Raw genomic sequence first — 45,639 nt, 5'->3', positions numbered from 1 at the left:
AGGTAGCCGCGTCATGCCAGTGCCCAGCAGCGCGAACTCCCGGTACAGCGGTATGTCGTGCAACGCCTCCTCCATCGCCGGGTCCGAGAGGCTGAACCACTGTTGCATAAAGTGAATGCGCAACATCGTTGCGACTGGAAACGGAGGGCGGCCGGTCTTGCCTTTGGGGTAGTGCGGCTCGATGAGTGCGATCAATTCTTGCCACGGCACAACGCGGTTCATCTCATCGAGAAATTCACGCTTTCGCGTGCGCTTCGTTGACAGATCCAGACCAAGACCGAGTTGTGTCATCGTGCCACTCCTTGAATTCGCCTCATCCCAGGATAGTGCACGCTCGCGTCAATGCCAGGACTTTTGCAGAGATTCCCTTACTTTCTTTGCGGCGGCAAAGAAAGTAAGTGCCGCCCCGCACAGGGGCAACACTAGCAAACCACTAACAAATCGCGGACGCCAGCCAAAGCAAAACCAAAACCAAAAAATCACCTAGCGGTATACCCACCATCAACCGGCAAAGCCACACCAGAAATCATCGAAGCTGCATCACTGAGCAAAAACAGAATCGGCTCAGCCACTTCCCGCGGTTCAGCGAACCGCTTAAGCGGAATAGCCTGCAAGGCAGGATCACGCTTGGAAGGCTCGCTCCAAGCCTTCACAGCCATAGGCGTCAGAGTCACAGTCGGATTCACACTATTCACCCGAATCCCATAAGCCCCCAACTCAACACATAAAACCCGCGTAATAGCATCCATAGCCGCCTTGGACGCGCAATAACTCAAATGATCATCGAGTCCGACTAGCGACGCCTGGCTAGACACATTCACGATGCTCCCCGCGCGCTTCGCGTCGATCATCGCCCGCGCAACGTGCCGCGCCACCAGCGCCGCACCGCGAGCATTCACATTCATCACGCTATCGAAGCTCGCCGCTGTCGTATCGATCGCCCGCTCGAGCACGGTAGTCCCAGCACAATTCACAAGCCCATCGCACACACCGAGCGACCCAACCGCCTCATCGATCGCCGCTTCATCACCAACATCGAGCACGAGCGGCTCACAGCCCGTCTCCTCAGCAAGGCGAGCCAGTTCACCAACATTCCGCGCCGCCGCTACAACCTGCGCGCCACTCGCGCACAACATCTCCACCGTGACACGGCCAATCCCGCTCGATGCACCCGTCACCAGCACCGAGCGTCCGGAAAAATCAAAGGTTGTCTTCATTTCGCTTGCAACCGATGCATGACCGGCTTCAACGCCGGATAAAGATCCGTATAGATGCCAAAACGCTCCGCATACAACGCCTGCCTCTCAGCATCCGGCTTCGCGCGCTCGATCAGCGTCACCCAGCCGCCGCGCGCCGCTTCCTGCGAAATCAGCTTCGTGCCATAAGCAGCAAGCAACGCTGCACCCATCGCCGCTTCCACATCCTGTTCGATCGTGTAGACAGGAAAGCCGGTAATGTCCGCAATGATCGACATCCACAGGTCCGAATGCGCTGCGCCACCCACTACGATCAGCTTGTCGTCGAGCGATTTCGCACCCTTGCGCCCCGCCACGATGTTGTGCTGCAACGCATACGCCACACCCTCCAGCACCGCGCGATACAGATGCGCCCGCGTGTGATACAGGTTCAGGCCCACGAATGCGCCGCTCGCCTTCGCATCCCACACAGGGCTACGCTCGCCCATCAGATACGGCAGGAACATCACGCCGTCCGAACCGGCCGGAATCTGTGCAGCGTCTTCTTCGAGCAGTTGATGCGGATCGCCGCCCTCGATCGCCTTCGCCGCTTCGATCTCGGCATGACAGAACTGCTCGCGATACCACGTCACCGACGCGCCCGCCGTAATCGCACCGCCGAACACATAAATATCCTTCAACCCGTTGAACACATGCGGCATGCTGATCAAGCCATGATGTGCATCCACGCTCTGGTTGATGTATCCCCAGCACATGCTCGTGCCGATCATCGCGACGTGCTGGCCCGCGCGCGTGACGCCCGCCGCATATGTCGCCATCGCCGCATCCACGCCGCCTGCCACGATCGCCGTGCCCGCGTCGAGTCCGAGTTGCTCCGTCCATTGCGACAGCAACCCGCCCACTACATCCGATGATTCGACCAGATGCTCCGGCATCATCGTTGCGGGAATGCCGAGCATGTCGAGCGCTTCGTCCGACCAGTCGCGCTTCGCAATGTCGTACACGCCGCCGATGTTGCCCGCCGAACTGTGATCGACGGCTACTTCGCCCGTCAGCAGATAGATCACATACGCGTTCGGCGGCAGGAAATAGCGCGTATTGGCCCACACGTTCGGCTCGTTGTCGCGCAGCCATAGCATCTTCGTGTAGCCGTAGTAGCTGTCAACGCCATTGCCCGTGATCGCATAGAGCCGTTCGAGATCGACGTTCGCGCGCACAGCGTCGACCTGCGCCGTCGCGCGCCGGTCCATCCAGATCAGGCACGGATACAGCGGCTTCATGTCGCTATCGACAGGAATGCCCGAGCCGCCATACAGGCTGCTCACGCACACCGATCTGATCGCATTCGACGCGACGCCCGCTTCACGTGCCTTCGCCACGCAGCGCGATATGCATTCGATCACTGCCTTCATCCACACGGTCGGCCATTGTTCGGCCCACAAGGGCTTCGGTGTATCCGGGTGGTAGCTGCTCGAATGCTGCGCGACGATTGCGCCGTTCTGGTCGACGAGCACGGCCTTCGTGCTCTGCGTGCCGATATCGACGCCGATGACGTAATTCATAGTGTCTCCGTGTGCGCGTCTCCACGACGCGCACTGTTCGTTTTGTCAGGCTACCTGGCCGGCTTCATCAACACCTTGATCGAATCGAGCGAGTTCGCGACCTTGATCGCCTCGTCCCACTCTTCGAGAGAAAAGCCGTGCGTGACGATGCCTTTCGATGTGACGAGTCCGCGTGCCAGCAGGTCGATTGCAACGGGATAACAGTAAGGGCCAAGGTGCGCGCCGCGCACGTCGAGTTCCTTGCGGTCGCCGATGATCGACCAGTCCATTGTAGTCTCCGCGCCGAACACCGAAAACTCGACAAAACGCCCGAGCTTGCGAATCAGGTCCATGCCCTGATTCACGCCGGCAGGCACGCCCGTCGTTTCGATGTAGACGTCGCAGCCGTAGTTGTCCGTCAATGACTTGATGATGGCAAGCGCATCTTCCTTCTTCGGATTGATGGTGACGTCGGCGCCGTATTCGCGCGCCAGTTCGAGCCGCTCGTCGACCAGATCGATCACTACCAGCTTCTTCGGTGTCTTCAGGTGCGCGACCTGCGTCATCATCAGGCCGAGCGGTCCCGCGCCCGCGATCACGACCACATCGTCGAGTTGTACGTCGCCGCGATTGACGGTGTGAATCGCGCATGAGAGCGGCTCGATGATGGCGGCATCTTCCAGCGAAATGCCATCGGGAATCCTGTGAACGATGGCTGTCGGCGGAATGCGCATGTATTCGGCCATGCCGCCGTCCGCGACTTCGCGCTGGAAGCCGAAGATGTTGTGCACTTCACACATCCAGTATTGCCCCGATTTGCAATAGCGGCATTTGCCGCAAGGCACGATCTGTTCAGCGATCACGCGATCGCCCTTCTCCACGCCGAAATGTTCTGCGGCGCCTTCGCCGACTTCTTCGACATAGCCAAAGAACTCGTGGCCCGGAATCACGGGTGCCTTGACCCAGGGGCTCGGTCCGCCCCAGAACATCTTCGCGCCGGAATGGCATTTGCAGTCGCTTGCGCAGATGCCGCACGCGGCGATGCGAATCACGAGTTCATGCGCGCGTGCCTGCGGCTTCGTCACGCGTTCGACACGATAGTCTTCCGGCGCGTGACACACGATCGCCGTCATGTTTGTGCTGTTGTCCTGAGTGGTCATTGCATTGCCTGCCTGAAAAGGTCAAAGAAGTGAGCTGCGTTATTTCTTGCGGTCGCGGCTGATATAGATCGCGAGCAAAATGATTCCGCCCTTGATCACGTTCTGCACATACGGATTCACGCCGACCATGTTGAGGCCGTTGTTCAGCACGCCGAGCAGCAGCGCGCCAATCAACGTGCCGACAATCGAACCGCGCCCGCCTGAGATCGACGTGCCGCCCATCACCACGGCGGCGATGGCATCGAGTTCGAAGCCGACGCCCGCGTTCGGCTGGCCGCTCATCAGGCGCGACGTCAGCACGAGGGCCGCGAACGACGACGTCAAACCCGCCAGCGTGTAGACGATCAGCTTGACGCGCGCGACGCGCACGCCGGACAGACGCGTGGCCTGCTCGTTGCCGCCGATCGCATACACGTAGCGTCCGAACGGCATGCGCTCCAGCAGCAGCCACGCGATGGCATAAATCACCAGCATGATCAGCACGGGCGCCTGAATACCGAACACCTTGCCGCTGCCGAAGAAACTGACCCAGTCGGGCAAGCCATCGATCGGATAGCCGCCCGTGTAGATCAGCGCGAGGCCGCGTGCGATGCCCATCGTCGCCAGCGTGACGATGATGGGCGGCATGCCCGCGAACGCCACGAAGAAGCCATTCGCAATGCCGAAACCGAGTCCAACGGCAATACCGATTACGATCGCCGCGACGCCATTTAGGCCGGCGACCATCAAGCCCGCCGACAGCGTGCCCGACAGCGCCATCACCGAACCAACGGAAAGATCGATGCCGCCCGTCAGGATCACAGCCGTCATGCCGACGGCGATGATCGCGTTGATCGACACCTGCCGCAGCACGTTTTCCAGATTCGCCGCCGACAGAAAACTGTCGCTCGCGAACACCATCACGATGCATACGACCAGCAGACCGATAAACGGATAGAACAAGGTCGAGCGTTTGATGCTTGCCCAGTTCATGCGAAAGGGTGCACCCGGCGTATCGGAAGCCACGGTCGAGGTCTTGGGAGAAGTATTAGGCGTGTTCATGCTGGGTTGCTCCACGAGTTGCAGCCGATGCACCAGCCGTTGCATAGGTCATCACGGCATTCGATTCGATCTGATCGCCTTCGAGCATCGCTTCGATGCGTCCCTGCCGGAATACTGCAACGCGATCGCACATGCCGACGATCTCCGGCAGTTCCGACGAAATCATGATGATCGAGTAGCCACGCGCCGTGAGTTCGCGCATCAGCAGATAGATTTCCGCTTTTGCGCCCACGTCGATGCCGCGCGTCGGTTCATCGAAGATGAGGATGTTGGTGTGATGGTTCAGCCAGCGCGCAATCACCACCTTCTGCTGATTGCCGCCTGAGAGCGTCGCGACTTCCGTGTGCATCGTCGGCGCCTTCACGCCGACGCGCTTCATGATGTCGGCCGTCGCCTTCGCCTCGCTGCGGTGATCGATGAAGAAGCGGCCGGTGCGGTACTTGCCGAGGTTGTTGATCGAAATGTTCTGCTTGATCGAGAACGAGGTGATCAGCCCTTCCGTCTTGCGGCTCTCGGGCAGAATGCCGATGCCGGATTTCAATGCGTCGGCGGGATCGGACAGATTTGCCACGGCGCCGTTAATGCGAATGTCCTTCACATGCGCAGTATCCGCGCCGATCACTGCGAGCGCTGTTTCCGTGCGGCCCGAGCCGACCAGTCCCGCGAAGCCGAGAATCTCGCCTTCGCGCAACGTGAATCGATTGGTCGGTCCGTCCTTGTGAAGCTGCAAGGCGTTCACTTCGAGCACGGCCTTCGCATCGGCGGGCAATGCGGGCTTCGGCGGAAAGCTGTTTTCGATCTTGCGCCCGACCATCATCTCGACAAGACGGCTCACGTCCGTCGTCTCGACATCCGTCATGCCGACATACTGGCCGTCGCGCAGCACGGTAATGCGGTCGCACACTTCGAAAATTTCTTCGAGGTGATGCGAGATAAAGATCATCGCGACGCCTTGCTGCTTGAGCTCGCGCATGATCGTGAACAGATGCTCGGCTTCGGCGGGCGTGAGCGTCGCCGTAGGTTCATCGAGAATGAGAATGCGCGCGTTCAGCGACAACGCCTTGCCGATTTCGACGAACTGCTGCTGCGCCACCGACAGTTCGCGAATCGGCACAGCAAGATCGATCGCCACGCCGAGCCGTTTGAAAATTTCCGCCGCCGCGCGCCGCATCGTCGCGCGATCGAGCATGCCGAAGCGGCTGCGCAATTCGCGTCCGAGAAACATGTTCTCGACGGCGTTCAGATACGGAATCAGGCTGAATTCCTGAAACACGATGCCAACGCCCGCCGCCACTGCGTCGTGATAGTTCGTGAAGTGCCGCGCTTCGCCGTCGATCACGATCGTGCCGTCGTCGGGCTGATAGATGCCGCACAGGATCTTCATCAACGTCGATTTGCCCGCGCCGTTCTCGCCGAGCAGTGCATGGATCTCGCCGCGCGCGATCTCGAGATGAATACCCTGCAGCGCCTTCACGCCGGGAAAGCTCTTCGTGATGTGGTCGAGTTTGAGAATCGTGTCCATCGCGTTTCCTTTGCGCTTCCTGCTCGCTTCATGCAATGACGCAGCGCGTCGTCTGCGTCATCGCATACGCAACGCTTACCAGCTGAAGCCCTTGGCGTTGTCCTTGTCGACCAGTTTCACGTCGACGGGAATCGTCTTCGGCACATTGGCGCCCCACTTCTTCGCGAGCGCCACACCGATGGCAAGGCGAATCTGGTCGCGCGGGAATTGCGCGGACGTTTCGATGAACTTCGAATTCGGCTTCTGGATCGCCGTGATCGCTTCCGGTGCGCCATCGACGCTCGTCAGCTTGATATCCTTGCCCGACGATTCGATCGCCGACAACGCGCCCATCGAGCCGCCGTCGTTCACGCTGAAGATGCCCTTCAGGTTCGGATGCGCCTGAATCATGTTCTCGGTGACGGACAGCGCCGTCGCGCGTGCCTGCTTGCCGTTCTGCGTATCGACGATCTTCACGTTCGGGAACTTCGCGCGCGCCGCCTTGCAGCCGCGCACGCGCTCGAGAATCGGCACGACAGGAATGCCGTCGAGAATCGCCTCTTCGCCGCTGCCGCCAATCGCTTTGGCGAGGTACTCGCACGACATCTGGCCGGCGTCGAAATTCTTCGAGCCGACGAACGAATCGACAGGACCGTTCGCGTTCGCATCCACGGCAACGACCACGGCGCCCGCCTTCTTCGCCGATGCCACGGCCGACTGGATGCCCGTCGAATCCGTCGGATTCACGAGCAGGATGTCGATCTTCTTCTGCAGCATGTCTTCGACGTCGCTCACCTGCTTGCTTACATCGTGATGCGCGTCGGTGATGACGACGGTCGCACCGATCGACGCAGCCGCGTCGTTCAGCGCCTGTTGCATCGTCACGAAGTACGGATTGTTCAGTTCCTGGAAAGTCATGCCGATCTTCAACGGCGCGGCTTGCGCGGCGGGCGCAACGAGTGCCGTGCCGAGCATCAGCGCGGTGAAGGTCAGCGTGGCACCCAGGCGCGACGTGAGTGAAGTGGTGTGCGTCATGGCTTGTCTCCGTTTATGAGGATGAGTGCTTCCCTCGCGCACTGTTGAGGCGCGATGAGCAGGTGAAACGTCAGGACTTGCTGGTGTGCTCTAGGTCGTCGCGAGCGGCGAACCCAAAGGCGGATACGCCGCGGGCGCGGCGCGAGGCTGGGAATCCGGATGACCGCGCGGATGTTGGCGGGCCTGCTCGGCAGGCACGATGGAAGGCGCGTTGGCAATGCCCCTGCCGAGCGCCGCCGCAGCTTCCGATGCGACGCGGCTCGCGTCGTTCAGTTGCTGGAAGCGGCGGAACTTCGACGGCGCCATGCCCTTCGCGGTGAGGAACTGCCGGTTGAAGTTCGACAGGTTGTTGAAGCCGACCTTGTAGCAGATGTCGGTGACGCTCAGGTCATCGTCCATCAGCAACTGGCACGCGAGATTGATGCGCATGCGGTTCACGTACTGCACGAAGGTCAGACCCGTATGCCGGCGGAAGTAGCGCGAAAATGCGCTCACGCTTTGTCCCGCGAGTTGCGCGAGATCCGATTCGCGCAACTCCGACGACAGGTTCTTACCGATGTACGACAGCACGTGATTGATGCGCGTCGATGCATAGCTGGTCGGATCGATCTGATACGCGGGGCTGGCGAGCAGTGCGCGGTCGCTGGCATTCAGCAGGATTCCCATCATCGACAGGAACAGCACGATGCGGCGCAGGCCGCGCGCGTCGAGCAACTCCATGAAGAGCGGCGTGATCAGGGCGCTGGTTTGCGGGCCGAACGACACGCCGCGCCGGGAATCGGCGAGCAGCGCTTCGAGCGTGCGCCATTCCGGAAAGCTCTCCGTGCAATGCGCGACGAAGTCCTGGCCGAACTGCACGACGAGGTTCCGCTGCGCGATCGTCACGCCGTCGGGCACTTCGCTGACCCAGTTATGCGGCAGGTTCGGACCCATCAGCACGAGATTGCCCGGCGCAAAACTGCCGATGTAATCGCCGACGAACATCTTGCCCGTCGTCGCGACAATCAGATGGATTTCGAATTCAGGGTGAAAGTGCCAGCGCACCGTACGGTACGGAAAGCCGTGATACCACGCCTTGAACGACTCGTCGCGGCGCACGGTGACCAGTTCGAGATCGGGTTGCACGTCAGTCTCCTGAAACGGCGGCCTGAACAGATGAATGCGCACGGTCTGCACGACGCCCATGCCCAACCGCATGTCGATGCGCGTGCAACCAGCCTGTCGATGTGACGATGCCCTTCATCTGTCTGCCTCCTGTCTCTTTGCTCATGCGCGGCACTGCGGCTCGCGAGCGGACATGCTCATTTGCTCTTGTTGTGTGTACCGAAAGTTAGACCCACCGCGCAATGACGGCCACTAGAAATGAGACCGCCGACCGATACTTTTTTGCATTCGGGTTAGTCCTGGCCTCTGCGCTGTCAAATTTGATGCAATGCAACAGTCCTGCGACGTCCCGTCCTGCATCGCTTCGCGCGCGGCTTGCGTGCCGCACAGCGCCGTCCCACCGCGCTGCGCCACGAAAAAGCCGTGTGCTCCGCCTTGACTTTCGATCAGTCGAATACGATCATTAGTTCATATTGAGAGCAAATGCTCCAAATTTCTTCGAACGTCGGCGAGACACCTTCTAGACTTATCCCAAGGAACGCACGCGAAAAACCGTGCGCATAAAGGAGACACACATGAACAGCGGCCCCAGCAAGCAGGTGATCCTGCATATCGGCGCAGGCTCATTTCATCGTGCGCATCAAGCCTGGTATCTGCACCGGCTCAACGAAGCGCGCCAGCCCGACGATCCGCACTGGTCGCTCACCGTGGGCAATATCCGCAGCGACATGAATGCCGTCGCCGAAGCGCTTGCCGCGCAGAACGGCGTCTACACGCTCGAAACCGTCACGCCGCAAGGCGAGCGCGCCTACGAAACGATCCGCTCGATCGAACGCGTGGTGCCGTGGTCGGCGAACCTCGATGCACTCGTCGAAGCGGGCGCCGATCCTGCGTGCAAGATCATCGCGTTCACGGTCACGGAAGGCGGCTATTACCTCGACGAACACGACAGGCTCGATGCCTCCAACCCCGATCTCGCCGCCGATCTGAACGGCGCGCGCACCACGATCTACGGCGCGCTCGCCGCCATTCTGGAAGCGCGCATGCAGCGCAATTCAGGACCCGTCACGCTGCAGACCTGCGACAACCTGCGCAGCAACGGCGACCGCTTCCGGGCAGGCATGACGCAGTTCCTGGACAAACGTGGCGCGAGCGAACTGCGCGCATGGTTCGATGCGAACACGGCATGTCCGAACTCGATGGTCGATCGCATCACGCCGCGTCCCACACCCGATGTGCGCGAGCGTGTGAAGGCCGCGACCGGCTTCGACGATGCCTGCCCTGTGATGGGCGAATCGTTCATCCAGTGGGTGATCGAGGATCACTTCATCGCCGGGCGTCCTGGGTGGGAAAAGGTCGGCGCGGAGATGGTCGAATCGGTGCTGCCGTATGAAGAGGCGAAGATCCGCATTCTCAACGCGACGCATAGCTGTATCGCGTGGGCGGGGACGCTGGTCGGCCTGACCTACATTCACGAAGGCACGCACGACGCCGAGATCCGCCAGTACGCGTACGACTACGTGACGCAAGACGTGATTCCGTGCCTCACGCCCAGCCCGCTCGATCTCGCGAAGTATCGCGATGTCGTGCTCGAACGCTTTGGCAATCCGTATATCCAGGACACCAACCAGCGCGTCGCCGCCGACGGTTTCTCGAAGATTCCCGGCTTCATCGCACCCACGCTGTCCGAGTGCTTTGCGCGTAACGTCGAGCCGGACGCGACGGCGATGCTGCCCGCGCTGTTCTTCCGCTTTCTCGACCGCTGGCAGCAGGGCAAGCTGCCGTACACGTATCAGGATGGCGTGATGGATGAAGGCGTCGCGCGCGGCTTCTTCAGCGCGGCTGACCCGGTGCAGGCGTTCTGCGCCGACAAGCTGCTGTGGGGCAGCATGGCAGGCACGGCATCGCTCGACAAGGTCGTGCGCGCGGCGCTTGGCCGCGTCGATGCGTGGCTCGCCAAACGCAACGCGTAGGCGCGCAGACACGCTGTCTTCTGCGTTTTATCGAGGCCGCGCATGGCGACGAACCACGCGCGGCCTTTCCCTTGATCGTCGTATCCGGTGCATGTCTTGCGTCAGGTCTTTTGCGCATGGCATCGCAAGCGGCATGCGGCTAAAGTAGCGCATCTCCTACCGGTGAAGGTTTCGCGCCCATGTATCTCGGCATCGACCTCGGCACGTCCGAAGTAAAAGTTCTGCTGCTCGCGTCCGACGGACGCGTGATCGGCACGGCAGGTTCTCCGTTCACAGTTTCGCGGCCGCATCAGCGCTGGTCGGAACAGAATCCGTCCGACTGGTGGGAAGGCACGCGCACCGCCCTGTTCGCGCTGCGCAGCCGTTTCCCGGAGCAGTTCGCGCAGATTCGCGGCATCGGCCTGTCGGGACAGATGCACGGCGCCGTGCTGCTGGACAAGGAAGACCGCGTGCTGCGTCCCGCCATTCTGTGGAACGACATGCGCTCGGTCGAGGAATGCGAAGAGCTGTATCGCCGCGCGCCCGACCTGCACAAGATCGCCGGCAATCTCGCCATGCCCGGTTTCACTGCGCCCAAACTGCGGTGGGTCGCGCGCCACGAGCCGGAGATTTTTGCGCAGACGGCCTGCGTGCTGCTGCCGAAAGATTATTTGCGCCTGCAACTGACGGGCGACAAGGTATCCGATCCATCCGATGCAGCCGGCACGCTCTGGCTCGACGTCGCGCAGCGCGACTGGTCGGACACGCTGCTGGCCGCCTGCGATCTGAACCGCTCGCATATGCCGCGTCTTGCTGAAGGCAGCGCGCCGTCCGGCACGCTGAAGCCGGAACTCGCGCGCGAACTCGGCCTGCGTGAACCGGTGGTGGTCGCAGCGGGCGGCGGCGACAACGCGACGAGCGCGATCGGCATCGGCGCGACGCAACCGGGCGATGGCTTCGTGTCACTCGGCACGTCGGGCGTGTTGTGCGTGATCGGCAACAGCTTCCGGCCGAATCCGGAATCGGCGGTGCACGCGTTCTGCCACGCGATTCCCGACCGCTGGCATCAGATGAGCGGGGTGTTGTCGGCGGCGAGCTGCCTGCGCTGGGTCTGCAAGCTCACCTCCACCGACGAGCCCACGCTGCTTGCCGAAGTCGAAAAGCTCTCCGACGATGCGCTGGTCACTGCGCCGCTGTTCCTGCCGTATCTGTCGGGAGAACGCACGCCGCACAACGATCCGTATTCGCAAGGTGTGTTCTTCGGCATGACGCACGCGACCGACCGCGCGCTGCTCGGATACGCCGTGCTCGAAGGCGTGACGCTCGCGCTGACGGACGGCCTCGACGCACTGCGCGCAGCGGGCACGGAAGTGAGCGCGCTGTCGCTGCTGGGCGGCGGCGCGCGCAGCAACTACTGGGCGCAACTGCTCGCCGATTCGCTGAACACCACCACGCGCAAGCATGGCGGCGGCGAGACGGGCGCAGCGCTGGGCGCAGCGCGTCTGGGCTGGCTCGCAGCGGGCGGCGATCCGGAAAAGGTGCTGACCAAGCCGCCCGTCGAAAAAGAATTTACGCCGAACGCGCAGCGTCATGCCGTGCTGCGCGAGCGGCTCGCGAGTTATCGTGCGCTGTATCGCCACGTCAAGCCGATGTTCGCGCCCACGCATGACGCGAACGCGGCGTGAACGCGGCCTGCGTGCATTGAACAGCCCGTGCAGCCTGCGATGAACGTCCACGGCATGCAGCGCGCCAGAACGCCCTACGCGAATGCTACGGGCTTCCTGACGACACATTGACGTTGTGCGCCCCGGCGCCATCAAGACCGACAACATCGTGCCCAAGTCCACTGAAAAGCTCGATCTCGCAACGCGCGCCGCCTGGCTCTACTACGTCGCGGGCAACACGCAGAACGAGATCGCGGAAAAACTGCAGGTGTCGCGGCCCGTTGCGCAGCGGCTGGTCGCGTTCGCCGTCGAGAAGAACCTGATTCGCGTGCGTGTCGATCATCGGCTGGCGGATTGCCTGTCGCTCGCCGATCAGCTGTCGAAGCGTTACGGCCTCTCAATGTGCGAAGTCGTCCCCGTCGATAACGACAAGCCAGAAGAAATCGATCGCAAACTTGCCGTCGCGGGCGCGCAGGTGATGGAGCGTTACCTCGGCGAAGAGAAACCGATGGTCGTCGCCGTGAGCAGCGGCCGGACGCTGAAAGCGGTCGTCGATCAGGTCGGGCAACTGGAGCGGCCGCAGCATCGGCTGGTGTCGATGGTCGGCGCGATTGCGCAGGACGGCTCGTCGAACCGCTACGACGTCGCGCTGCACATCTCCGAGAAGACGGGCGGCAAGCACTTCCTGCTGCCCGCGCCGCTGATCGCAGACAGCGAGGCCGAACGCGCGCAGTGGTGCAATCACCGGCTGTACCGGATCGTCGAGTCGCTGTCGGGTGAAGCGGACGTGGCGTTCGTCGGGATCGGCAATATCGGGCTGCATTGTCCGCTGCATGAAGACGGCTTCATCACGTCGGATGAAGTGGAAGAACTGGTGTCGCGCGGCGCGGGCGCGGAACTGCTCGGCTTGCCCATCAGTGCAAGCGGCGAGCGGGTCGAATCGCCGACCGGCCGCCGCGTGACGAGCGTGCGGCTCGATTCGCCGCCGACGCGCCCCGTGATCGGTTTCGCGGGCGGCGAGCGCAAACGCAATGCCGTCATTGCCGCGCTCAAGGGCGGCTGGCTGTCGGGTATCGTCACCGACGAGTTGTGCGCGCGTGCTGCGCTGAGCCACGACGCCGGTTAGTTCGTGACGCGCGGCGAATCAGGGCGCTTCGAGCGCGCCGCGCACCGCTTCCACGACGGGCGCCCAGTCGCCTAGATCCAGTTGCCGGAAAACACGAGCGCTCGGATACCACGGGTTCGTGTCGCCAGACATTCCCCAGCGCCAGTCGGCCTGCTTCGGCAGCATCACCCAGACGGGTATGCCTAGCGCGCCCGCCAGATGCGCGACGGATGTATCGACAGTAATCACGAGATCGAGCGACTCGATCACGGCTGCCGTCGCTTCGAAACTGTCGAGCAACTCGCCGAGCGCGCAAATCGGCCAGCGATGGGCGAGACCGTCGAGTTGCGCTTCGCCTGCGCCCTTCTGCAACGCAAACCACGCGAGACCCGGCACCGATGCCAGCGGCTCCAGCGCGGCAAGCGGCGCTGAACGGTAGATATCGAGGTAATGATCGGGATTGCCGGCCCACACCAGCCCGACTTTTCTGTGCGATCCCGATGCCTGCGCGAGCCGCCCGCGCCACGTGGCACACTGCGAGTCGTCCACCGACAGATACGGCACTGCGTTCGGAATGGTGTCGTCAGGCAGCCAGGCGGGCACGCTCATCATCGGACAGTGATAGTCGTATGCGTCATCTTTCGGGCGCGCCGCAAACACGCTGCTCACACCACGCACGCGCGCGAAAAGCGGCGCGAGTTCGGGACTGGTCCACACGTCGACGGTTGCGCCCATGTCATGCAGCACGCTCGCGTAACGCACGAACTGCACCTGGTCGCCTGCACCCTGTTCGCGCTCGAGCAGAATGCGCTTGCCCTCGAGCGGTTCGCCGCGCCATTCGGGCACGTCGTGTTTCGGGTAATCGCGCAGTCCGCTTGGCGTCGTCTTGCGATGCTCGTAGTACGCCCAACCCTGGCGATAGTGTCCGCGCCGCAACGCGGACATGCCCAGCAGCTTGTACGCATTCGACAGATCCGGCGTGAGCTCGATGGCACGCCGCAAATGGGCATCCGCTTCGTCGTAGCGCGACATGCAGGTGAGCGTGAACGCGACGTTGTTGTGCAGTGTCGGCGAGTCCGGCATGGTCTCCAGCGCACGTCGATAGCGAACCAGCGCATCCTCGAACTTCAACAGTCCGTCCGTCGCAAATGCGATCCCGAACAACGCGTGCACGTTGTCCGGCTCCTTCTGCAACGCGCGCTCGAAGCAGATCGCCGCTTCCGGGTAGCGACGCGTAGCGTTCAGCGTCAGGCCGAGACCCAGCAGCACGCGCAGATCGTCGGGCGCATAGCGCGACGCGTAGGCGTACGCGGTCACGGCTTCGTGCGGACGGGAAAGGACGTCGAGCATATCGGCGCTGCCGAGCGCCGCTTCGAAGAAATCGTGGTCGAGCGCGAGAGCGCGCTGGAAGCTGGCCAGCGCGTCCTCCGGTTTCGACAGGTGCCGTAATGCCTTGCCCAGGTTGCAGTGCGCGAGCGCATCGTCGGGTGCGCAATCGACTGCTCGGCGAAAGAAGTTTGCCGCACCTTCGTTGTCGCCGCGCGCAAGCGCGGCAATACCGCGATCGTTCAGACAGTCGGCGTCGTTCGGCCGCAACGCGAGCGACGCATCGAAACACGTTATCGCGCGTTCGACATCCTGGCGCTGCAAGTACAGCACGCCGAGCAGATAGTGCGTGCCGGCATCGTCGGGTTGTGCAGCGAGAATCGCACGATAGGCCTGCTCGGCGCGATCGAGTTCGCCTGCGCTGTGCAACGTTAGCGCATGCGCGACGGGCGGCAGGGAGACACTGTGTTGAGGTGTGGGGACGGAAGCGTTGTGCATGGCGTCTTGAGTCGGCCGTACACGCATGCTCACGTGACCGGAAAACCCATCACGCGATGATGCGTTCGGCGAAGTGGACGGAGAATCGACAGAACCCACGGAAAGAACCGCTCAGGTGCGCCCTGTCAAACGAAGCACAATTTTGATATGGGATATACGTCCGATAAATCGGATAAGTCTTAGTCTGCCGCGCAAGACAGAGACCCAAAAGAAAAAGCGCCGTTGCGTGGACCGCAACGGCGCCTCACTGACAGCCAGATCAGCAATCAGGCCGCGAGCACTTCGACGATCTTGCGATGGAACGCCAGCCCGTCGCTGTCGAACAGATGGCAATGGTCGGGCGTCGCGCCGACGCGGATCGTTGCGCCCTTCTCATGCCGTTCGAGCGGCGGAATGCGGGCGATCAGGCCATCCGGCGCGACGCTGCTTTCCGCGTACAGATACGCGGCATCGCCCAGCGATTCGATCGCCATGATGCGCGCCGACACGCCATAGTCGGGCATGTCGAGATGGAGATTCTCGGGGCGAATGCCGACCGTCACCTTATCGCCTTCCTTCGCGCGGCCCGGGTCGACCAGCACGAGTTGCGTCTCGCCCGTTTCGTACTTCACGAGCACGCCGTTCGCCGACACCGATTGCACGACGCCTTCGAGGAAGTTCATCTTCGGCGAGCCGATGAAGCCCGCGACGAAGCGGTTGGCCGGCGCGTGATACAGCGTGTTCGGGCTGCCCACCTGCTCCAGATTGCCCGCCGACAGCACCACGATCTTGTCCGCCAGCGTCATGGCTTCGACCTGATCGTGCGTCACGTAGATCATGGTCGTCTTCAGTTCGTCGTGCAGGCGCGCGAATTCGAGACGCATCTTCACGCGCAGCGCGGCGTCGAGGTTCGACAGCGGTTCGTCGAACAGGAACACCTTGGGCTTGCGCGTGATCGCGCGGCCGATCGCCACGCGCTGACGCTGGCCGCCCGACAGCTGCTTCGGCTTGCGTTCGAGCAGATGGTCGATGTGCAGGATCTTCGCGGCGTTGCGCACGGCGGCGTCGATCTCCGGCTTCTTGGTGCCCGCGAGCTTGAGACCGAACGCCATGTTGTCGTACAGCGTCATATGCGGATACAGCGCGTACGACTGGAACACCATCGCGATGCCGCGCTTGGCGGGCGGCACGTCGTTCATGCGCGTTCCGTCGATGTTCAGGTCGCCGCCCGAGATGTCCTCGAGGCCGGCAATCATCCGCATCAGCGTGGACTTGCCGCAGCCGCTTGGGCCGACGAACACGACGAACTCGCCGTCCTGAATGTCGAGGTTGATGTTGCGCATCACCTCGTTGTCGTCGTAGGCCTTTCTGATGTTGCGCAGCGTTACGCTTGCCATGATGTCTCTCCAGGTATCTCTACTGCGTTTAATCCGTTTAATCGTTCACCGCTGGCTTTACGCCATCGTCACGCGATGCAGCCATTGCGCGACGAGATCCGGCAGTTGCTTCATGTCATCGAATACATGCTGTGCGCCCACACGGCGCAGCGCTTCCATCTGATCGTCGCTCGCGTGGCCGCCACCGATAAATCCATACACCGTCATGCCCGCAGCCGTTGCCGCCGTCACGCCCGTCACGCTGTCCTCGATCACGAGGCAGCCTTCCGGGTTCACGCCTAGGCCACGCGCCGCAGCGAGATAGACATCGGGCGCGGGCTTCGGATGCGCGACGGAATCCGCGCAGAAGAGCCGGTCGCCGAAATACTTCACCAGCCCCGTGCGTGCCAGCGCCGCTTCCACATACGCACGGAAGCTGTTGCTCGCACACGCCTTCGTCAACGGAATCGCGGCGAGCGCGGCCTCGATGCCATCCACCATCGGCGCCTTGACGGCTGCCCGCTCGACGGCGCTTCGAATCGCTTCGACATCGACTTCGCTGAGCGTCTTGCCAAGCGCCGATGCCGTACCTGCCAGCACGCGCTCCGTGCGCAGGCCGAGCAGCGGCATCACGACGGGCGCGACGTCCGTGCCGGGCCAGCGCGCTTGCAGCTCCTCGACGAGCACCGCGGCAGCGACGGCTTCGCTGTCGATCAGCACGCCGTCGCAATCGCAGATGAGCGCAACGCCGGGGACAACTGCGGCTTCCGTTCTGTTCTCCGTCACTTGACCGCCCCGAACGTAAGACCACGCACCAGCTGTTTCTGCGATACCCAGCCGACGATCAGGATTGGTGCCACAGCCAGCAGGGACGCCGCCGACAGCTTCGCCCAGAACAGGCCTTCAGGACTCGAGTACGACGCGATGAACACCGTCAGCGGCGCGGCATTCGAACTGGACAGGTTGATGCTCCAGAACGCTTCGTTCCACGACAGGATCACCAGCAGCAGCGCCGTCGATGCAAGCCCCGGCAGCGACATCGGCATCAGCAGGTAGACGATTTCCTGCCATGTCGCCGCGCCGTCGATACGCCCGGCTTCGAGAATGTCGCGCGGAATTTCCGCGAAATACGTGAACGACATCCATACCGCGATAGGCAGATTGATCAGCGTGTAGACGATCACCAGACCGCTGACGGTATCGAGCAGGCCGCTGTTCTTCCACAGCAGATAGATCGGCACCAGCACGCCGACGGACGGCATCATCTTCGTCGACAGCATCCACAGCAGGACTTTCTGCGTGCGTCGGGTCGGGAAGAACGCCATTGCGTATGCGCACGGCACGGCGAGAATCAGGCACAGCAACGTGACGCCGACCGAGATCAGGATCGAGTTCCACGCGAAGCCGAAGTAATTGCTGCGCGCGAATACTTCGCGGAAGCTCTCCAGCGTCGGCATGAAGAACAGCGACGACGCGTAAGCCTGCTGCTCCGTCTTGAATGCCGTGATGGTCATCCAGAAGATCGGGAAGAACAGCAGCAGCGCGATGATCCACGCGAGGATGCCTGGAATCGCGCGCCGCACGATGGCGAACGGCGAATCGGCTTTCGCGACGTTGGTCGTAACAGGTGTAGCGGCAACCTGGCTCATTTTTCGTACTCCCCTTTCAGGTTCTTCGCGAGCATGCGCACGAGGAAGAACGACACGATATTCGCGAGCACCACAGCGAGAATCCCGCCCGCCGATGCCAGACCGACGTCGAACTGTTGCAGGCCGAGCGCGTAGATCAGGTACGACAGGTTGGTGGTCGCGTTGCCCGGACCGCCGCCCGTCGTCGTGTAGATTTCAGCGAAGATCGACAGCAGGAAAATGGTTTCCATCATCACCACCACGGCAATCGCGCGCTTCAGGTGCGGCAGCGTGATGAAGAAGAACATCGCAAACGGACCGGCACCGTCTATCTTCGCGGCTTCTTTCTGTTCCTGGTCGAGCGACTGGATCGCTGTGAACAGAATGAGGAACGCGAACGGCAACCACTGCCACGACACGATGATGATCACCGCTATCAACGGATAGTCCGCGAACCAGTCGATCGGCGTCATGCCCATCGCGCGCATGCCCTGCGCGATCAGCCCGTACACCGGATGCAGGATCATGTTCTTCCAGATCAGCGCGCTGACTGTCGGCATCACGAAGAACGGTGCGATGGCAAGCAATCGTGCGATGCCCTGCCCGTAGAACTTGCGGTCGAACAGCACCGACAGCAGCACGCCACCGACCACCGTGATCACCAGCACCGAGATGATCAGCTGCAACGTGTGCAGGATCGACGGGCCGAAGGACGGGTCGCTGGCGAGGAATTTGTAGTTATCGATACCCGCGAATCCCTTGACGTCCGGATTCAGCAGGTTGTAGCGCGAGAACGAAAACCAGATCGTCATCGCAAGCGGTATCGCCATCCATAAGACGAGAATGCCTACGGACGGCATGGCGAGCCAGCGCGCGTGCGCGGCCTTGCGCTCTTCGCGCTCGTGGTCGGTTTGGGGATGGGCGTGCATGAGGGGTAGACGCAAGTGTTGACGCATGATGGACCACCTCTTCGGTAGTGCGCACGACGCCGGGGGTGCGACGCGCTGTGCTGCCAGGATCCGGCTGACGATGCGCTGTCAGCCGGCGTTTTCCATCTGGTTCCGGCTTACTTCGAGGCTACGGTATCGACCTTGGCGGTCCTGGACACGCTGCCCGCGAGAGGATCAAGCAGACGGCGTGCCCATCTCGGCTTCAGGCCTTACTTCTGATAACCAGCCTGTTTGACGGCGCGATCCGCCGTCGCATTGCCCGCTGCCAGCGCCTGATCGACCGTCATCTGGCCTGCCACTGCGCCAGAAATACTTTGACCGACCACCGTGCCGAACGACTGGAACTCGGGGATGCCGACAAACTGCACGCCCGTGTACGGCACCGGCTTGAGCGGCGGATGATCGGGATCAGCCGTTTCGATGGCCTTCAGCACGAAGTCGCCAAACGGTGCGGCCTGCTTGTACTCGGGGCGTGCGTAGGTCGACTGACGCGTGCCCGGCGGCACCGACGCCCAGCCTTCATCCTTGGCGACGAGTTCGATGTACTGCTTCGAGGTTGCCCACGTGATGAACTTCTTGGCGGCGTCCGTCTGCTTCGACGACTTCGGAATCGCCAGTGCCCACGCCCACAGCCAGTGCGAACCCTTCGGCGTGACGGCCGTCGGCGCGGCAGCAAAACCGACCTTGTCGGCGATCTGCGATTGCTGCTTGTTGTAAAGCATGCCGGCTGCAACCGTTGCGTCGATCCACATGCCGCACTTGCCCGACGACATCAGCGTCAGGTTTTCATTGAAGCCGTTCGAGCTGGCTCCCGGAGGGCCGTCCTTCTTCAGCAGATCGACGTAGAACGTGATCGCCTTCTTCCATTCCGGCGTGGTCAGCTGCGCGTTCCACTTTTCGTCGAACCAGCGGCCGCCGAACGTGTTCACCACCGTCGTCGCGTAGGCCATGTTCTCGCCCCAGCCCGCCTTGCCGCGCAGACAGATGCCGTAGACGCCGTTGGCCTTGTCCGTCAGCTTGTCGGCGAATTGCGCGATCTGGTCGTAGGTCGGGTTATCGGGCATCTTCAGGCCCTTGGCCGCGAACAGATCCTTGCGGTAATACGTCATCGAGCTTTCGACGTAGAACGGCAGCGCGTACAGCGAGCCGTTGTACGACAGACCATCACGCGCCGTCTTCACGACGTCGTTCAGGTCGTAATCGGCGGGCAGGCCCGTGAGCGGCGTGAGCCAGCCGCGCTTGCCCCATTGCGGCGTTTCATAGGCGCCGATCGTCATCACGTCGAACTGGCCGCTGCCTGTCGTGATGTCCGTCGTCGCGCGCTGACGCAGCACGTTTTCTTCGAGAATCACCCAGTTGAGCTTGATGTCGGGATTCGCTTTCTCGAACTCCGGCGACAGCTTCTTCAGCTCGATCATGTCCGGGTTGTTCAATGTCGCGATCGTCACGGTGGCCGCGTGTGCGCTGAATGCAGCGAACGCGAGCGCCGCCGCGCCGAAAACGTTGAGAACGGGTTTGCAGGTGGGCTTCATCGTTTGTCTCCTTTATTCGTACTTGCGTGTCGTTACGTGAGCGGCGCTTGCGTTTGTGTGGCGCCGTAGTGCGGATGCCGGTGAAGGAATGACGGTCAGCTCATCCAGTTGCCGCCGTCGACGTTCAGGGTTTGCGCGGTGATGTAATCCGCATCCGATGACGCGAGGAACAGCGCCGCCCCCGTCAGATCCGCGGGCAGCCCCATCCTGCCCAGCGGCACCGCTTCACCGACGAGACGCTTCTTCTCGCCCAGCGGCCGGTTTTCGTAACGTGCGAAGAGCGCATCGACCTGCTCCCACATCGGCGTATCGACGACGCCCGGTGCGATGCCATTCACGTTGATCTGGTGCGGCGCGAGCGCGAGCGCAGCCGATTGCGTATAGCTCAGCACGGCCGCCTTGGTCGCGCAGTAGTGCGACACGAGCGCCTCGCCGCGGCGGCCTGCCTGCGACGACATATTGATGATCTTGCCGCCGTGGCCCTGCTCGACCATCTGTTTGGCCACGGCCTGCATCAGGAAGAACATGCCCTTCACGTTGACCGCGAAAAGCTTGTCGAAGATGTCCCAGGATTCGTCGAGGATCGGGCGCATGTCGAACAGCGCCGCGTTGTTGAAGAGAATGTCGACCTGACCAAAACGCTGCAGCGTTTCATCGACGATGCGCGTGATGTCGTCACGCTTCGTGACATCGGCGCTGATGGTCAGCACCCGGTCGGCGTCCGTTTCGCGCAGCGCGTGCGCGAATTCGTTGGCCGGCTTCACGTCGACCAGTACACAGCGCGCGCCCTCTTCGAGATACCGGCGGGCCACTGCTTCGCCGATACCGCTTGCCGCGCCCGTGAGAATCGCAACCTTGCCTTGCAGTCGGGCTGTCACAACCTGTCTCCGGTTCGTTTGATTCTTCGATTCTGCCTGAGCTAACGCTCGGTGATCGAGCAATTGCTCTCGTTGTGATCGAATGATCGGATACGCGTCCGGTCATGTCAAGGCGCGCCGCGCAATTTCGATGGTGCAGCGCGGCAGCGTCGGCAGGCTCGCCGACGGTTGTTCTTCCTAAGAATCGGCGATGACTTTGCAACGGGCAATGACAATTTTTCGAGATACGTTATATCATTGCGCCTTCGTTGATTCCGCCGTTGTCCGGAGATTGCGCCCATGGCTCGCTCATCCGATGTCCACACGCATCACGCTGTTCATGCCGATCAGGCCGCCCGCGTGGCGCACAAGCTCGCGCGTGCCGACGCACTCGCCGCCGAGCGCGGCCTCGCGCTGACCACGCTGCGCCGCCAGATCTACACGCTGATCGCGCAGAGCGAGCGCCCGGTCGGCGCCTACGATCTGCTCGCCGCGCTGGAACCGCAGCGTGGCCGCGTGCCGCCGACCACCGTGTATCGCGTGCTCGACTTTCTCGTCGAGCATGGCTTCGTGCATCGGATCGAATCGAAGAATGCGTTTTTCGCGTGCTGCCAGATGGGCGAACCGCATCAGAGCCAGTTTCTGATGTGCGACGCATGCGGCGAAACCGTCGAGATTCCCGGCGACGGCCTCGCCGCGCAGTTGTCGCGCAGTGCGCCCGCGCACGGATTCGAAGTGCATCACCAGGTGGTCGAACTGAGCGGACTGTGTGCCGCCTGCAAGCACGACCGCTCCTGAGTCTTTCCATTCAACCCAGACGCCTCTCAGTCAACAGGTCATTCCGATGAAGAAGAACAATTCGATGTGGAAGTTTCTGACGCGCGCCGCCGCTTCGACGGTATTCGCCCTGACATGCGCTCAAGCCACGCACGCGCAGGAGGCGAAAATTCCCGTGGTCGCCGCGGAGAATTTTTACGGCGATGTCGTGCAGCAACTGGGCGGCGATCGCGTCGATGTGACGAGCATTCTCAGCAATCCGGATCAGGATCCGCATCTGTTCGAAGCCAGCCCGAAGACGGCACGCGCGCTGCAGCACGCGAGCCTTGTCGTCTACAACGGCGCCGACTACGATCCGTGGATGGCGAAGCTGCTGAACGCGTCGAAGAACGACAAACGCAAGACGATCGTCGCGGCGGAACTGGTCGGCAAGAAGAGTGGCGACAATCCGCACCTCTGGTACGACCCGGCGACGATGCCTGCCGTCGCGCGTGCGGTGAGCGCGGCGCTGAGCTCGGCTGATCCGGTGCACAAGGCGGCGTATGATGCGAACCTCGCGAAGTTTCTCGACTCGCTCAAGCCGGTCGCCGACAAGGTCGCGGCGCTGCGCAGCCAGTACGCGCATGTCAGCGTGACGGCGACGGAGCCGGTGTTCGGTTATATGTCCGATGCGATCGGCCTCGACATGCGCAACCAGCGCTTCCAGCTGGCGGCGATGAACGATACGGAAGCGAGCGCGTCGGATATCGCTGCGTTCGAGCGCGACCTTCGCGAGCGGCGCGTACGCGTGCTGATCTATAACAGCCAGGCAACCGAGGCGCTCACCAAACGCATGCTGAAACTCGCGCAGCAATCGCATGTGCCGACAGTGAGCGTCACGGAGACGCAGCCGGCTGGAAAGCACTACCAGCAATGGATGCTGGCGCAACTCGACGCGCTCGGCAACGCGCTCGCCGCGGGTAATGTGGGTAGTGCGGGCGGGGCGAACAAGGGAACCACTCAATGAACATGTCGACGGGCAACGCGCCCGTGCTCGAACTGGATCGCGTGACGCTGGAACTCGGCGATCGCACGATCCTGCGCGACACCAGTTTTACGATTCGCCAGGGCGAATTTATCGGCGTGCTTGGGCCGAATGGCGCAGGCAAAACCACGTTGATGCGCTCGGTGCTCGGCCTCGTGCCTGCGTCGGGCGGCGCGGTGCGCGTGCTCGGCGAGCCGGTGATGCGCGGCAATCCGTCGATCGGCTACATGCCGCAGACACGCAGCGCCCTAGCCGGCCGACGCGTGCGCGGACGCGATTTCGTCGCGATGGCGGCAGACGGTCATCGCTGGGGACTGCCGCATGCCGATGCAAAAACCCGCGCCGATGTCGATCGCGTGCTGGCACTGGTCGGCGGCACGGCGCTCGCCGCTCGTCCACTTTCAGAGCTGTCGGGCGGCGAACGGCAACGCCTGCTGCTCGCGCAATGTCTGCTCGGCAATCCACGTCTGCTGCTGCTCGATGAACCGCTGATCAGTCTCGATCCGCATCATCAGAAGACGGTGGTCGAACTGGTGAAGCGCGTGCAGCAGGAACTCGGCATCGCCGTGCTGTTCTCGGCGCACGAACTCAATCCGCTGCTGCACGCACTCGATCGCGTGCTGTATCTCGGAAATGGCGTCGCGGCGCTCGGCACAGTCGATGAAGTGATCACGAAGCCCGTGCTCTCGCGGCTGTACGGCTCGACCATCGATGTGATGCGCGTGAATGGCCGAATCTTCGTGATGTCGGGCGACTTCGATGTCGAGAAGCACGATCACGAGCACGAAGACGACGATCATCAGCACGGCGAGCCGCATGGTCACGCGCATGGCCACAAGCACGCGCACCATCACGCCTCAAGCGACGGACACACGCACGATGTTTGAATACGATTTCATGGTGAACGCCTTCGCGGCGTCGGGGATTGTCGCGGTGCTGTCGGGCATCGTCGGCTACTTCCTCGTGATGCGCGGGCAGACGTTCGCGGGACACGCGTTGTCGCACGTCGGCTTCACGGGCGCGACGGGCGCGGTGCTGATCGGCATTTCGCCTATCTGGGGGATGATCGGCTTCACGCTCGCGGCGGGCGTCGGCATGGGCGCGCTGGGCGAGAAGCTGGCGGGCCGCGATGTGGCGATCGGGGTGATTCTGTCGCTGGCGCTCGGCTGTGGCCTGCTCTTCCTGCATTTCTTCACAGCGTATGCAACGCAGGTAACGGCGCTGCTGTTTGGTAACGTGCTCGGTGTCAGTTCATCGACGCTCGCCGTGCTGGCTGCTTTGGGCGTGGTCAGTCTGGTTGCGCTGGCTGCGATCATGCGGCCGCTGCTGTTTGCGTCGTTGCAGCCTGAACTGGCCGAAGCGAAAGGCGTGTCGCTGCGTCTCGTGTCGGTGCTGTTTCTGGCGATTGCGGCGCTTGCCGTGGCTGCGTGCACGCAAATTGTCGGCGTGCTGCTCGTTTTCACCCTGATGGTTGGACCGGCCGCCGCCGCGCAAAACCTGTCGACGCGGCTTTCCATCGGACTCGTACTCGCGGCGCTGCTGGCGCTGGCGCAAGCCTGGGCCGGCGTGACGCGCGCTTTTTATCCCGCCTGGCCGACGAGCTTCTGGATTACCTTGCTTGCGGCGCTGGTGTATGGGGTGAGTCTGCTGGTGCAGCACGCGCGGCGGTAAGCGAACAACCACCGCGCGGCACTACATCTCGCAATCTCGCTAATCACCCCACCAACACGCGCGCGTGATGCGCGAGATGATCTTCGACAAACGTCGAGATAAAGAAATACCCGTGATCGTAGCCGTCGTGCCGCCGCAACGTCAGCGGCTGCCCGGCGGCCTTGCACGCAGCTTCGAACACATCCGGATTCAACTGCTGCGCAAGAAACTGATCAGCCATGCCCTGATCGACGAGTATGCCTTCCGCGAACTTGCGCGTGGCCTTGCCGACGAGTTCGCTCGCGTCATACTGCTTCCACGCTTCGCGATCCGCGCCGAGATAACCACCGAACGCCTTCTCACCCCACGGACACCGCATCGGCGCAGCAATCGGCGCAAATGCCGACACCGACCGATAAATATCCGGATTGCGCAGCGCAAGCATCAACGCCCCATGCCCGCCCATTGAGTGCCCGAAAATGCCGAGCCGCGTGCCGTCGATGGCCAACTCGCTTACGACGGTCTCGCGTAGCTCGTCCCGCACGTACGAATACATCCGATAGTGCTTCGACCAGGGCGACTGCGTGGCATCGACATAAAAGCCCGCGCCAACGCCGAAGTCCCAGGCATCCGTTTCACCCGGCACACCCGCACCGCGCGGACTCGTGTCCGGCGAGATCAGCGCGATGCCATGCTGCGCAGCGAAGCGCTGCGCGCCTGACTTGATCGGAAACGTTTCTTCGGTGCAAGTCAGCCCGGCGAGATAGAACAGCGCCGGCACCCTTTGCTGCGACGCCTCTTTCGGCAGGAAGACCGAAAAGCGCATCGGCAGACCGATCGCCTTCGACTCATGCCGATAGATACGCTGCGTGCCGCCGAACGACGCATGCGATTCGATCAGTTCAAGCATCGCGCGGCTCCTTTAGTAGATGACAACCGAGCGGATCGACTCGCCCTTCTTCATCAGATCGAAGCCTTCGTTGATCTGATCGAGCTTGAGGTGATGCGTGATCAGATCGTCGATATTGATCTTGCCTTCCATATACCAGTCGACGATCTTCGGCACGTCGGTGCGGCCGCGCGCGCCGCCGAACGCCGAGCCCTTCCATTGACGGCCCGTGACCAGCTGGAACGGCCGCGTGCTGATTTCCTCGCCCGCCGCCGCCACGCCGATGATGAACGACTGGCCCCAGCCCTTGTGCGTGCACTCCAGCGCCTGACGCATCAGCGTCGTATTGCCGACGCACTCGAACGAATAATCCGCGCCGCCATCCGTCAGCTGCACGATGTGATCGACGACGTTTTCGACTTCCTTCGGGTTGATGAAGTGCGTCATGCCGAACTTCTTCGCGAGTTCGACGCGGCCCGGATTGATGTCGACACCGATAATCTTGTCCGCACCGACCATCTTCGCGCCCTGGATAACGTTCAGCCCGATGCCGCCGAGACCGAACACGACGACATTTGCGCCCGCTTCCACCTTCGCCGAATAGACGACAGCGCCCACGCCCGTCGTCACGCCGCAGCCGATGTAGCAGACCTTGTCGAACGGTGCGTCTTCGCGGATCTTCGCGACAGCGATTTCCGGCACGACGATGTAGTTCGAGAACGTGGACGTGCCCATGTAGTGAAACAGCGGCTTGCCGTCGAGCGAGAAGCGCGACGTCGCGTCCGGCATCAGGCCCTTGCCTTGCGTCGAACGGATGGCCTGACACAGGTTGGTCTTGCGCGACAGGCAGAACTTGCACTGACGACACTCGGGCGTGTAGAGCGGAATGACGTGATCGCCCTTCTTCAGCGTGCCGACGCCCGGCCCCGTATCCACGACGATGCCCGCGCCTTCGTGGCCAAGAATGGCCGGGAAGATGCCTTCCGGATCGGCGCCCGACAGCGTGTAGTAGTCGGTGTGGCAAATACCTGTTGCCTTCACTTCGATCAGCACTTCACCCGCGCGCGGCCCTTCGAGATCGACTTCTTCGATCGTCAACGGTGCGCCTGCCTTCCATGCGATTGCTGCTTTCGTCTTCATCGTGAATGCTCCTGTCGTTCTTTAAACCTGTTACCCAAAGCTGAGCCGAGAATCGGTACACGACTGCCGTGAATCTTTGCGGCCCGGATTGTCGCCGATGTTCGCGCGTCGCGCTCCGAACATCATCGCCCAGATGCAAGGCGCGCGAATGGCACGCCGCGCCGCGCGATTGTTCTCATGCGACGGCAAGGCGCGCGGCGCGTCATGCCGAAGACGCCGAAAACCACGGCTCGACGCGGCCATACAAATCGATAAAGCGCGCATAACGCGCGCTGAGTTCCGTCGTGTCGCGTGGACCGGCGACGCGCGTAGCGGCGGGCGCGAGCGCGGCAAGATCGCGCGTGCTCCAGTGTCCCAACGCCATCGCACCAAGCATGGCCGCGCCGCGCGCCGCTGCGTTCGGGCAATCGACGGCATGCAATTCCACCTGCAACGCGTCGGCGAGCAACTGCCGCCAGCGGGCATCGACCGAGCCGCCGCCAGCCAGACGCAACGCCGGCACACTTGCGCCGCTTTGCCGGATTGCGTCGAGCCCCGCGCGCAACGAAAACGCAACGCCTTCGAACGCCGCCCTCATCATCGCGCCGCGCGACGCGCCGAGCGCGAGACCAAGCCAGCCGCCGCGCGCGGCGGGATTAAGCCAGGGCGTGCGTTCGCCTGTCAGATACGGCAGGAAGGTGATCCCGTGCGCTGCATCGGTGTCGAACGCGTCGCGATACGCATCGTTCCATTCATAGGATAACCAGCCGCGCACGGCCTCCAGCGCGACGCCCACGTTCTGCATCGCCGCCATCCGATACCAGTGACTGGTCGCAGCGCGATAGCGATGCAGTCCCGGCGCAGCCTCAGGTTCCTCCGTTGCCAGCACGAAAATCTGGCCACCCGTGCCCGTGGTGAGCAGCGCATCGCCGTCGCTTGTGAGGCCGCTGCCGAGCGCGGCGCACGGCGTATCTCCAGCACCCGTGGCGAGCACGATGCCGGCACGCAAGCCGAGCGCACTCGCCGCTTCAGCGGACAACGTGCCACACGGCGCATACGATGCTTCGAGCGGCGCGAACCAGTCGCGCGGCAGTCCGAGGCGTTCTAGCAGCGCGCTGTCCCACGCGCCGGATGGATCGGCAAGGGCCGTCGCGCAGGCATCGGAAGCGTCGGTCGCGATCTCGCCACCCAGCTTCAGACGCAGCCAGTCTTTCGGCTGCAACGCCCAGCGGGCGGCTTGTACGGTTTGCGGCTCATGCAGCGCGACCCACCTGAGCAGCGGGCCAGCCATGCCCGGCGCGACCGGATTGGGTTGCGGCGCGGGCCACGCGTCGAGCAGAGACAATGCGCGCGTGTCGGGCCAAAGCATGGCCGGACGCACGGCATTGCCGCGCGCGTCACTCAACACGACGCCATGCATCTGCCCCGAAAAACCGATAGCGCGCACGGCGTCGCGCTGTGCGTCGGGAAAGCGCGATGCTGCTTCGCACAGCGCGCGCCACCAGATCTGCGGATCGATTTCCGCCCATCCGGCTTGCGGTGTATCGATTGCATACGCGACACTCGTCGAGCATTGCTCGCGACCTTCGACGTCGATGATCGCGAGTTTCAGCGAGCCTGTACCAAGATCGATGCCAAGAAAAGACATGAATGCGATGCGTTGATTAGGTGGTTGCGGTGGATCGTCGAGGCGCGCCTTCGGCTAACTTAGGTCCCTCATGCGTGAACCGACGTGTGCAATCATTTTCACACGTCATGACACGCTGACGCGGGTTAACCCACCCCCAAAGCGATGCGCCCCAAAAACGCATTATGTGCGAACAGGAATACACATCATACGGGCACGCTTACGTCGCGACGGGAGGCCGTGTTGATGAAATCCCCGCAAGCCACCATGGCATAAGGGCTACAGGCGGATTTGCGCGATTTCGCACGATGTAGCCGTTCCAAATCTGGTTCATCCATATTGTCGTGGCAAAGGTTGAAATAGAAACCCGCAGTCTTGTCGCGGTTTTTAGTCCCGCATACCTTGGAGTCATCCCAAAACCAGATGTGGAGAGAGACAACATGCACTCGAACACGGTTCATCCGTGCGACGAGCGACTGCCCTTCGGCCAGTTGCTGACGCTCGGCATTCAGCACGTACTCGTGATGTATGCAGGGGCCGTTGCCGTGCCACTGATCATCGGGAGTGCGCTCAAGCTGCCCAAAGAGCAGATCGCCTTTCTCATCAGCGCCGACCTGTTTTCCTGCGGCATCGCAACGCTGATCCAGACGCTTGGCCTGTGGATCTTCGGGATCCGCCTGCCAGTGATCATGGGCTGCACGTTCGCTGCCGTCGGTCCGATGATCGCGATCGGCACGAATCCCAGTCTCGGCATACTCGACATTTTCGGCTCGACCATCGCGGCGGGCGTCATCGGCATCATTGCCGCACCGATGATCGGCAAGATGCTGCGCTTCTTCCCGCCAGTCGTGGTGGGCGTGGTGATCTCCGTGATCGGACTTTCGCTGATGGAAGTCGGCATCAACTGGGCGGCGGGTGGCGTCGGCAATCCGGATTACGGTAACCCCGTCTACCTCGGTCTCTCGCTTGTGGTTCTCACGCTGATTCTGCTGATCAACAAGTTCGGCAAAGGCTTTATCGCGAATATTTCGGTGCTGCTCGGCATTGTGGCTGGGTTCGTGATTGCCGCATTGCTGGGACGCGTCAACATGGACGGCGTGACGCATGCGCCGTGGGTCGGATTCGTGATGCCCTTTCACTTTGGGCTGCCGCACTTCGATCCGCTCTCGATCGCCACGATGGTCACCGTGATGTTCGTGACGTTTATCGAATCGACGGGCATGTTTCTGGCCGTCGGCGACATGGTGGACCGTCCCGTCGATCAGAAGACACTCGTGCGAGGCCTGCGTGTGGATGGTCTGGGCACGCTGATTGGCGGCCTCTTCAACTCGTTCCCGCATACGTCGTTCTCACAAAACGTCGGTCTGATCGGCGTGACAGGCGTCAAGAGCCGGTTTGTCTGCGCGACGGGCGGCGTGATTCTGGTGCTGCTCGGCCTGTTCCCGAAGATGGCGCAGGTGGTCGCATCGGTGCCCGCGTTCGTGCTGGGCGGTGCAGGCATCGTGATGTTCGGCATGGTTGCCGCGAACGGTATCAAGGTGCTCTCGAAAGTCGATTTCGTGAAGAACCATCACAACCTCTTTATCGTCGCTGTCAGCATCGGTTTCGGCCTTGTGCCCGTGGTCTCGCCGCACTTCTTCGCGAAACTGCCGCCGGCACTGTCGCCGCTTCTGCATAGCGGCATTCTGCTGGCGTCGGTTTCCGCTGTGGTGCTGAACCTGATCTTCAACGGCGTGAAGGGCGAACGCGCCGCGACCCGCGACATTCGCCGCGCCGGCCACGACTTCGACGGTCGTGGCGGCAAGGACGATTCCATTGCCGGCGACGAAATGCTGCGCGCCGCAGACCTTCACTAACCAACAGCCGTATTACGCCTCACCCGCGTGCGCATGACCCAGGTTGTGCGCACGCTGTCACATTCCACAGGCACATCAGGCGACCAGGTTGTTGAAGTGCCGCGTCACCTTGGGCTGCAGATCACGCGCCTCCTTCATCAGATTGAGCTGTTTCGCCGACTGCGCGACTTCGAACACTTCGGGTGCGATGTCGTAGCCGCCACGGCCATGCATCCATTCGAGCACATCTGACAGATGCCACAGCGACGTGCTGCCTTCGTGAACGGGCGAGGGAAATTCCGTCGCGTGTGACTGCATCAGCTTGCGCATATTCTGGCGCGATACGCCCGTCACTTCCGCGACGTCCGTCAGCCCGACGAAGTCTGGCGCGGCCTCGACCAGTTGCGCGCCCGGCACCGCGCGACGCACGTCTTTCAGCGCGCTGACGAGCGCATGTGTCGCGCTCTTCGACTCGCGCGCGAATGCGAGCGCCAGCCGCCCCGGCTGCCCGACACCCACGGTGGCATCGTCGCAGCCTTCGGCCGCGAGACGCTCGATGATCTCGTCGTGATCGCGGTCATCCGCGCTCAGACGGTACTTCAGCGTGAAGGTGTATTCCATGCTCGCTCCTTTTCCTTCCCTTGTTCCTGTTGCTGTTCCTGTCCGTCTGCATCGCGCACGCGGGCGCTCTGTTTCGCGTCCGACATGACGCGTAACGGAATGACCTTTCGCCGATGCGGCGCGCAGTTCTCAACGATCCTGCGCAGCGTTCTGGCATGGCCTTCGACATTGCGCGGCGTGCACCAGATGCTTGAAATGCAAAACTCTCCGCATCTGCATTCGGTGTCGTTGTAAGGGCAATACATGCGCCCCCAAGCGTGCCCAGTACCCGTTGCAGGTACGACGCGCCAACCGTTTGCTTCCGCATAGTCAAGTGCCGACTCTACTTCCTTCTTTGAATGCGTTCGCCGATTCATGAATGACTCCAGTCTATAGCGCCTCCACACGGTTGTCAATTGACAACCATTCCGTGGATCATCAGGCTTGATTGATCCGCACTCCATGCTAGCGGTTCGCGACGCTATAAAACGATCTGGATACCTTAACTATCCATCCGGACAAGATTTGTAGGAGCGAAAAAAAACGCCACGGCTTGCCGTGGCGTTTTCTTGTGAACTACGAGAGAAACAACGAAACTGTCGTCCTGATCCGGCCTGACTATCCAGCCTTCGCTGCGGACGCGGCAACCGGTGCGCTCGCCGCACCGTAGTCGACAGGTGCATCGGCAGGGCGAGGCTGCTCGCCCGCGCGCTCGATCCAGCCGCCGCCGAGTGCCTTGTACAGATCGACGAGATTCGTCAGGCGCTGCATGCGTGCCGTGATCAACGACTGCTGCGACGAATACAGATCGGTTTGCGCCGTCAGCACGGACAGATAGCTGTCCACGCCGTTGCGGTAACGCAGATCCGACAGATCGAGTCGACGCTGTTCCGCGAACGTGTTGCGTTCGAGCGCCTGGATCTGCTGGTCGTACGTGCCGCGCGCAGCCAGACCGTCGGCCACTTCACGGAACGCCGTCTGGATCGCCTTCTCGTACTGCGCGACCTGGATGTTCTTCTGCACGGTCGCGAGATCGAGGTTCGCCTTGTTCTCGCCGCCTTCGAAAATCGGCAGCGGGATTTGCGGCGCGAAACTCCACGCCGCCGAACCCGGCGTGAACAGCCCGCCGAGCGTCGGACTCAGCGTGCCGAAGCTACCCGTCAGCGAAACACGCGGGAAGAACGCTGCGCGCGCTGCGCCGATATTCGCGTTGGCGGCCTGCAGGTTCTGCTCAGCTTCCATGATGTCGGGACGGCGCGTGAGCAGATCGGACGGCAGACCGGCAGGAATATCGGTCAGCAGATCCTGGCCGTTCAGCGCGAGACCAGGTGCGAGATCAGACGGCAACGGCTCGCCGACCAACAAGACGAGCGCATTCTCAGCCTGCGCCCGCAAACGCGCCTGCGCCTGCAGATTCGCTTGCGCCTGTTCGACAACTGTCTCAGCCTGACGCAGATCCAGTTCAGAACCCGTGCCCGTGTCGTATTGCAGCTTGGTGATGCGATACGACTCTTGCGCGGTCTTGAGCGTGTCCTGCGTGACCTTCAGCAGATCGTCATAGGCCAGCAGCGTCAGATACTGATCCGCCACCGACGCAACGAGCGCGATCTCCGCCGCCTTGCGTGCCTGCGCCGTCGACAGATATTGCGCGAGCGCCTGATCCTTCAGGCTGCGAATGCGGCCGAAGAAGTCGATTTCCCACGAGGCATTCAGACCGACCGAATACTGGTTGGAGATCGTATTGCCGAAGAACGACAGATCCTTCGGCGTGCGCTGCTTCGTCTGCGACGCGGACGCGTCGAGTGTCGGCATCAACGCTGCGCGCGCGATCTGATACTGTGCGCGCGAAGCCTCGATATTCAGCACCGACACGCGCAGATCGCGATTGTTCTTCAGCGCGATCTCGATCAGTTGCTGAAGCCGCTGATCGACGAAGAAGTCACGCCAGCCGATATCCACGGCCGCCTGACCGTTCGCCGAACGCGCACCCGCGCCTGGCACGGGCTGCGTCGCGTACACGCCGTCGCTCGGGAACGCGCCCGAGACGGGCGCGGCCGGCTGGTGATACTTCGGTTCCATCGTGCAGCCCGCGGCGACCACCGCGACAGCCACTGCCATCAAAGAATATTTAAGCATCTCAATGTCCTCAGCTGGCGTTGCCCGGGCCGCTGCCACCCTGCGGGTCGTGCGGATGGTGCTCGTTATAGTGCTTCATCGCTTCGTCCGGGTCTTCCTTGTCGCCGGTGAACTTCGCGCGGATCACGACGAAGAACATCGGGATCATGAAAATCGCGAGGAAGGTCGCCGTGATCATGCCGCCGATCACGCCCGTACCGATTGCGTGCTGGCTTGCCGAACCCGCGCCGTTACTGATCGCGAGCGGCATCACGCCGAGAATGAACGCGAGCGACGTCATCAGAATAGGACGCAGCCGCAGACGCGCCGCTTCGAGCGCGGCTTCCACCGGCCCCATGCCTTGCCCCTGCTGCAGTTCACGCGCGAACTCGACAATCAGAATCGCGTTCTTCGCGGACAGACCCACGGTGGTCAGCAGACCGACCTGGAAGAACACGTCGTTCTCCAGCCCGCGCAGCGTTGCTGCGAGCAGTGCGCCCAGCACGCCGAGCGGCACCACCATGATCACCGAGAACGGAATCGACCAGCTTTCATACAGCGCGGCCAGACACAGGAACACGACGAGGATCGAGATGCCGTAGAGAATCGGCGCCTGCGAACCCGACTGGCGTTCCTGGAACGACAGACCCGTCCATTCGTAGCCGATACCCGCCGGCAGCTTCGCCGCGAGCGCTTCCATTGCCGTCATCGCCTGACCCGTCGACTTGCCCGGCGACGCCTGACCCTGGATTTCGACAGCCGAAATACCGTTGTAGCGCTCGAGCTTCGGCGAACCGTAGGTCCACTGGCCGCTGGCGAACGACGAGAACGGCACCATCGCACCCGCCGAATTGCGCACGTACCAGTCGTTCAGGTTTTCCGGTGTCATCCGGAAACGCGGCTCGGACTGCACGTACACCTTCTTGATCCGGCTATCCGTATCGAGGAAGTTGTTCACGTACTGCGAAGCCCACGCGATCGAAAACGTCTGGTCGATGGTCGACAGGCTCACGCCTTGCGCCGCCGCCTTCTCGTGATCGATCGACACCTTGAACTGCGGCGTGTCGTTCAGCCCGTTCGGACGCACCTGTGCAAGCATCGGGTCTTTCGACGCCATGCCGAGCAGCTGGTTACGCGCCGCCATCAACGCTTCGTGACCCAGACCTGCGCGATCCTGCAGTTCGAAGTCGAAGCCCGACGCCGTACCCAGTTCAGGAATGGACGGCGGATTGACCGGGAACACGGTCGCATTCTTGTAGCCGACGAAGTGCATGAACATTCGGCCGACCAGCGCCTGCACCTTCTGGTTCGCATGCTGACGTTCCGCGTAGTCCTTCATCCGCACGAACACGAGACCGGCGTTCTGGCCACGGCCCGCGAAGCTGAAGCCGTTCACGGTAAAGGTCGATTCGACGATCGACTTTTCGTCGTTCAGCAGGTAGTCGGACACGTCCTTCAGCGCGCGCGCCGTGGTTTCCTGCGTCGAGCCCGACGGCGTCTGCACCAGCACGAACATCGTGCCCTGGTCTTCATCCGGCAGGAACGACTTCGGCAGACGCACGAACAACATGCCCACCGCGACGATCACGCCCAGATAGATGATCAGCCAACGGCCCGAGCGCTTGATCACGTGGTGCACGCCCGCGTGATACGTGTCGCGGCTCTTGTCGAAGGTGCGATTGAACCAGCCGAAGAAGCCCTTCTTCACTTCGTGATGGCCCTGCGGAATCGGCTTGAGAATCGTCGCGCACAGTGCGGGCGTCAGAATCAGCGCGACCAGCACGGACAGCACCATCGCCGCCACGATCGTCAGCGAGAACTGACGGTAAATCGCGCCGACCGAACCGCCCGAAAACGCCACCGGCACGAACACCGCGGAGAGCACCAGCGCCACGCCGATCAGCGCGCCCGTGATCTGGTCCATCGCCTTGCGGGTTGCCTCGCGTGGCGACAAACCTTCTTCGGACATCCCCCGCTCGACGTTCTCCACCACCACGATCGCATCGTCCACCAGCAGGCCGATAGCGATCACGAGACCGAACATCGACAGCACGTTGATCGAGAAGCCCACCGCGCTCATGATCGCGAACGTGCCCAGCAGCACCACCGGCACGGCGATCGTCGGGATCAGCGTGGCGCGCAGGTTCTGCAGGAACAGGTACATGACCAGGAACACCAGCACGATACCTTCGAGCAGCGTCTTGACCACTTCTTCGATAGACAGGCGCACGAACGGCGTCGTGTCATACGGGTACTTCACGACCAGACCGTGCGGGAAATACTTCGACAACTGGTCGATCTTGTCGCGCACGGCCTTCGCCGTCGCCAGCGCGTTCGCGCCCGTCGCCAGCTGGATACCGAAGCCCGCCGTCGGCTGACCGTTGTACTTGGTGTCGAAGTTGTAGTTTTCGCCGCCCAGCTCGATGCGCGAGACGTCCCTCAGACGCACCTGCGAACCGTCCTGGTTGACCTTGAGCAGGATGTTGCCGAACTGTTCCGGCGTAGACAGCAGCGTTGCCTCGCTGATCGTCGCCTGCAGCAACTGGCCCGGCACCGACGGCGTGCCACCCAGCGAGCCGCCCGCCACCTGAACGTTCTGCGCCTGCAGCGCGGTCTGGACATCCACCGGCGTCAGACCGAAATTGGTCAACTTGTTGGCGTCCAGCCAGATGCGCATTGCGTACTGCGTACCGAACAGCGTCACCGTACCCACGCCGTCGATCCGGCTGACGGGATCCTGAACGTTCGACGCGACGTAGTTCGCCAGGTCGTACTTGTTCATGCTGCCGTCGGTCGACACGAACGCCATCACCAGCAGGAAGCTGCTGCTCGATTTGGTCACTTTCGTGCCGAGCTGCTGCACCGCTTGCGGCAGCAGCGGCGTCGCCAGCTGCAGCTTGTTCTGCACCTGCACCTGCGCGATGTCAGGGTTGGTGCCTGCAGCGAACGTCAGCGTGATGGTGGCCGTGCCCGAGTCGTCAGACGTGGACGACAGGTACAGCAAGTGGTCGAGGCCGCTCATCTGCTGCTCGATCACCTGCGTGACGGTGTTTTCCACCGTCTTCGCCGATGCACCCGGATACGTCGCGCTGATCTGCACGGCCGGCGGCGCAATCGTCGGATATTGCGCGACCGGCAACGTGAAGATCGACGCCAGACCCGCCAGCATCAGAATGATGGCGATCACCCACGCGAAGATCGGGCGATCGATAAAAAACTTTGCCATGAAGCAGGCTCCCTTTGATTACGCGCCCGATGCAGCGGAGGCCGCGGCTGCGCCGCTGGCTGGCTGTGCGCCCGATGCCGGTGCGGCTACAGCGGCGGCGTCCGAAGCAGGCGACGGCGGCAGTTGCGCGGGGACGGCCTTGGCCGTTGCGCCCGGACGCACCTTGTCGACGCCGTTCACGATCACGCGGTCGCCGGCATTCAGGCCGCCTTCGACCACCCAGTACTGGCCGTAAGTCGCCGTAGCCTGCAGCTGGTGCAGTTCGACCTTGTCGTCCTTGTTGAGGACGAGTGCCGTCGGCTGGCCCTTCTGGTCATGCGTGACGCCGATCTGCGGCACCAGCAGCGCGTTTTCGTTGACGCCTTCCTCGATGCGCGCGCGCACGAACATGCCCGGCAGCAGCACGTGGTCCTTGTTCTGGAAGATCGCGCGAATGGGCACCGAGCCCGTGGTCTGATCGACCGTGACGTCGGTGAACTGCAGCCTGCCCTTCTCCGAATAGACGCGGCCGTCTTCCAGCACCAGCTCGACCTGGGCGGCGTTCGGGCCGTTCGTCTTCAGACGGCCCGCCTGGATTTCGCGGCGCAGCTTGAGGCCCGCGAGGCTCGACTGCGTGACGTCGACATAGACGGGATCGAGCTGCTGCACGGTCGACATCAGCGTGGCCTGGCTGGCCTGCACGTAAGCGCCCGGCGTGACCTGCGAAATGCCGACCTGACCCGTTACGGGCGACACGACGTCCGTATAGCCGAGGTTGATCTGCGCGGTATCGACGGCGGCCTTGCCGGCTGCGACGTCGGCGGCGGCCTGGCCTTCAGATGCGACCGCGTTGTCGTAATCCTGTTTCGAGACCGCGTTGGCCGCGACCAGCACCTTGTAGCGGTTGGCCTGCGCGGTGGTCGAGACCAGGTTCGCCTGCGCCTTGGCCAACGATGCCTTCGCGTTGTTCAGCGTGGCGATGTACGGCGCCGGATCGATCTTGTACAGACGCTGGCCGGCCTTGACCTGCGCGCCTTCCGTGAATTCGCGGCGCAGCACGATGCCGTCGACCCGCGCGCGCACCTGCGCGACGAGGAACGCGCTGGTGCGGCCCGGCAGTTCGGTCACGACGGGCACGGCCTGCGGCTGGACCGTCACGACGCCGACTTCGGGAGCTTGAGGCGGAGGTGCTGATTGTTTTTGTCCGCATGCTGCCAGCATTACGGCAGCCGTCGCGGCAGTGAGTAAGCGGAATGGAACCCGTTCGACGCGCATGGAGCAACCTCTGTCAAAGACTGAGAAGGAAAAAGTGCGTGCATCCCTCTCCGGAGAGGCTGCGCACCTTGGCGTCTTGACGACGCCATGACCGGATGCCCACGCATGCTTTTCCTGCGGGGCACCCATTGGGAAATGCGCCAAACCGGGAAATGCCGCACCACACTGCCTGGTTGTTGAGGCAGTGCAAGGTATTTGAAAAGACAACAGTGACGGATATTAACCGTTCACCGAGACATGAGTCATCCGATCGATGGGGTGCTATTATATATACATTCATGAATGCACGTAAAAGTGCGTCCATCCAGAGAAAAGGGTTTCCACCGAAAGATCTGCCAGGCATTAACGTGCGCTCGAAATGATCTTTATCAGGCGCGTTTAAAAACGTCAGGGGAAACCCCGTATTTACCGCAGGTCACACGAATGGTCCGTAGAACCAAGGAAGAAGCGCAAGAGACGCGCACCCGCATCCTCGATGCAGCAGAGCAGGTGTTTTCAGAGAAAGGCGTGTCGCGCACTTCGCTGGCGGAGATCGCGCAGACGGCAGGCGTCACGCGTGGCGCGATCTACTGGCACTTCGCCAACAAGGGCGAGCTCTTCACGGAAATGTTCGACCGCGTGCTGCTGCCGCTCGACGAGCTGAAAGCCGCGTCCGTCGATCCCAACGAGGCTGATCCGCTCGGCCGTCTGGTCGATATCTGCACCGTATGTCTGCGCGACACCGCCAACGACCCGCATCGCCGCCGGGTGTTCGACATCCTGTTTCACAAGTGCGAGTTCGTCGAAGAGATGGGGCCTGTGATGGCGCGCTATCAGAACACCATGCGCGAAAGCCTCGCGAGCATCCAGGCGGGCATGCGCAACGCGATCTCCAAGGGGCAGCTGCCTGCAGACATGAATGTGTCGGTGGCGGCATCGATGGTGCATGCGTTCATCAGCGGATCGCTGAAGGACATGCTGTTCGTGCCGGACGTGCTGGACTTCGGCCGGCACGCGCGGCAGATGGTCGAAAGCATGATCGACGCGCTGCGCAGCCCGGCGCTGCGCATGGGCGTCTGACGTTTTTTGCGTGCGTTGACGGTGAGCAAGCGCTGAAGCACCGTCCGGACGCCGCGCGCAGCGGCGCCCTTTCATCCTTAGCTCCTTACCTCCTGATTCAGGCCGTCGCCTTCGCGCGCGCTTTCTGGTTCGACGAGTAGATTCCCCCGCGCTCCAGTTCACCGCCGGATTGCACGGCGGCAATCCACTGCTGCGTGCTCGCGACCGCCGCAAAGCGCGACTGCAACACCACGCAGAACACGCGATGAATCTCCTCGGCGCTCGCAAAGCCTGCGCTGTTCTCGTAAGGCACGGAGCCCGTCGCGTCGTGCAGATATTCGACGGCAAGCCCCATATGCAGTGCGTGCACGACCGTCGATGCGTTGCAGTTGTGCGTCATGTAACCGACCACCGTGAGCGTGTCGATTTCGCGTGAGGCGAGCCAGTCGGCCAGATCGGTATCGGTGAATGCGCTCGGCAGCGCTTTTTCGATAAGGTGATCGTGCTGGCGCGATGCCACGACCTCGTGCAACGCCGCACCCTCGCTGCCGCGCGCGAAGATCGGCGCGCCGGGCGGCGTGAAGTTCTGCACGACGACGACGGGAATCTGCGCGGCATGCGCGGCGTCGATGGCGCGGCCGATGTTCGCAAGCGACGTCTGCACGTCCGGATATTCGATCGGCAGGTCGCCCGTCACGTATTCGTTCTGGACATCGATGACGATCAGGGCGCGGCGTGGCGTCGGCATGGCAACTCTCCTTGATGGCTGGAAACGGCGGCTGCCCGATGCAGCCGCGATGTCCGCATTGTTCGCGTTCCAGCCCGGGCCCGACAGTGACCCGAACGACAATTTTCGCTAGGATCGGGCCATTCGTATTCTCGTACTCTCGAACAGGAGGTCACGATGGCCCGCCCGGCTATCCGCGCCCGTACGAAGCCAATCGCGAAGCACGCTGTGAAGTCCTCGCCAAACCCGATGAACAAACCCTTGCCCGAAACGACACCGCACACGCGCACCGACCGCGCCGAAGACGCGACCTGCCGCACCGTGCCGAAAACACCGCACGTCGTGGCGGCCGTCGCCTTCGACGGCATCAGCCCGTTCCATCTGTCCGTACCGTGCGTCGTGTTTGCCGAAGACCGCAGCGATGGCGGCGTGCTCGGCTTCGAGTTCCGCGTCTGCTCGATCGACGCGGGCCCGCTGTCGACCACCGCCGGTTTCTCGATCGCCGCGCCGCACGGACTGGACGCGCTCGCCGATGCCGACACCATCATCGTGCCCACCTGGCGCGATCCCGACGAAGCGCCGCCCGCCGCGCTGCTCGACGCCTTGCGCGCGGCACACGCCCGTGGCGCGCAACTGGTCGGCTTGTGTCTCGGCGCATACGTGCTCGCCGCGGCAGGACTGCTCGACGGACGTCCCGCCACCACGCACTGGGCGTGGGCCGCCGATTTCGCGCAGCGCTTTCCCCACGTGAAGGTCGATCCGCAGGTGCTGTATGTCGACGACGGCGACATCCTGACTTCGGCGGGCACGGCGGCGGGACTCGATTGCTGCCTGCACGTCGTGCGCAAGCTGTGCGGTGCGGAGAGCGCGAACTACATCGCGCGGCGCCTGGTCGTGTCGCCGCACCGCCAGGGCGGTCAGGCGCAATTCGTCCAGCAGCCGATACCGCCCGACATGCGCGGCAATCGCCTCTCCGCGCTGCTCGACTGGGTGAACGGTTCGCTCGACGCGCCGCATACGCTCGACTCGCTGGCCGCGCGCGCAGCGATGAGCCGCCGCACTTTCACGCGGCATTTCAAGGCGGCGACGGGGACGACGGTGAGCGCATGGCTGCTGGCGCAACGGCTCGCGCGGGCGCAGCAACTGCTAGAAAGCAGCGACGAATCGATCGAGACGATTGCGGCGATGGCGGGATTCGGTTCGACGGCATCGCTTCGCCAGCATTTCACCGATGCGTTCAGAACGTCACCGTCCGCGTGGCGGCGCGATTTTCGCGGCGTGTGAAGCAGCCGCCTGAAACGGGCACGTTTCCCGGCGGCTAGCCTTGTGTGAAATAGTGAGCGACGTACAGCAGCAGCGCGACGAAGAAAATCATCGCGGCCCACGCCCAGTGCGGCAGCACATGCGGATCGTGCTCGTGATGCAAGCCATGCAGCAGCGAATGCGCGGCGCGGCCCGTCAGCGTGCCGCCGTGCTGCTGTTCGTGCAGCCGCGCGCGGCGCGCGACGCCGGACAAACTGATTGGCCGCAGAAACACATGCTGACGCCTGCCCTGCACGCCCTTCGCACGGTTCGGCCCCGTGCCGTGCTTCGCCTGCACGACGGCGCAGAATTCCGTAAAGAAATCGTCGGCGAGTTCGTGCAGCGCGTTTTCGATCTGCCGCGCAGGCAGTTCGGACAGCGGCCCCGTCGAGGTCGCCCACACCGAATAGTCGATACGCGTGCTCGGCCCGCGTCCGGGCAAGTGGAGATGATCGTCGGTGCGCAGCGACACATCGATCTGTCCACGCAGCGAACCGACGCCCTCGGCGCGCGCCTTGAAGTTCAGCGTGCGATGCGGCTTGGCGCTATGCGCGCCGTCCTCGCTCGCGACGAGTGCGCGGATGTGATAGTGCGCACGCAACGGCCCGAGCGGGACCGTCATGGTCAGCAGATATTCGCCGCCCTGGAAACGGCGCAAGGACTCGCAATTGTCGAGACTCGCGCGCAGCAACGCGAGATCCTGCAGCGCGTCCCAGACCTCGGACGGCGACAGCGGCACTCTCAACGCGTCGTTTAATTCCATGGCAGCCTCCCCGATTGCCGTGCGACTGCGGGATCAGGATGTCTGATCGATGCGGTCGACACGCGATGCGTAAAACGCCAGATACCCCGCGATCTGCTTCACCCGCTCCAGCGGTTTTTCATAAGTCCAGACTGCATTCTCGATCTTCTCGTCTTCCGTGCGCAGATGGAAGTACGTCGCGTCCCCCTTGTGCGGGCATTGCGACGTATGAGTCGAACGTTCGAGCCGCGCCATGTTGACATCGGCGCGGGGAAAATAAAACACGTCGGGACAGTCCGTTTCGCTCAGCGTGAAACCGGCCTGCGTGTCCGCAAACGTCACGCCCTGATGGATCACGCGCACCCGATGCCGGTTGGCCGTGATGGTAATCGTATGGCCGGCGTCTGACGCGCCGCCGTGCGCTGGCACACCAGCGGACACATTGCCGCCATGCCCGGCCCTGCCGCTGTCAGCGTCTTCGGCGCTCGCGCCGGATGAGGCAACGTTCATGTGTGATCCACTCCGCTGCTGGCACGTGCGCGCCGCTCCGATCAGCCACCCGGCTGGACCGCCAGCCCGGCATCCGTGTCGCGCGCCGACCCGTCATGCCCGTGCGGTGCGCGTCCCCCGGGCACCCAGCGCTGGCTTCAGAAACGCGAAAGCCACGGAGCGTGTCCGTGGCTTCATTATTGATCAAACCCGACGCGACTGCGCGACCTTCGTTAAGGCATCGTGTCGGCATCGGGTCTGTACCGATTGTGTAGCGGTTGCCACATCTCAAATGTTGCGCCGGCGCGTCGGTTGCGCGCTTTTCAGTCGTCCATGTGGGATGCGGCGGCGGAACGACACAGCCCTTCCCCCTTCGATTCCGCCGTCTGTGTGCCTGCCGCGATGCGCGGGTTTACTGGGTCTTCCAGTAGAACGCGGCCTTCGCCGTGCCCTTTGCCGGAATGGTGACGGGTTTCGTCTGGTCGTCCTGCTTGTAGGCTGCGTGCACCGTGTAGCGGCCAGGACGCAGTTTGACCAACATATAAGGTCCGCGCGACGTGGTGTCGAGCACGCTGCCGCCGTGCGCATCGACGATCTTCACTTTCACGTCGGCGAGAAAATCGGAACCGGGACCCGTGAAGCGCAGCGACAACGGCCACTGGCTCTGCGCGGCCTGCAGCGCCTTCGATTCGTCGAGGCCGACGCCGCCCGACGTGTAAGACACGTCGCCCTGCTGCTGCACTTGTGGCAGACCGCCGCCATTGGTGTTGCCGGCGCTGGTGTCATCGGACGTGCTGCCGCCCGTGGTTCCGCTGGCCTGCTGCGCGTACGCGCCGCCCGCGAGGCCGAGCGTAAGAACAGTCGCAGCCGCAGCCGAAACGGCGCGGGCGACGATGCGACGATGGATCATTGCGTGGCTCCTTTTTGGGCAATCCCAAACAGTCTGGACGCGTATCCGCACGCAATCTGCATGCCCATGCCGCGAAACGTTGTCCACCAAAAGGAACAGGCCCGAAAATCGGGCCTGTTCCTTTCATTGCGCGCTGCGCCTGATAACGGCGAAGCTGGCAATTTTTCCTACGCACGGCAGCTTTTACCGGCGGATGCTGCCGTGCCGGCCAGCCCCTCCGCCTGTTTCGCCATCAGCCCAGATCGACAGGCACGAAGATCTGCGAGTTATCGCGCTGGATCAGCAGCGCAATGCTATTGCCCGCCGCCGACACGGCCTGCTTCAACTGATCGATGCTCGACACCGACCGGCCGTTGACGGCCAGAATCACGTCGCCCGGCTGGATGCCTGCGCTGGCTGCCGCGCCGCTCGCATCCTGCACCAGCAGACCGTGCGATACCGACGCGCCGCTCTTTTCCTGCGGCGTGAGCGGACGCACGGCGACGCCGAGGCGGCCTTGCATCTGCGCCGGGCCGCTATCGTCGTTGGACGCGGTTTTCACGTCCGACAGCGAACCGATCGTCACCTTCAGGTCTTTCGTCGACTTGTCGCGCCACACTTGGACGTTGGCCTGCGTGCCCGGCGCGATACCCGCGATCTGCGACGGCAGCGACGACGAATCCGCCACGTCGACGCCATTCACCGACAGGATCACGTCACCCGGCTGCAAGCCTGCCTTCGCAGCGGGGCCGCCCGGATCGACGGAACTCACCAGCGCGCCTTGCGGCTTCTTCATGCCGAACGAATCCGCCAGCGTCTGGTTCACGCTCTGCACAGCGACACCGAGTCGCCCACGGCTTACGTGACCCGTCTTGACGAGATCGTCCTTGACCTTCATCGCCTCATTGATCGGGATGGCGAACGAAAGGCCCTGGAAGCCGCCCGTCTGCGAATAGATCATCGAGTTGATGCCGATCACTTCGCCTTGCAGATTGAACAGCGGACCACCCGAGTTACCCGGATTCACGGGCACGTCGGTCTGGATGAACGGCGTGTAGTTCTCGTCCGGCAGCGAGCGCGACTTCGCGCTGATGATGCCCGACGTCACCGTATTGTCGAAACCGTAAGGCGAGCCGATCGCGACGACCCACTGACCGACCTTGCTCGCACGCGGATCGCCGATCTTCACGGTCGGCAGATCCTTCGCGTCGATCTTCAGCACGGCGACGTCCGACTGCTTGTCCGCACCGACCACCTTGGCCTTGTACTCGCGCTTGTCGGTGAGCTTCACCGTCACGACGTTCGCGCCATCGACTACGTGCGCGTTAGTCAGCACATAACCGTCGCTGCTGATGATGAAGCCCGAGCCGAGGCTCGCGCTCGGACGGTCGCCGTCATCGCCGCCGCCATTCGGGCCTTGTCCGCCCGGCATCTGGCCGCCGAAGAAGTGCTTGTAGAACTGGTAGAACGGATCGCTCGGGTCGATGGGCAGCTGACCGGCGTTACCGCCGTTGCCGCCATTGCCGCCGCGATAAGCCGTCTGCTTCACGACGTGCTTCGCGCTGATGTTGACGACAGCAGGCCCATACGTTTCGACCAGGCCCGAGAAATCGGGAATGCCCGTCTTTGCCGCAGCTTCCGCAGGCATCATCGCGGCGGCCGCGGGCGAAATCACTTCGGGCGCGGGCACGTTGCGATGGCCGGCCACATAGCCCGCCGACAATGCGATAACGACTGCCGCTGCAACGGCGCTACGGGTCAGCATTTTTGCGTTCATCGTGTACTCCTGATTGGGAGAGTTGATTCTTCGATGAAGCAAAGAGTACGTGGCGTCGCTTAAATCAATCTTAAACAACGCCTACGCGATGTAAGCCTTCGGGAAGGCTCGCCTGACAGGCGATTCAGAAGCGCACGCTGACCCGCAGACCGCCCGACGCGGAGTCGTCGAGCGTGACTTGCGCGTGGTGCTGGAGCGCGATCCTGCGCACGATCGCAAGACCAAGGCCGCTGCCCGCGACATCGGTGCGCGCGCGATTCGCGCCTGCGCCGACACGGTAGAAACGGTCGAATACGCGGTTGCGTTCGTCGGCGGGAATGCCGGGTCCGCTATCGGCAATCTGCACGACGGGCCGGCCGTTTTCGACGCGCACGCATACATCGACGCGGCCGCCGTCGGGCGTGTACTTGGTTGCGTTGTCGATCAGATTGTTGAGCATCACGCGCAGCGCTTCTGTGTCGCCGGTGACGGTCGCAGGCTCGCTCGCGTCGATGCCGAGATCGACGCCGCGTTTCTGCGCGAGCGGCAGATACGCCGTCACGCATTCATGCACGAGCGCGTCGAGATCGACGCTGCCCGTTGCCGCGTGTCCGTCCGGTTCGGAGCGTGCGAGCGCGAGCAGTTGCTCGGCAAGACGCGTCGCGCGCGTGACGCCCGCCTGCAGGTCGCTGAGCGCCTCGCGGCGTTCGGCATCGTCGTGGGCGCGCGCCACCAGTTGTGACTGGATCTGCACGGCGGCGAGCGGCGTGCGCAGTTCGTGGGCGGCATCGGCGACGAAAGCTTTCTGCGTATCGAGCGCAACCGCGAGCCGTTCGAGCAGGCCGTTCAGCGCCCGCACCAGCGGCTGCACTTCGAGCGGCAGACGCGAATCGGGCAACGGATCGAGCGCTTCGGGGTGACGCGTGTCGAGCGCGCCCGGCACGCGCCGCAACGGCGCAAGCCCGCGCCCGACCACGCCCCACACGGCCACGCCCATCAGCGGCAGCAGCACAATCAGCGGCCATAGCGTGCGCAAGGCGACGTTTGCCGCGAGCCGGTTGCGCACCGACACGGGCTGCGCCAGCTGCACCACGTTATCGCCGACGATCGCGCCATACACGCGCCAGTCGCCGCG

Annotated in this window: 39 protein-coding genes (1 of these 39 cut by a window edge); 10 read left to right on the top strand and 29 right to left on the bottom strand. The window is 62.8% G+C overall.

The genetic code is table 11. The annotated features are described in order from the left end of the window. From DK391_RS15385 to DK391_RS15350, 8 genes are all read right to left on the bottom strand, one after another. The coding region (locus DK391_RS15385; protein WP_162600811.1) for a transposase at positions 1-291 on the bottom strand (291 nt) is incomplete at its 3' end. Between the two features lie 188 nt (positions 292-479). Continuing rightward, positions 480-1,217 (bottom strand): SDR family oxidoreductase, encoded by a 738-nt coding sequence (locus tag DK391_RS15380; protein WP_109478825.1) that lies wholly within the window; start codon positions 1,215-1,217, stop codon positions 480-482. Next, the gene (locus DK391_RS15375; protein ID WP_109478824.1) at positions 1,214-2,758 is read right to left on the bottom strand and encodes an FGGY-family carbohydrate kinase; all 1,545 of its coding nucleotides are present in this window, start codon (positions 2,756-2,758) and stop codon (positions 1,214-1,216) included. The genes DK391_RS15380 and DK391_RS15375 overlap by 4 nt, the downstream gene beginning before the upstream one ends. A 50-nt stretch (positions 2,759-2,808) precedes the next feature. Beyond that, positions 2,809-3,897 (bottom strand): alcohol dehydrogenase catalytic domain-containing protein, encoded by a 1,089-nt coding sequence (locus DK391_RS15370; protein WP_109478823.1) that lies wholly within the window; start codon positions 3,895-3,897, stop codon positions 2,809-2,811. Between the two features lie 39 nt (positions 3,898-3,936). After that, positions 3,937-4,938: an ABC transporter permease gene (locus tag DK391_RS15365; protein WP_109478822.1), complete on the bottom strand. Its 1,002-nt coding sequence runs from the start codon at positions 4,936-4,938 to the stop codon at positions 3,937-3,939. Next, a complete protein-coding gene (locus DK391_RS15360; RefSeq protein ID WP_109478821.1) occupies positions 4,925-6,460 on the bottom strand; it encodes a sugar ABC transporter ATP-binding protein in 1,536 nt (511 codons plus the stop codon). Before DK391_RS15360 ends, DK391_RS15365 begins: the two co-directional genes overlap by 14 nt. Positions 6,461-6,535: 75 nt before the next feature. Then, positions 6,536-7,474, bottom strand: a complete 939-nt coding sequence (locus DK391_RS15355) for a substrate-binding domain-containing protein (protein ID WP_109478820.1) — start codon at positions 7,472-7,474, stop codon at positions 6,536-6,538. A gap of 90 nt (positions 7,475-7,564) precedes the next feature. Beyond that, complete coding sequence (locus DK391_RS15350; RefSeq protein ID WP_109478835.1) at positions 7,565-8,599, bottom strand: AraC family transcriptional regulator; 1,035 nt, start codon at positions 8,597-8,599, stop codon at positions 7,565-7,567. A gap of 554 nt (positions 8,600-9,153) precedes the next feature. Between DK391_RS15350 and dalD the strand changes: the two genes are divergently transcribed. From dalD to DK391_RS15335, 3 genes are all read left to right on the top strand, one after another. After that, a complete protein-coding gene (gene dalD, locus DK391_RS15345; RefSeq protein ID WP_109478819.1) occupies positions 9,154-10,551 on the top strand; it encodes a D-arabinitol 4-dehydrogenase in 1,398 nt (465 codons plus the stop codon). 179 nt (positions 10,552-10,730) lie between these two features. Continuing rightward, positions 10,731-12,215 carry a xylulokinase gene (gene xylB / locus DK391_RS15340; protein WP_109478818.1) on the top strand — a complete coding sequence of 495 codons (1,485 nt, stop codon included), beginning with the start codon at positions 10,731-10,733 and terminating at the stop codon, positions 12,213-12,215. Between the two features lie 148 nt (positions 12,216-12,363). Continuing rightward, entirely contained in the window at positions 12,364-13,320 is a 957-nt protein-coding gene (locus tag DK391_RS15335; RefSeq protein WP_109478834.1) for a sugar-binding transcriptional regulator, read from the top strand. Positions 13,321-13,338: 18 nt separating this feature from the next. Here DK391_RS15335 and DK391_RS15330 read toward each other — a convergent pair whose 3' ends face one another. The 7 genes from DK391_RS15330 to DK391_RS15300 form a co-directional block, all read right to left on the bottom strand. Beyond that, positions 13,339-15,123 (bottom strand): tetratricopeptide repeat protein, encoded by a 1,785-nt coding sequence (locus DK391_RS15330; RefSeq protein ID WP_239482831.1) that lies wholly within the window; start codon positions 15,121-15,123, stop codon positions 13,339-13,341. A 266-nt stretch (positions 15,124-15,389) separates the two neighbouring features. Next, positions 15,390-16,499 carry a sn-glycerol-3-phosphate ABC transporter ATP-binding protein UgpC gene (gene ugpC / locus DK391_RS15325; RefSeq protein WP_109478816.1) on the bottom strand — a complete coding sequence of 370 codons (1,110 nt, stop codon included), beginning with the start codon at positions 16,497-16,499 and terminating at the stop codon, positions 15,390-15,392. Between the two features lie 57 nt (positions 16,500-16,556). Next, positions 16,557-17,264 (bottom strand): HAD-IA family hydrolase, encoded by a 708-nt coding sequence (locus DK391_RS15320; protein ID WP_109478815.1) that lies wholly within the window; start codon positions 17,262-17,264, stop codon positions 16,557-16,559. Further along, entirely contained in the window at positions 17,261-18,127 is an 867-nt protein-coding gene (locus DK391_RS15315; protein WP_109478814.1) for a carbohydrate ABC transporter permease, read from the bottom strand. The genes DK391_RS15320 and DK391_RS15315 overlap by 4 nt, the downstream gene beginning before the upstream one ends. Continuing rightward, entirely contained in the window at positions 18,124-19,062 is a 939-nt protein-coding gene (locus DK391_RS15310; RefSeq protein ID WP_109478813.1) for a sugar ABC transporter permease, read from the bottom strand. The genes DK391_RS15315 and DK391_RS15310 overlap by 4 nt, the downstream gene beginning before the upstream one ends. 203 nt (positions 19,063-19,265) lie before the next feature. Next, positions 19,266-20,588 carry a sugar ABC transporter substrate-binding protein gene (locus DK391_RS15305; RefSeq protein ID WP_109478812.1) on the bottom strand — a complete coding sequence of 441 codons (1,323 nt, stop codon included), beginning with the start codon at positions 20,586-20,588 and terminating at the stop codon, positions 19,266-19,268. Between the two features lie 95 nt (positions 20,589-20,683). Further along, positions 20,684-21,466, bottom strand: a complete 783-nt coding sequence (locus DK391_RS15300) for an L-iditol 2-dehydrogenase (protein ID WP_109478811.1) — start codon at positions 21,464-21,466, stop codon at positions 20,684-20,686. A 279-nt stretch (positions 21,467-21,745) separates the two neighbouring features. Here DK391_RS15300 and DK391_RS15295 point away from each other — a divergent pair, with 279 nt between their 5' ends. From DK391_RS15295 to DK391_RS15280, 4 genes are read left to right on the top strand one after another with little or no spacing between them, the layout of a single operon-like run. Then, on the top strand, positions 21,746-22,243 hold the full coding sequence (locus tag DK391_RS15295) for a Fur family transcriptional regulator (protein ID WP_109478810.1): 498 nt from the start codon (positions 21,746-21,748) through the stop codon (positions 22,241-22,243). Positions 22,244-22,289: 46 nt separating this feature from the next. Next, positions 22,290-23,228, top strand: a complete 939-nt coding sequence (locus tag DK391_RS15290; protein WP_109478809.1) for a metal ABC transporter solute-binding protein — start codon at positions 22,290-22,292, stop codon at positions 23,226-23,228. Then, the gene (locus DK391_RS15285) at positions 23,225-24,133 is read left to right on the top strand and encodes an ABC transporter ATP-binding protein (RefSeq protein ID WP_109478808.1); all 909 of its coding nucleotides are present in this window, start codon (positions 23,225-23,227) and stop codon (positions 24,131-24,133) included. The genes DK391_RS15290 and DK391_RS15285 overlap by 4 nt, the downstream gene beginning before the upstream one ends. After that, on the top strand, positions 24,126-24,917 hold the full coding sequence (locus DK391_RS15280) for a metal ABC transporter permease (protein ID WP_109478833.1): 792 nt from the start codon (positions 24,126-24,128) through the stop codon (positions 24,915-24,917). Before DK391_RS15285 ends, DK391_RS15280 begins: the two co-directional genes overlap by 8 nt. Before the next feature lie 43 nt (positions 24,918-24,960). Here DK391_RS15280 and fghA read toward each other — a convergent pair whose 3' ends face one another. The 3 genes from fghA to DK391_RS15265 all read right to left on the bottom strand — a co-directional run bounded on the left by fghA (position 24,961) and on the right by DK391_RS15265 (position 28,552). Continuing rightward, positions 24,961-25,806 carry an S-formylglutathione hydrolase gene (fghA, locus tag DK391_RS15275; RefSeq protein WP_109478807.1) on the bottom strand — a complete coding sequence of 282 codons (846 nt, stop codon included), beginning with the start codon at positions 25,804-25,806 and terminating at the stop codon, positions 24,961-24,963. A gap of 12 nt (positions 25,807-25,818) precedes the next feature. After that, on the bottom strand, positions 25,819-26,925 hold the full coding sequence (locus tag DK391_RS15270; protein WP_109478806.1) for an S-(hydroxymethyl)glutathione dehydrogenase/class III alcohol dehydrogenase: 1,107 nt from the start codon (positions 26,923-26,925) through the stop codon (positions 25,819-25,821). A gap of 202 nt (positions 26,926-27,127) precedes the next feature. After that, positions 27,128-28,552, bottom strand: coding sequence for an FGGY family carbohydrate kinase (locus tag DK391_RS15265; protein WP_109478805.1), 1,425 nt, complete (start codon positions 28,550-28,552; stop codon positions 27,128-27,130). Positions 28,553-28,971: 419 nt separating this feature from the next. On the opposite strand from DK391_RS15265, the gene DK391_RS15260 reads away from it, so the two are divergent. Next, a complete protein-coding gene (locus DK391_RS15260; protein WP_109478804.1) occupies positions 28,972-30,387 on the top strand; it encodes a nucleobase:cation symporter-2 family protein in 1,416 nt (471 codons plus the stop codon). Between the two features lie 75 nt (positions 30,388-30,462). Here the strand turns inward: DK391_RS15260 and DK391_RS15255 are convergent, their stop codons facing one another. The 5 genes from DK391_RS15255 to DK391_RS15235 form a co-directional block, all read right to left on the bottom strand. Continuing rightward, positions 30,463-30,987, bottom strand: a complete 525-nt coding sequence (locus DK391_RS15255) for a DNA-binding protein (RefSeq protein ID WP_109478803.1) — start codon at positions 30,985-30,987, stop codon at positions 30,463-30,465. Continuing rightward, entirely contained in the window at positions 30,966-31,343 is a 378-nt protein-coding gene (locus DK391_RS15250) for a hypothetical protein (protein ID WP_109478802.1), read from the bottom strand. The genes DK391_RS15255 and DK391_RS15250 overlap by 22 nt, the downstream gene beginning before the upstream one ends. Positions 31,344-31,584: 241 nt before the next feature. Next, a complete protein-coding gene (locus DK391_RS15245) occupies positions 31,585-33,102 on the bottom strand; it encodes an efflux transporter outer membrane subunit (protein WP_109478801.1) in 1,518 nt (505 codons plus the stop codon). A gap of 10 nt (positions 33,103-33,112) precedes the next feature. After that, on the bottom strand, positions 33,113-36,307 hold the full coding sequence (locus DK391_RS15240) for an efflux RND transporter permease subunit (RefSeq protein ID WP_109478800.1): 3,195 nt from the start codon (positions 36,305-36,307) through the stop codon (positions 33,113-33,115). Positions 36,308-36,325: 18 nt separating this feature from the next. Next, positions 36,326-37,561 (bottom strand): efflux RND transporter periplasmic adaptor subunit, encoded by a 1,236-nt coding sequence (locus DK391_RS15235; RefSeq protein ID WP_109478799.1) that lies wholly within the window; start codon positions 37,559-37,561, stop codon positions 36,326-36,328. A 423-nt stretch (positions 37,562-37,984) separates the two neighbouring features. Between DK391_RS15235 and DK391_RS15230 the strand changes: the two genes are divergently transcribed. After that, positions 37,985-38,620, top strand: a complete 636-nt coding sequence (locus tag DK391_RS15230) for a TetR family transcriptional regulator (RefSeq protein WP_109478798.1) — start codon at positions 37,985-37,987, stop codon at positions 38,618-38,620. 97 nt (positions 38,621-38,717) lie between these two features. Here the strand turns inward: DK391_RS15230 and DK391_RS15225 are convergent, their stop codons facing one another. Beyond that, positions 38,718-39,347: a cysteine hydrolase family protein gene (locus tag DK391_RS15225; RefSeq protein ID WP_109478797.1), complete on the bottom strand. Its 630-nt coding sequence runs from the start codon at positions 39,345-39,347 to the stop codon at positions 38,718-38,720. 228 nt (positions 39,348-39,575) lie between these two features. On the opposite strand from DK391_RS15225, the gene DK391_RS15220 reads away from it, so the two are divergent. Then, complete coding sequence (locus tag DK391_RS15220) at positions 39,576-40,610, top strand: helix-turn-helix domain-containing protein (RefSeq protein WP_239482833.1); 1,035 nt, start codon at positions 39,576-39,578, stop codon at positions 40,608-40,610. 34 nt (positions 40,611-40,644) lie between these two features. On the opposite strand, the gene DK391_RS15215 is transcribed toward DK391_RS15220, so the two are convergent. From DK391_RS15215 to DK391_RS15195, 5 genes are all read right to left on the bottom strand, one after another. Continuing rightward, positions 40,645-41,391, bottom strand: coding sequence for an SRPBCC domain-containing protein (locus tag DK391_RS15215; RefSeq protein WP_109478796.1), 747 nt, complete (start codon positions 41,389-41,391; stop codon positions 40,645-40,647). Between the two features lie 33 nt (positions 41,392-41,424). Next, entirely contained in the window at positions 41,425-41,880 is a 456-nt protein-coding gene (locus DK391_RS15210) for a DUF427 domain-containing protein (RefSeq protein WP_109478795.1), read from the bottom strand. Positions 41,881-42,271: 391 nt separating this feature from the next. Beyond that, positions 42,272-42,769, bottom strand: coding sequence for a hypothetical protein (locus DK391_RS15205; RefSeq protein WP_109478794.1), 498 nt, complete (start codon positions 42,767-42,769; stop codon positions 42,272-42,274). Positions 42,770-43,001: 232 nt separating this feature from the next. Further along, on the bottom strand, positions 43,002-44,525 hold the full coding sequence (locus DK391_RS15200) for a DegQ family serine endoprotease (RefSeq protein WP_109478793.1): 1,524 nt from the start codon (positions 44,523-44,525) through the stop codon (positions 43,002-43,004). A gap of 124 nt (positions 44,526-44,649) precedes the next feature. After that, on the bottom strand, positions 44,650-45,639 hold the 3' portion of the coding sequence (locus DK391_RS15195; RefSeq protein WP_109478792.1) for an ATP-binding protein. Its footprint extends 312 nt past the window's final position; only the last 990 of its 1,302 coding nucleotides appear in the window; the start codon falls outside the window, past its right edge — the gene reads right to left on this strand; its stop codon occupies positions 44,650-44,652.

Origin of the sequence: Paraburkholderia sp. C35 (genome assembly GCF_003121405.1) — a bacterium.
In the GTDB taxonomy this organism is placed as follows: Bacteria; Pseudomonadota; Gammaproteobacteria; order Burkholderiales; family Burkholderiaceae; genus Paraburkholderia.
Note: the sequence above shows the minus strand (reverse complement) of the source record. Positions and strands in the feature narration are given on the sequence as shown.

Bases quoted from the DNA above. Each gene is read 5' to 3' on its own strand.
- DK391_RS15380 (WP_109478825.1), bottom strand. From the start codon at position 1,217: ATGAAGACAACCTTTGATTTTTCCGGACGCTCGGTGCTGGTGACGGGT.
- DK391_RS15375 (WP_109478824.1), bottom strand. From the start codon at position 2,758: ATGAATTACGTCATCGGCGTCGATATCGGCACGCAGAGCACGAAGGCC.
- DK391_RS15370 (WP_109478823.1), bottom strand. From the start codon at position 3,897: ATGACCACTCAGGACAACAGCACAAACATGACGGCGATCGTGTGTCAC.
- DK391_RS15365 (WP_109478822.1), bottom strand. From the start codon at position 4,938: ATGAACACGCCTAATACTTCTCCCAAGACCTCGACCGTGGCTTCCGAT.
- DK391_RS15360 (WP_109478821.1), bottom strand. From the start codon at position 6,460: ATGGACACGATTCTCAAACTCGACCACATCACGAAGAGCTTTCCCGGC.
- DK391_RS15355 (WP_109478820.1), bottom strand. From the start codon at position 7,474: ATGACGCACACCACTTCACTCACGTCGCGCCTGGGTGCCACGCTGACC.
- dalD (WP_109478819.1), top strand. From the start codon at position 9,154: ATGAACAGCGGCCCCAGCAAGCAGGTGATCCTGCATATCGGCGCAGGC.
- xylB (WP_109478818.1), top strand. From the start codon at position 10,731: ATGTATCTCGGCATCGACCTCGGCACGTCCGAAGTAAAAGTTCTGCTG.
- DK391_RS15330 (WP_239482831.1), bottom strand. From the start codon at position 15,123: ATGCACAACGCTTCCGTCCCCACACCTCAACACAGTGTCTCCCTGCCG.
- ugpC (WP_109478816.1), bottom strand. From the start codon at position 16,499: ATGGCAAGCGTAACGCTGCGCAACATCAGAAAGGCCTACGACGACAAC.
- DK391_RS15315 (WP_109478814.1), bottom strand. From the start codon at position 18,127: ATGAGCCAGGTTGCCGCTACACCTGTTACGACCAACGTCGCGAAAGCC.
- DK391_RS15310 (WP_109478813.1), bottom strand. From the start codon at position 19,062: ATGCGTCAACACTTGCGTCTACCCCTCATGCACGCCCATCCCCAAACC.
- DK391_RS15305 (WP_109478812.1), bottom strand. From the start codon at position 20,588: ATGAAGCCCACCTGCAAACCCGTTCTCAACGTTTTCGGCGCGGCGGCG.
- DK391_RS15295 (WP_109478810.1), top strand. From the start codon at position 21,746: ATGGCTCGCTCATCCGATGTCCACACGCATCACGCTGTTCATGCCGAT.
- DK391_RS15290 (WP_109478809.1), top strand. From the start codon at position 22,290: ATGAAGAAGAACAATTCGATGTGGAAGTTTCTGACGCGCGCCGCCGCT.
- DK391_RS15285 (WP_109478808.1), top strand. From the start codon at position 23,225: ATGAACATGTCGACGGGCAACGCGCCCGTGCTCGAACTGGATCGCGTG.
- DK391_RS15280 (WP_109478833.1), top strand. From the start codon at position 24,126: ATGTTTGAATACGATTTCATGGTGAACGCCTTCGCGGCGTCGGGGATT.
- fghA (WP_109478807.1), bottom strand. From the start codon at position 25,806: ATGCTTGAACTGATCGAATCGCATGCGTCGTTCGGCGGCACGCAGCGT.
- DK391_RS15270 (WP_109478806.1), bottom strand. From the start codon at position 26,925: ATGAAGACGAAAGCAGCAATCGCATGGAAGGCAGGCGCACCGTTGACG.
- DK391_RS15265 (WP_109478805.1), bottom strand. From the start codon at position 28,552: ATGTCTTTTCTTGGCATCGATCTTGGTACAGGCTCGCTGAAACTCGCG.
- DK391_RS15260 (WP_109478804.1), top strand. From the start codon at position 28,972: ATGCACTCGAACACGGTTCATCCGTGCGACGAGCGACTGCCCTTCGGC.
- DK391_RS15255 (WP_109478803.1), bottom strand. From the start codon at position 30,987: ATGGAATACACCTTCACGCTGAAGTACCGTCTGAGCGCGGATGACCGC.
- DK391_RS15250 (WP_109478802.1), bottom strand. From the start codon at position 31,343: ATGAATCGGCGAACGCATTCAAAGAAGGAAGTAGAGTCGGCACTTGAC.
- DK391_RS15245 (WP_109478801.1), bottom strand. From the start codon at position 33,102: ATGCTTAAATATTCTTTGATGGCAGTGGCTGTCGCGGTGGTCGCCGCG.
- DK391_RS15240 (WP_109478800.1), bottom strand. From the start codon at position 36,307: ATGGCAAAGTTTTTTATCGATCGCCCGATCTTCGCGTGGGTGATCGCC.
- DK391_RS15235 (WP_109478799.1), bottom strand. From the start codon at position 37,561: ATGCGCGTCGAACGGGTTCCATTCCGCTTACTCACTGCCGCGACGGCT.
- DK391_RS15230 (WP_109478798.1), top strand. From the start codon at position 37,985: ATGGTCCGTAGAACCAAGGAAGAAGCGCAAGAGACGCGCACCCGCATC.
- DK391_RS15225 (WP_109478797.1), bottom strand. From the start codon at position 39,347: ATGCCGACGCCACGCCGCGCCCTGATCGTCATCGATGTCCAGAACGAA.
- DK391_RS15220 (WP_239482833.1), top strand. From the start codon at position 39,576: ATGAACAAACCCTTGCCCGAAACGACACCGCACACGCGCACCGACCGC.
- DK391_RS15215 (WP_109478796.1), bottom strand. From the start codon at position 41,391: ATGGAATTAAACGACGCGTTGAGAGTGCCGCTGTCGCCGTCCGAGGTC.
- DK391_RS15210 (WP_109478795.1), bottom strand. From the start codon at position 41,880: ATGAACGTTGCCTCATCCGGCGCGAGCGCCGAAGACGCTGACAGCGGC.
- DK391_RS15205 (WP_109478794.1), bottom strand. From the start codon at position 42,769: ATGATCCATCGTCGCATCGTCGCCCGCGCCGTTTCGGCTGCGGCTGCG.
- DK391_RS15200 (WP_109478793.1), bottom strand. From the start codon at position 44,525: ATGAACGCAAAAATGCTGACCCGTAGCGCCGTTGCAGCGGCAGTCGTT.